Raw genomic sequence first — 57,671 nt, 5'->3', positions numbered from 1 at the left:
GATATGGCTGACCTAGCGGCATACTACGCCTCTCTACCTATCTCTAGTAACTCTACTCCTGAAAATGTAGTAGATGAAGGTAAGGTTCTTTACACAGCGGGTAACGCAGAACGCGGCGTAACGGCGTGTATTGCTTGTCATGGCCCTCGTGGTAATGGTACCGAACTTTCTGGTTTCCCTAAGATTTCAGGTCAGCACGCAGATTACATCAAGGCTCAACTTGAAAAATTCCGCGATGGTGACCGTAATAACGACATGAATGCGATGATGCGTGATGTAGCTAAAAAGTTAACAGACGCTGATATTGATACCTTATCGAAGTACGTTGGTGGTTTACACTAATTTGTCGGTTTCTTGCTCTTAGCCAGAGTAAAGGAATGTACGTTCGAGCGAGATTGAAGAGACGCCCCGATCAGTAATGGTCGGGGCGTTTTCTTTTGTATTGGTTTTATTAATGCGTTTTGTGTTTATGTCTGATTTATCAATGTGTGATCGATTTGTGTACAAAAGTGTGAAGTCGCACTCTTGTAGTCTTTTTGTAACACGGTAAAGTAACCGCCATCAGCTAGGAGCTGACTTAGATATGGATGATCATCTAGTCTAACGGTATAGACAGAAATGGATCAGGCTAGGACAGCCCAGCAACAAGGTGTTAGAAAAGGATAGCCAAAACTCATCAGGACGATGAACAACAAACAAATTTGGCATGGAAAGCACCAATAACAAATGGAGATTTGTGTACCAAGTTGAGTATGCAAATTTTGGCCGATATAGGCAGATTTAGAGAGCGATAGGTTTTCCTATCGCTTTTTTTATTGATTTGATGAAAAAACACCCAATACCTCTCCACTATAAACTCAGTTTCTGGTATGTTTCGCATCCCTGTTTAAGGATGTGCTATGTATACTTGTCCCTTATGCCATCACCAAGGCGTGAATCACTATTTTGAAGACAAACGCAGAGCCTATCTGCAGTGTCAGCAATGTGAACTGGTATTTGTTAAACCTGAACAAAGGTTAGAAGCAAAAGAAGAAAAAGCACACTATGATCTCCATGAGAACGATCCTAGTGATGCAGGCTATCGCCGCTTTTTATCTCGCATCGCGGATCCACTAACAGACAAAATTTCATCTAACTCACACGGGTTGGATTTTGGTTGTGGCCCAGGCCCTACGCTATCTATTATGTTAGAAGAAGCCGGACACACCATGGAGTTGTACGATATCTATTACCACCCAGAACCCTCTGTGTTGGAAAAAACGTATGACTTTATGACTGCCACGGAGGTGATAGAGCATCTTTATCACCCAGACAAAGTGTGGCAGCAATGGTTGAATTTAGTTAAACCCAAGGGCTGGATTGGTCTTATGACTAAACTAGTAATAGACGTAGACGCGTTTGCTGGTTGGCACTACAAGAATGACCCGACACATGTCGTCTTCTTTAGTCGTCAAACATTCCAGTTTTTGGCAGAGCGGGATAAGCTCGAACTAGAATTTTTTGGAAATGATGTAATTTTACTGAGGAAAGTGCAGTAATGGGTCGTAGTAAGAAATCAAGAAAGCCGGGAGCACTTGGCGCTCCGGAGCCTATGGTTACTCGTAACCGTAGTGAATCTGATGTTGAAGGTCGTGAACGTAAGCGTGTTAAAAAGCGTAAAGGCCTTAAGTCTGGCAGCCGTCACTCAGATGGTAGCGAAGCAAAACAGCGTAAAGCTGCACAAGCTCGTGATCCACGTTTAGGCAGCAAGAAAAAAATTCCGCTGATCGTTGAACCAGCGAAGAAGCCGACTAAACAAGAGCGCAAGCTATCTAACGAACAAGAGTTAGAGATGCTTGAGAATGACGCTCAACTGAACACACTCCTAGATCGTATCGAAAATGGTGAAAACCTAGGTGCTGGTCTACAGAAGTTTGTTGATGAGAAACTTGATCGTATCGAACACCTAATGGGCCGCTTAGGTCTACTAGAGCCAGAAGACGATGAAGAAGAGATCTTCGAAGAAGCACCGGTTGCCTCTAAGAAGAAAGCGAGCTCTGACGAAGACTTGCTATCTCAATTCGAAGATTTCGATTTAGACAGCTTTAAAGGTTAATAGCCAATGAACGTAACCTTATTAGCAATTGCTGGTGGAATTATCATTCTCGGCTTGGGCTCTTACGCAGGTTACCTTCTACTTCAAGTGAAGAAGCAGACGGAGTTGCAAAAGCAGCATCAAGCACTAGCCATTGAAAAACGCAACGCGACGATTTACGAAAACGTAAATACTTTGTGCTTAGCGGGCATTCAAGGGCAATGTGACTTACCTGAGATCAGTATCCGAGTGTGTATCATTATGGATAATGTTCAGGGTGATGAGCGTGTCGATTTTGATTCTGAGTATCCTGCTCTTTCTGAGCTGTACCATATCGTAAAAGATATGGCTCGCGGAGAGGCAAGACAGGAACTGACGAAGAAAGAGCGCATGCAGCAGAATCTCACGCGCCATAAGGCAGAGACTCGCTTGAATGATGCGGTCATTGAAGATCTGAAAAGGTTGCAAGAGAAGGTTAAACCTCTCAACAACCAAATCAACATTCAGATGATCTAGTCGCTAAGACTATTTAAAATAGAGGCTTGTTTAATACAGGGTGTTCTTGAGACACCTTATCTTTATAGATAGTGTTAAATGAGCCGTCTTACCTTTTGCGTCTCGTTAATCCCGACGCTTTGTTAGTGATCAAGCTAGCAGTTCTGAGTTTTTGTCTAAAAAATTGATTTTGTCTTGGAACGACCTTACAGGTCGTGTGGCAAAATAACCCGTCTATATTTTAATGTATGTAAAATGATTTGAGAGACCTTAGGTTCTCGCGGATCTAAATTGGAAATACCGCTATGTCGAGCAAGCCAGTAACAACGAATCAGCAAATCGTTTGGGATCAAGAGATCTTAAACAAGTACAACTATTCGGGACCTCGTTACACCTCATACCCAACTGCGTTGGAGTTTCATGAAGCGTTTACCGTCGCTGATTACGACATGGCGTGTACTCAATATCCTGAGCGTCCACTCTCTCTTTACGTGCATATCCCGTTCTGCCATAAGCTTTGTTACTACTGTGGTTGTAATAAAGTCATTACTCGTCACTCGCATAAAGCGGATGAGTACCTTGATGTGATTGAACATGAAATCCGCCAACGCGCCTCTTTATTGAATGGCCGTGAAGTGACGCAATTGCACTTCGGTGGTGGTACGCCAACGTTCTTGACCAAAACACAAATCACTCGTTTGATGAGTATTTTGCGTGAAGAGTTTAACTTCACCGCTGACGCTGAAATCAGTATTGAAGTTGACCCGCGTGAGATTGAGCTAGACGTACTTGACCACCTGCGTAACGAAGGCTTCAACCGCCTGAGCATTGGCGTGCAAGACTTCAATAAAGAAGTGCAGAAACTGGTTAACCGTGAGCAAGATGAAGAGTTCATCATTGCGATGGTTAAACGAGCGAAAGAGCTAGGCTTCCGTTCAACTAACCTGGATTTGATCTACGGCCTACCAAAGCAGACTCAAGCTTTGTTCGCTGAAACATTGAAGCAAGTGTTAGAAATGAAGCCGGGCCGTTTATCGGTATTTAACTACGCACACATGCCTCAGCTGTTTGCGGCGCAGCGTAAGATTAAAGACGAAGATCTACCTGAAGCGAAAGAGAAAATGGCTATCTTGCAAGATACCATCGAGACGCTAACGGGAGCGGGTTACCAGTTCATTGGTATGGATCACTTCGCACTACCTGAAGATGAGCTAGCCGTAGCACAGCGTGAAGGTATTCTGCATCGTAACTTCCAAGGCTACACCACCCAAGGTGAAGCTGACTTAATTGGTTTCGGTGTTTCTGCGATTTCTATGGTTGGTGATGCTTACGCACAAAATCAGAAAGAGCTGAAGAAGTACTACGCTCAGGTGAATGACCTGCGTCATGCACTTTGGAAAGGTGTTGCTCTAGACAGTGACGACCTTCTACGTCGTGAAGTGATCAAGCAGCTGATTTGTAACTTCAAGCTTGATAAAACAATGATCGAATCTGAGTTCTCGGTTAACTTTAATCGCTACTTCAAAGAAGATTTAGAGCTTCTACAAACCTTCATCAACGATGATTTGGTTGAAGTCGATGACAAAGAAATCCGCGTTACTCTACGTGGCCGCTTGCTGATCCGTAACATCTGTATGTGTTTTGATAAATACCTACGTGCCAAGGCTCGCCAACAGCAATTCTCTCGCGTTATCTAATCGCTCGATAGAGAATAGAACAATAAAAAATGCCAGCATCATGCTGGCATTTTTGTATCTGACTCATTCGATTTCTGCCTGGTTTAGGTGAGACTCTCAGTGGTATTTTGTTTGACCTTGGCACTTTGCTTGGAGTTGATGAGGTCGGTAGGCCATTGGTCAAACGGAACTGGGCGACTGTATAAGAAGCCTTGAGCAAGCGGGCACTGCAGCTGCTTGAGAAGTTCAGCCTGTTGCTGTGTTTCAACGCCCTCTGCCACCAAGCTTACTTTGAAGCCCTTAGTGATGTTAACGATGGCCGCGACGATGGAGCTATCTAGGTTCTCTTTATCAAGTTTGCTGACAAAGCTGCGGTCGATCTTAAGGCAGTCGAATGGCAGTTTGTGTAAGTAAGCCAGTGACGAATAGCCGGTACCAAAGTCATCAATCGCAATTGATATCCCTAGTGCTTTTAGAGTCAGCATGTTATCGATGATGGTCGGGTCGTTGTCGACGATGCGTGATTCGGTGATCTCTAGTGTCAGGTTGCTTGCTGGCAGATTTGTGTCTCGCAACGTGCCTTTTACTTGTTCCACAAAGCCACTTTCACTCAGTTGATCGACCGACAGGTTAACGTGAATAGAGAAGTCCTTGCTCCACTTTCCTGATTCAATCGCGATGGCAGTATCTCGACACGACTTATGTAGAATTTGCTTGCCGATATCGTCAATGAGCCCGCTCTCTTCCGCGAGAGGAATGAACTCGAGTGGCGAGATCACCCCTTCATCCGTTATCCAGCGAGCTAAAGCTTCTGCTCCTATGGTCGAGCCAGATTCCAGATCAATAATAGGCTGATAAAACGGTTCGAACTGTTGAAGCTCAATCGCTCGGTTCATCCGCGCTAACATCTTGGTGCGATGTCTCGATGCTTTGCCCATTTCAAGGCTATAAATACAGACACTGGTTTTGTCTTGTTTCGCATTGCTCAATGCAATGCTGCTGCTGCGTAGCAGGAGTGTAATGTCGTGAAGATTCGAGACATTCACTATCCCCATCGATACCTTAATCACCACGCTTTCCGATTCTATTGAAAATGGGGAAGCGAAGGTTTGAAGTAAGCGGTTAGTCAGCAGCTGAACATCATCGCTTTGCGTTACGTTTGGCGCGTAGATGGCAAACTCATCACCACCAGTGCGAGCTAGTAGGTATTCGGATGGCAGTGTGCCTCTTAAACGAGCGGCCGCAATGATAAGTAGCTGGTCGCCATTGTAATGACCTAGGCTGTCATTGATGTCTCGGAAGCGATCAATACCAATCAAATACAGTGTGCCTTTTTCGTTGTCGGGGTGTTTCTTGGCAGCGTCAATAAAGCCTTCACGGCTGTATAGCTTGGTTAATGAGTCATAGGTAAGTTGAGACTGTAATGCATGAAACGAAGCCTTTAAGTTGTTGGTCATTTCATTGAATGACTCGACCAACATGCTGGTTTCATATATATGCCCTGTTTTTGGCATGCTCGCGTCCCAATCGCCCTTAGCAAGGCGTTTTGCCGCATCCGCTGTCGAGGTGATGGGTTGGGTTGCGCGATTAAAGGCAATTAATCCTGCAATGACCCCAATGCAGCTCAGTGCTAGCCCAAGCAACCAACTGTTTCTTTGATTTTCTGGCAATTCACCGAGCAGATTGCTTTCAGGGATCGACACCCCAATAAACCACGTGAGCCCGTGCTCATCTTCGTATGGGGTGATTTGGTTGAAGTAGCGTTCGTTGTCTAGGCTAAAACTAAAGCGCTGCTCGCCCAAATTCTCGATTAGGTGGAATTGCTCTACGTAGCTAGCACTCTCACGTATGACTGGATTAGCACTCTCTGTTGCTAGTTTGCGTTGCCCTTTGTTGGTTTGTCCTGTGCCCCATGAAACGACACTGCCTCCGCCTGAGTGCGCGACCAAGCGTTGCTGCTTATCGATGATGTAAACAGAGGCATCCGTTCTATCTTTGAGCTTTCTGAGAAACGCATTGAAGGTATTGATTTTGATGTCGCTGACTACGACGGCTTTGAATTCATTATCATCATAGATAGGCGCTAGAGCAGATAAGGTGATTTCTTGACGTTCGTCAGCATTGGCATAAATTGGTGACCATAACGGTTTTTTCTGTGTCGCAATGGGTGTGTACCAAGGACGGATTCTAGGATCGTAACCTGAAATCACCGATCGAATGTCTTCACTAATTTTGCTGCCACGGTAAATGACCAGCTGATCATTGGTGCGTTCGTCTTGCACCATCAAGGTGTAGCCTTTGTTGGCTTCTTTGCGGAAACCGACGTAGTTACCATCTTCAGAACCAAAGCCGATCGCATCGAGTTGAGGTACAGCAGTGTAATGGTCTGAAAACGTATAAAAAATATAGCCTTGGACCTTACTAAGATTGCCTGCTTGATAAAGATGGTGGTAGCCGATGTTATGGCTGAGCGAGAGGTTGGCGTGAAATGGCTTTTCTAAAAAATTAGACAGGCTTTGATGAACATTGTCAGTCAGTGATGTCAGCTGGCGTGCACTAACATCACTCACCATCTCTTTGTAGCTTAGCTTTTGAGTGAAAACCATTACACCCATAGTGAACAGAAAAATCATCACGAATGGCAGAACCACTGCGGTTCTCAAAGTAATTTGTGTTTTCAAAGACATCTTTAGCTACAACTTTGGTGAATAGCGCACTGTAATTGTACCGACACTATTCAAACCAAGCGACACTTTTTTGGTTAAAAAGTAGCTGCATCGAGAATCATATAAGGTCTAGTACAGTTCTTTGAGTTTACGAGTTAGGGTGTTTCTTCCCCATCCCAAAACCTTAGCTGCATCCTGTTTATGACCATTAGTGTGGTGGAGTGCAGCTTCTAGCAGTATACGTTCAAATTCTGGCAGAGCATAAGTTAGCAGCTCTTTTTCTCCTGAATCAAGCGCACACTTTGCCCAATTAGCGAGCAGTTGTTGCCAGTTATCTCCAGTTCCTGAGGTGGTCACCACTTTTTCTTCTAGCAGCTCTGGTGGCAGGTCTGAAGGAAGAATTTCGCTGCCGCTGGCCATCACGGTAAGCCAACGACAAATGTTTTCAAGCTGACGCACGTTACCCGGCCAATTGAGCTGGTTGAGCTTCAAAATGGTCTCAGGATGCAGTGTCTTCACTTCAACACCGAGCTCTTCGGCGGCGGATGCTAGGAAGTGATGAGTCAGCTTTTCAATGTCTTGTTTACGTTCGCGAAGTGCCGGGATATGGATTCGGATAACGTTGAGTCGGTGGAAAAGGTCTTCACGGAAGTCGCCTTCATGCACTAAGCGCTCAAGATCTTGGTGGGTTGCGGCAACGATACGAACGTCAACCTTAACCGCAGAGTGTCCACCCACACGATAAAATTGGCCATCAGAAAGTACACGTAGTAAGCGAGTCTGAATATCGAGTGGCATGTCGCCGATTTCATCAAGAAAAAGCGTGCCGCCGTTGGCTTGTTCAAAGCGTCCTTGGCGAACGCTGTTAGCACCGGTAAAGGCACCTTTTTCGTGGCCAAACAGTTCAGACTCGATCAGATCTTTGGGGATTGCTGCCATGTTCAAGGCAATGAAGGGCTTCTTAGCTCTTGGGCTGTGACGATGCAGAGCGTGAGCGACCAATTCTTTACCGGTACCCGATTCACCATTGATCAGCACGGATATGGATGAGCGAGACAAACGGCCAATCGCTCGGAAAACCTCCTGCATTGCCGGTGCTTCACCGATGATTTCTGGCGCGTTGGTGTCTTCAGCGACCTCACTGGCTTGTTCGCGTTTCTGCTCTTGGCTGTGCGCGATCGCTCGTTCGACTAGAGTCAGTGTTTCATCAATATCGAACGGCTTTGGAAGATATTCAAAGGCGCCTTTTTGATAAGCATTCACCGCCGCATCAAGGTCTGAGTGCGCGGTCATAATGATCACGGGCAGGTCGGGAGAGCGTTGATGAACCTGATGCAACAGCTCAATCCCGTCAATGCCGGGCATGCGAATGTCAGACACCAATACGTCCGGTGTCTCGCGCTCAAGCGCAAGCAACACGCTCTCAGCATCAGCAAATGTTTCACACTTAATATCCGCAGATGAAAGTGTTTTCTCTACTACCCAGCGGATAGAGCTGTCGTCATCGACGACCCAAACGTATCCCTTACTCATAATTCAATTCCTTTGCAGCCAAATCTATTGTGATAATCATTGTTGTTTTTATGATGTCTTAATCTTTGTGTTACCGAGCTAAGCTTTTCATCTCGCTGTCCAATAGCGAGGTTCTTATGACCTAAATCGGTAGATAAATCGTGAATGTGGTGTTGCCTGGCCAGCTTTCAACATCAATTTTCCCATTGTGTTGATCGATCAGGTTTTGAGAAATCGATAGCCCCAGCCCTGTTCCACCTTCTCGTCCGCTGACCATTGGGTAAAACAGCGTGTCTTTTAAATCATCGGGGATGCCCGGACCGTTATCGCTGATCTCAATACGAGCTGCGAGTTTGTGTCGCTGCCCGTGAATATTTGCTTGATGCACCGTTCTGGTGCGAATGGTGATTTTGCCAGAATCTTGAGTCTTTAGAATCTGCGCTGCATTGCTCACGATATTGAGCATCGCTTGTTCAACCTGTGCCGAATCCATCAAGATGTCCGGTAGGCTCGGGTCGTAATCCCTTTCGATGGCGAGCGTTGAACCCGATTCGAGCTCTACGAGCTGCCTGACTTTCTCAAGTATCTGGTGAAGGTTCTCTTCTGATTTAGTCCCCGGCTTCTGTGGGCCAAGCAGACGGTCGACTAATGCTCTTAAGCGGTCGGCTTGCTCAATAATGATCTGCGTATATTCATTAAGAGACTGATCAGGAAGCATTTTCCCAAGTAACTGCGCCGCACCTCTTAAGCCACCGAGTGGATTTTTGATCTCATGTGCTAACCCGCGTACCAGCAACTTAGCCGCTTGTTGTTGTGCATGTTGGTTGAGCTCTTGGCTAAGGCGTCTTTGCTGGTCTATCTTGCGCATCTCAACCAATAACAGCGTCTCTCGCTGCCAAGATATTGGGCTAACCGTGACTTCAAGCATCAGTGGGCGGTTATCAACAACGAAGGTAACGTCACTGTCGGTAATGCTCTGGCCACTTTGTAGCGGTTGCGTCAGAAGCGCCAAATCAAGTGAAGCGTGTTGGATAAGTTGGCTCAGTGGATGATCAACGATGCGTCGTGCGCTCTGTGAAAAGAGCTGCTCAGCCGCCGGATTTGCGTATCGGACATACAATTGCTCATCGAGCATCAATGTCGAAGTCACCATATTGTCGAGAATGGCGCTGGAAAGATGGTGTGTATCTATGCTGTCGCTTTTGGCTGATCGATTCACTATTTCGTCCTTGAACTGGTGTTTTTCTCACTGCACCAAATTGGTGCGTAGCTAAGTTCAAGTATGGCGCATATCAACCAGAAGCTAAAGATAATTCATTAGAGTCGCTGAAAGCTGCTTCGATTAGGTGAAAAGTAGAGGTTATTTGGCCTCTTTTAACACATTGGCCTACTTGAGCGTCGCTCGATGTAAATACACGGTGACTGGACTAGTAGATGCAATAAGCTTGCCGCTTCTATGTGATTGAATTGCAATGGTGTGAGTACCTCGATCGATACCTTTTAATTCCCACATAGGTTGGGTCTGTGGGGCGCCATAACGACGGCCATCAAGCATCAATTGTAATTGCTCACCTATACCAAGCTTTCGGTTGAGCTCTATCTGAATCGGGATTAAGCCGCGGTTGTTGCGAATGGTTTGATCATGAACTGGAGTCAGCATGGTGAGGGTTAATTGAGTGGGAACCTCGCGCTCTGTGGTTTCGGTTTCTGCCTGGGTTTTAGCTGGCGTTTTAGTTGTAGAGGAAGCTGCGGCATCAACCGGAGTCGAGGCCTCAAATTTAGGGGCGGGTGCTGAAGCTTGCACATCTGGCAGGCGAAAAGCCTCGGCATCTTGAGCGCTAGGGTTATCACTAAAGTGGAGCACGCCATCTTCATCTACCCAGGTATACACAGTTTGAGCAGAGCACGAGAGCGCGACTGTTAACCCGATTAGGAACAGTATGTTTTTCATATCTTTAGCCTCTTTTCACCGCTAGGTGATTTCACGTTTGGCGTTGGTTTTATTGTATTTAGCGCGACAGCCTCTGAGGGCTTTTGTTAAATGCCAATCACAGTAAGTTAATGCTCAGAAATAGCGCAGGAAAAAGGCTTGAGAACGAGGCAGCCCTGCTCGGCAAAAATAGTTTCGATAAGTAGTTATTCTACAATCAAAAAACCTAACGATGTTATCGAGTGTTTTAACAAGCTAGGCTGAGTAGTTATTTACTACGATTGGTATCTAGTATGGTACGAGGAAGCGGGGGGAGGGAGAATATAAAAAAGGCCCGCCTGCGAGGCGAGCCTAATATTTAGTCAGCGATTCTTACAAGGTTGCAGTAAGAAATGGCTTATCTCTACAGGAGATTAAACTGAGTAGTACAGTTCAAACTCAAGTGGGTGTGTAGCCATGTTCACGCGTTGTACGTCGTCAGATTTCAGAGTGATGTAAGAATCGATGAAATCGTCAGAGAATACGCCGCCAGCTGTTAGGAACTCACGGTCTTCGCTAAGCGCTGCTAGAGCTTCTTGTAGAGATTCTGCAACTGTTGGGATTTCAGCTGCTTCTTCTGCAGGAAGGTCGTATAGATCTTTATCCATAGCTTCGCCTGGGTGAATCTTGTTCTTGATGCCGTCAAGGCCAGCCATAAGCATTGCTGAGTAGCATAGGTATGGGTTAGCTGCTGGGTCACCAAAGCGTAGCTCGATACGACGTGCTTTAGGGCTTGGTACTACTGGGATACGGATAGAAGCAGAACGGTTACGTGCTGAGTAAGCAAGCATTACAGGTGCTTCGAAACCAGGTACAAGACGCTTGTACGAGTTAGTTGATGGGTTAGCAAACGCGTTGATTGCACGAGCGTGCTTGATTACACCACCGATGTAGTAAAGAGCCATTTCAGATAGGCCGCCGTACTTATCACCAGCAAACAGGTTAACGCCGTCTTTTGCTAGAGATTGGTGAACGTGCATACCAGAACCGTTGTCACCAACTAGTGGCTTAGGCATGAATGTCGCTGTTTTACCAAATGCGTGAGCAACGTTGTGTACAACGTACTTGTAGATTTGAGTTTCATCAGCTTTCGCTGTTAGCGTGTTGAAGCGAGTAGCGATTTCGTTTTGACCCGCAGTTGCTACTTCATGGTGGTGAGCTTCAACAACTAGGCCCATCTCTTCCATTACTAGACACATTGCTGAACGGATGTCTTGAGATGAATCTACTGGAGCTACTGGGAAGTAACCGCCTTTAACGCCAGGACGGTGACCTTTGTTACCGCCTTCGAAGTCAGAACCTGTGTTCCAAGCTGCTTCTACGTCATCGATCTTGAAGAAAGAACCAGACATGTCGTTTGAGAACTTAACGTCGTCAAATAGGAAGAATTCTGGCTCTGGACCAACTAGAACTGTGTCTGCGATACCTGTAGAACGTAGGTACTCTTCAGAACGTTTAGCGATAGAGCGTGGGTCACGGTCGTAGCCTTGCATTGTTGCAGGCTCAAGGATGTCACAACGGATGTTTAGTGTTGCGTCTTCTGTGAATGGGTCCAGTACAGCAGATGCTGCGTCTGGCATCATTACCATGTCAGATTCGTTAATGCCTTTCCAACCAGCTACTGAAGAGCCGTCAAACATTTTGCCTTCTTCGAAGAAGTCTGCATCAACTTGGTGAGAAGGAATAGAGATATGCTGCTCTTTACCTTTTGTATCAGTAAAACGTAAGTCGATAAATTTAACTTCGTTCTCTTGGATCAGGGATAGTACATTTTCTACTGACATCTTGGATAACCTCCAGTGTTATTAATTCGGTATTAGCTCGATTCGGTTGAAACTAGCATTGATTAATGTCTATAAGTGCATTAATCGATGCTGATTTATCTACTGCCAAAAACGTGCCAAAAAAATTATTCCATTAATTTCAATGATTTACTTGTTTTGCGATTTTTCTTAATCTGGTTTTTGCACCAAAATGATCTCTAGTTGCACTTTATTGGTGCAACTGTTTGTCTGTGCACCAATATGAGACATAAGCGAGCACCATTCAGCAATGAATTGCCTAAGTTGTCAATCCACTTTTGTTATTTTGCGGGAGATTTGGCTCGCCACTCGTAGGTGATACTTTTTTAGAGTCCTACGAATTGGGCTGTTCAACACTGTACTGAATCAAAGTTAAGCGGATATGAATCGCTAATAAAGAAAAAAGCCCCGGTTCAGATCACATATTTCTGGGTTTTTGTCTAGAATCTGGTATATTATTGACCGTTTTTTAAATCAAGCTAGCGGTTATTATCCAAACTTTTGAGATAAGTGACGGCTACTTTTATGAGTGAATCGAGAATCCATGTCTACTCCACAGATTGATAAGTTAAGAAATATCGCGATCATCGCGCACGTTGACCACGGTAAAACGACTTTGGTTGATAAACTGCTACAACAGTCAGGCACTCTTGAGTCTCGTGGTGAAGCTGAAGAGCGTGTCATGGATTCGAATGACATCGAAAAAGAGCGTGGCATTACCATTCTTGCTAAGAACACAGCAATCAACTGGAATGATTACCGCATCAACATCGTAGATACTCCGGGACACGCGGACTTCGGTGGTGAAGTTGAGCGTATCATGTCTATGGTTGACTCTGTTCTGCTTATCGTTGACGCAGTTGATGGCCCAATGCCTCAAACTCGTTTCGTAACGCAAAAAGCATTCGCACACGGTCTTAAGCCAATCGTTGTAATCAACAAGATTGACCGCCCAGGCGCTCGTCCTGATTGGGTTATGGATCAAGTATTCGACCTTTTCGACAACCTAGGTGCTACTGATGAGCAACTAGACTTCACAGTTGTTTACGCTTCAGCTCTAAACGGCTGGGCAACAATGACTGAAGGCGAAACTGGCGAGAACATGGAACCATTGTTCCAAGCTGTTGTTGATACAGTAGACGCGCCTGCAGTTGACCTTGACGGTCCACTACAAATGCAAATTTCGCAACTTGATTACAGCTCTTACGTAGGTGTTATCGGTGTTGCTCGTGTTACTCGTGGTTCTGTTAAACCAAACCAACAAGTAACTATCGTAAATGCAGAAGGCAAAAAACGTAACGGTAAAGTAGGTACAGTTCTTGGTTACCTAGGTCTTGACCGTCACGAAGTTGAGCAAGCTAACGCTGGCGACATCATTGCAATCACTGGTCTTGGTGAGCTGAAAATTTCAGACACTATCTGTGACGTAAACAATGTTGAAGCAATGACTCCGCTTTCTGTTGATGAACCAACAGTAACAATGACGTTCCAAGTAAACACTTCTCCGTTCGCGGGTAAAGAAGGTAAGTTCGTTACTTCACGTAACATCCTTGAGCGTCTAGAGAAAGAACTAGTACACAACGTTGCACTACGTGTTGAAGAAACTGATAACCCAGATCGTTTCCGTGTTTCAGGTCGTGGTGAACTTCACCTATCTATCCTGATCGAAAACATGCGTCGTGAAGGTTTCGAGCTAGCTGTATCTCGTCCAGAAGTTATCATCAAGAAAGACGAAGATGGCAACCTAACTGAACCGTTTGAAACTGTGACTATCGACGTGCTTGAAGAGCACCAAGGTGGCATCATGGAAAACATCGGTCTACGTAAAGGTGAGCTAACTGATATGTCTCCAGATGGCAAAGGCCGTGTTCGCATGGACTTCATGATGCCTTCTCGTGGTCTTATCGGTTTCCAAACTGAGTTCCTAACTCTAACGTCTGGTTCTGGTCTTCTTTACCACTCATTTGATCACTACGGTCCTCACAAAGGCGGCGTAATCGGTCAACGTAACAACGGTGTTCTAATCTCGAACGCAACTGGTAAAGCTCTGACTTACGCACTATTCAACCTACAAGAACGTGGTCGTCTATTTGCTGAGCACGCGGATGAAGTATACGAAGGTCAAATCATCGGTATTCACAACCGTTCAAACGACCTAACAGTAAACTGTCTGAAAGGTAAGCAGCTAACGAACGTTCGTGCATCTGGTACTGATGAAGCACAGGTTCTTTCGCCACCTATCCGTCACACTCTAGAGCAAGCTCTTGAGTTCATCGACGAAGACGAACTAGTAGAAGTAACGCCAGTAAGCATTCGTATCCGTAAGAAGCTTCTTACTGAAAACGAACGTAAGCGTGCAGCACGTCCAGCTAAGGCTTAATTGCCAGCTGACTAGCTTCTAGCTAAGAAAGCCCCGAGTAGCCTAGCTGCTCGGGGCTTTTGTTTTTTAGTTTGTTTAGATACGGTTAAACGAGATTTAGTCATCCTCAAGAGGGAGGAACGACCGAGTTGGGGATCTAGCTTTTGATACCTAAGTAACGCTCAACGAATTGAAGCCGTTCTTCGACTGGCATAAACGGCACTTCAACCACCTCATAACCAAGTTCTTGGTAGACTCTTTCTAACGCGTGGTGAATCTCTAAGGCTTCTTCAAACGGATAAGGGCGCACTTCATCTTGCACATAGATAGAAGCCTCTGGGCGGCAGAATAGGGCTTGTGAGTGATAGCCTTGGCTCGCTTCTCGGTAGGTCACATCAATATCGAGATTCGCCTGAGCTAAGTAACCGCAGATATCTGGAATCGCACGGTCGAGAAACGCAATCTGGTGTTGATTCGCTTGCTCTTTTTGCTCACTCATCACGGTTAAGCACAAGTGAGCAAAGCCCGGAAGGTCTAACCAAGGTAATATACCGTTCTCAAGTTGACTCTGCTGTTCTATCAACTGGCGAGAGGACTCAGCGAATATCGGGTAACCCATGTCACCCAAGGCATTAATTAGTGTGGTTTTACCAGCCCCTGGGCCGCCAGTAACAATGATTGGGTTCATACGGATTTATCTTAATTCGCTTCTAATGGCACTACTTCTGATTTAGCTGAGCAAGGAATTTATCCGACTCGGCAATCGCTGCATTCATCTGTTTGATCGCGTACGCGATGTCTTTTTCTAAGCTCATAAACTCACCTTGCAGTGAACCGACAGCGCTCGCATTGAGGTTGTGCTTCAAGTAAAGCGTGTTGTCGCGAAGGGTATTGAGCACGGGGTCCATTTTCTTCTCGGCGCGCTTCATTGCTGACAGCATCTTTTGGTAAGACGATTTAGTTTCACGAAGCTTTTGCTCGCTCGAGCGGCGCAGTGAATCACTGGTGTAGAGATCTAACTCACTCTGCCACTCTTCAAACAGCGCATCCGACACATCTTCAATCGCAGCAATGCGGTCACTGACATTTTGCGCGGCTTTCTCGCTGTCTTGGTATTTATCGTTGATTTGGTTGTACATGTCTTCAAGGTCGCCGCCACTGAAATTAGTCAGGCTACTCAAGGCTTCAAGTGCGCTGGTAAACTCTTCCTGAGCATCCTGCTGCGACTCTTTAGCGTCTTCCACTCTATCGACCATAATGTCACGCTTGTGGTAACCCACTTGCTCCATGGCGGAGTAATAAGCTGACTGGCATCCAGTAAGAGTAAAAATAGAGAGGACTATAACTATTAAATAAGGCATCCTAGTTTCCTATAGTTAAATAATATCAATCGTAGTAAATAACTGCTCAACCTAGCTTGTTAAAATGCTCGATAACAGCGTTAGAATTTTTGATTGTAGAATAACTACTTATCAAAAAACTCTGCCTTGTTCTCAAGCCTTTTTCCTACGCTATTTTTGAACCCTTACTTACTGTGATTAATACAACGGAATATTAATTAGGACTATGAACGAGTTACCAGGGAGTTACAAGTTGAAGATAAAAAACGCAGTCACAGGGAGCATTCAGTTTTCCCGCTATCTTTTGGCGCGAATGACGCACGATAGGGTCAATGTGAATGCGGGTTACTTGGCGTACATTACTTTGCTCTCGATCGTACCGATGTTGACGGTTCTGCTCTCTATCTTGTCGTCATTCTCCATCTTTGCTGATGTTGGTATCGTGATTCAAAACTTCGTTATTACCAACTTTGTTCCCGCGTCTGGGGATGCCGTACACGGTGCCTTGTTAGAGTTCGTTGCCAATACCGGAAAAATGACGGCGGTCGGTAGTGTGTTCTTATTCATTGCAGCGCTGATGCTGATCTCGAATATTGATAAGAACCTAAACTACATCTGGCGTGTTAATGAGAAGCGACGTGCGGTATTGTCGTTCTCAATGTACTGGATGGTGCTAACACTTGGGCCGATCTTGGTTGGGGCGAGTATTGCTGCCACTTCGTATGTGACATCGCTCAGTCTGCTACAAAATGAAGTCGTATCTGGCGCCTTTAATACCGTAATTCGCAAACTGCCTTTGATTCTCTCTTTCTTTGCGTTTTTCGGTCTGTACCTGTTGGTTCCCAACAAAAAGATACACTTTTCTCATGCGGCTGCAGGTTCTCTAGTGGCGGCTCTGTTGTTCGAACTCAGTAAGAAAGGCTTCGCGGCCTACATTACTCAATTCCCTTCTTACCAGTTGATTTATGGCGCATTGGCGGCAATACCAATTCTTTTTGTCTGGGTTTATTTGTGCTGGTTGATTGTGCTGGTGGGTGCTGAGGTGACCGCTGCATTGGGTGAGCAGGAACAGTGGAGTGACTCGAAAGAAATGGTACACTCTTCGGATAACGACAAAATCACAGAGCAAGGAAACAACAGTGATAGCACTGATCCAGAGAGTAAGTGAAGCTGCCGTCCGTGTTGATGGCGAAGTAGTTGGTGAGATTGAACAAGGCTTATTAGTTTTGTTAGGCGTAGAAAAAGGTGACGACGAAGCCAAAGCCAAACGTTTGATGGAACGAGTGACCACTTATCGTGTCTTTGGAGACGAAGACGATAAAATGAACCTCAACGTGAAGCAAGTAGAAGGTAAGGTATTAGTGGTGTCTCAATTCACTCTGCCGGCCGATACCAAGAAAGGGACTCGAGCAGGGTTCTCTCGTGGTGCTCACCCAGAAGATGCTGAGCGTCTTTATAACTATTTCTCTGACCAGTGTGAATCAGTGTTACCAACGGAACGTGGCCGATTCGCAGCCGACATGAAAGTGTCTTTGGTTAATGATGGCCCAGTGACATTCTGGCTGCAGGTTTAGGCTTAAAGGAATAAGCATGTTTAAACTCATAACACCAACCACCGAAAATCAGCTAAACAAGTATTACCATTTTCGTTGGCAGATGCTCCGTGAACCTTGGCGAATGCCGGTAGGTTCTGAGCGCGATGAATATGACCCAATGAGTCACCATCGCATGATTGTTGATGGTCGTGGTCGCTCGATGGCGATTGGTCGTCTGTATATCACCCCAGATCTGGAAGGTCAGATCCGCTATATGGCGGTGAAGAAATCTCGCCAAAGTAAAGGCATGGGTTCGTTGATTCTAGTCGCACTTGAGTCATTGGCTCGCCAAGAGGGTGCTAAGCGCTTGGTGTGTAATGCACGTGAAGATGCGATCTCATTCTATGAGAAGAATGAATTTGAACGTCGCGGTGAGATTAACGATCAACGTGGCCCTGTGCGTCACCAACAGATGGTTAAGCATCTTGACCCAATGGCAGACGTTCTGCGTAAGCCTGAGTGGTGTAATGAGCTTCAGCAGCGCTGGGAACATCAGATCCCGATCAGTGACAAGATGGGCATCAAGATCAACCAATACACGGGTTACCAATTTGAGTGTAGTGCTCAGCTGAATCCCAACTTGAACCCGCATAATACCATGTTTGCAGGCTCTGCCTTTACCTTAGCGACCTTAACTGGTTGGGGGATGACTTGGTTATTGATGAAAGAACGCGGGCTGACCGGTGATATCGTGCTGGCAGACAGTAATATTCGTTATCGTCACCCGGTTGAGCAAAACCCTGTTGCCTCTACTTCATTGGATGGGATCAGTGGTGACTTGGACCGCCTTGCGTCAGGAAGAAAGGCACGTATCATCATTCACGTGACCATTCATAGCGGCGATGTGGAAGCGGTAGAGTTTACGGGAACCTATATGCTGATCCCTGACTACAAAAAGCGATTATCAACAGACTCCAACGTAAACGTATAGCTGACACTGGCTAACAGATACAGATTAAAGATACAAGGCGCTACTCCTGAGGAGTGGCGTTTTTTTGTTGGCAGTCGTTAATCTCCGAATACTCAGCTTGGGTGAGCTTTCCTGAGATTTGATGGCATGGGTCCGATAGGGTAATCGAGAGGGTGTGTTGCTCAGCTTTAAGCAAGTCGAGTTCTCCAGAAGCCTCGCCATTGAGCGTTTGAACCCTTTGTTCGCCTTGCTCTGCTGATGATGCACCAATAATATGCATCGGTTCGAGAGTGAAGCGCCCACGGTCAAAATGCGCATTAAGCTCTGGAATTTCAAACACGTTATCAGTCGATGTTTCAGAAAGCTTGTCATTAAAGGTCATCACACCCTGGCGAACGCTGCCAGTGAGTTGCCCTGTGGTTGAGTAACCGAGCATCAGTGAGTCGCCATATAAACCTGCGGCTTGAAGTTCAAACTCGCCATAGCCGGTTGCATCGAGTGGTAATTCAAGTCGCTGCAGCATAGGCGCAATGGGTAACCCATCGGCAGAAATATCTAAGCTCCATGGCTTGCTGATTTGGTTAAAATCGAGCGTTGCATTGGCTTCAATGTAGCCATTCCTGAGTGGTGCAAACAGACGAGTCAGCGTCCATTTTCCTTGTTCGCTATTCATCTCAACCACAGGCTGTGCGCTGAGAATATTTTGGTAGCTGGCATCATTGGCGCTCGCCATCAGCTTCCCTTGCCATAAGCCCAGTTTTCTATCTTGCAGCAGTTGAACTTGATGCCCCTCGACATGTAATCCAGAGACCTGCCAGTAAGGCGTTTGTGCTAGTTGGATAAGTTGGCTGCGTTCTATATTAAGTCGGTTAATCTCGACGTTCTGGAGCTGTGTGAGCCAAGGCAATAGGCGAGCGGCCGGTAGAGGGCTATCTTGGTTTTCGGTAATCCACTTGATGCCTTGCAGGTCGAGTTGCGCCAATTGAATGCTGCTAGGGGCGACTTCGCCATTGAGCTGAACAGTGCCCTGCAGGAATTGAGTATAGAAATCCTCAATCAGAATCCGGTTTGCTTCTAGGTTGAGCTTGAGGCTTGGCTCGATGAACATGTCATCATCAATGGTCACTCCTTCTGCCTGTAGAGAAAAAATGGCTTTCTGTTGTTTCCAGATTTCAAAAGGCAGTTGGATATTTTCTAATGAGGCATCAAAGGCAGCGAGGTGGCCATCTTGCCACTCTACGTCGCTACGCAGAATATCTAAGCTATTGATGTGATTAATCTTAATGCCTGCAACATCCCACTCTTTGCTTAGTAGGTTTTGGGTCTGTTTCTGATTGAGTCGTAAGCCATCGACGGTCACATTCACCAACGACCAATCTTGTTGATATTGTTCAGCTTGCCCAGAAATCTTGGCGCCACGCCAGTCAAACGAAGCACCATAAAGGGTGCTGTCGCTAGGTTTTAAGTCTAGGTCAATCAACAGATTATCGAATGCCTCACCTTGCCAATACAGTTGTGAGGCAGAGAGTTGGGTTTTTCCATAAGGTAGCAGCGAGTTATCGTTGTTCCACGTTGGGGCGGAGATCTGTAGGTCGATGCCTCGCGCATTAAACTCTGGCGTCGAAAAGTCGAGATTGTTGATGGCCAGCTGGTGGAGCTTGATGTTTGGTTGGGTAAATAAAGAAGTCAGTGTTTTTAGATCGTCTGCCTCTAATTGTAGGCCGCTGATCAAAACAGATTCAAAGACCAGTTTGGCCTCTGTCATCGAGCTGGGGCTGAACCAAAGATCGATCTTGTCGATATACAGAGGTGTTTGCTTTTCTGGTTGGCTTTGGGTAATGCCCATTAAGGTGATGTGATAAGGCGCCTGATACTCAACATCTTCAATGAATACAGGTTGTTCAATCGTATGTTTGATAAAAAAGTTGGCAACATCCGCACGGTATTGGGTCTGCAGGCTTAATAGCAGCGCTGCGATAGTTGCAACGGCGATAGCCAACACAATGCCGAACACCATGAATACCTTTTTCATTCCCTGAAAGCCTTAAATTTCAATAGTCTTAAAACAGAGTGGAACAAAAAGGGTCAAGCATCAACAAAAAAGCCCCTCAAAAGAGGGGCTTGCTACAAAAATATCATTTTAAATTGGGCGTTTGCTTTTGGCTAAGCCCGAGCAGATGGTTGGATTAGTCCAGTTGAGGACCAGCTGCAACCAGTGACTTACCTTCAGCGTTGTCTGTGTACTTATCAAAGTTGTTGATGAAGCGCTCGGCTAGATCTTTCGCTTTGCTTTCCCATTGTAGAGGGTCAGTGTACGTATCGCGTGGGTCAAGGATCGCTGGGTCAACATCGTGCAGCGCTAGTGGCACTTCTAGGTTAAACATAGGGATAACCTTAGTTTCAGCGTTGTCGATTGAGCCATCTAGGATAGCGTCGATGATGCCTCGCGTATCTTGGATAGAGATACGTTTACCAGTACCGTTCCAACCTGTGTTCACTAGGTAAGCTTCAGCGCCAGCTGCTTCCATACGCTTCACAAGCACTTCAGCGTACTGAGTTGGGTGGAGAGTTAAGAATGCCGCACCAAATGCAGCAGAGAACGTTGGCGTTGGCTCAGTAATACCACGCTCAGTGCCCGCTAGTTTTGCAGTGAAGCCAGATAGGAAGTGGTACTTCGTTTGCTCTGGAGTCAGTTTAGAAACGGGTGGCAGTACACCGAATGCATCAGCAGTCAGGAAGATAACCTTTTGAGCGTGACCGGCTTTTGATACTGGTTTAACGATGTTATCGATGTGGTGAATTGGGTAAGAAACACGAGTGTTCTCAGTTTTTGAACCGTCATCAAAATCGATAGAACCATCACCACGAACTGTTACGTTTTCTAGTAGTGCATCACGACGGATTGCATTGTAGATTTCAGGTTCTGCTTCTTTAGATAGACGAATCGTCTTCGCGTAACAACCACCTTCGAAGTTGAAGATACCATCGTCATCCCAACCGTGCTCATCATCACCGATTAGCTCACGCTTAGGATCGGTTGAAAGCGTAGTTTTACCTGTACCAGATAGACCGAAGAAGATGGCTACATCGCCTTTCTCGCCGACGTTTGCACTACAGTGCATTGAAGCAATGCCTTGCAGAGGAAGCAGGTAGTTCATCATTGCGAACATGCCTTTCTTCATCTCACCGCCGTACCAAGTACCACCGATGATTTGAACGCGTTCTGTTAGGTTGAAAGCAACGAAGTTTTCAGAGTTTAGACCCTGCTTTTCCCAGTTAGGGTTAGTTGTTTTAGCACCGTTCATTACCACGAAATCAGGTTCGAACGTTGCTAGCTCTTCGTCAGTTGGACGAATGAACATGTTCTTAACGAAGTGCGCTTGCCACGCTACTTCAGTGATAATACGCACGCTTAAGCGCGTATCAGGGTTAGCACCACAATAACCGTCGATGACAAACAGGCGCTTGCCAGATAGCTGAGTTGTCACAAGCTCTTTCAGCTCATTCCATACTTCAGTTGTAATCGGTTTGTTGTCATTTTTGCCTTGATCTGACCACCACATGGTATCGCGGGTCGTGTCATCTTTAACAATGTACTTATCTTTTGGTGAGCGGCCAGTAAAGATACCAGTGTCTACCGCAACAGAGCCTAGTTCCGTTACTACGCCTTTTTCGTAGCCTTCCAAACCTGGCAGTGTTTCTTCAACGAATAACTGCTCGTAGCTAGGATTACGAAGAACTTCGGTAACGCCAGTCAGTCCGTGCTTAGTTAGATCAATTTGTGCAGCCTTAGTATGTTCCATAACGGTCATAGGTGCTCCTTGTAGGATATTTTGTAGGGATTTTGTAATAATTTTTTATTGTTATCTGCTCACCATGCTAGCAACGAGGCTCGGGGGAAACAGGGATACAGCTCAAAAAATATCCATATTAACCTTGGGGTTTTAAGCGCCTCGTCACATATTGGCCCAACTAGTCTATCCTGTACGCAAACCTTTGCGCTAGGGGCGAGAACATTATTAATTGATTAAAATTAAGCGGTGATTTTATTACGAGATGTTACGGAGTTTGCGCTATTTTGATCACAAAAAAGGCCAGCTGAGGGCTGACCTTTTTGGGGTAAATTACGTGTTTTTGGTACGCCGTAAATTAATGAACCGTATTGCTGCCTTTATCTGCTGCTTCTGCGTACAGTGCATCAACATCATTCTTGTCGAACGAGTAGTTTGTGCCACAGTAATCGCAGTGTAGACCAACGCTTCCTTCGGTGCTTAGGATGTCGTAGATCTCTTCTTGAGCAACAGTAATGATTGCTGCTGCACTTCGATCGCGTGAACAGCCACAGAAGAACTCAACCGGTTGTGGTGTGAATAGCTGTACTTTCTCTTGGTTGTACAAACGGTAAAGCAGTTCGTTCGCTTCTAGAGTGAATAGCTCTTCGTTTTTCACGGTGTCTGTTAGTTGCTCTAGGTGCTCGAAGTCGTCTGGAGTACCGGTGCCGTCAGGCATTACTTGTAGCAACATACCTGCAGCGTGTGCTTTGCCTTCATGCTCGCCAGTGCGCAGCCATAGACGAGTCTTAAGCTGTTCAGAGTTAGCGAAGTAGCCTTCAAGCACTTGTGCAAGCGTGTCACCTTCAAGACCAACGATACCTTGGTAACGCTCACCTTTCTTAGGATCGATAGTGATCACTAGATGACCTTTACCCATTAGGGCGTGTAGACCTGCGTCGTCTGCGATATCGCCTTCAAAGCGAGCAACACCACGGATCTTCTGATCGTGATCGCCATTGATAACTGCTAGAGATACTGGGCCGTCACCTTGCAGCTGCATCGTGATAGAACCTTCAAACTTTAGGGTCGCCGTTAGTAGCGTCGTTGAAACCAGTAGCTCACCCAACAGCTTTTGTACTGGAGCTGGGTATTCCTTGCTAGAAATAATCTGTTGGTACGCTTCGTCCATCTGTACCAATTCACCACGTACTGATAGGTCTTCAAATAGGTAGCGATTTAAAACATTACTTGTAGACATTGGGTCTGCCATTTGGCTATTCCTTCTAGCTTATTGAGTCTTGAACTTGATGATGTCACGACGTTGCTTTTTATCTGGGCGACGTTCTGGTGCTGGGCTATGAGCATTTAGCTTGCGCTGTTGTGCAAACTCTTCTCTTTTTGCCAAGCTTTCGGTGGTTTCTTCATAGAGGGTTTGAGCGATCGGGGCTCCACCACGATGGGCTGAGATTTTCTCGATCGTTACCGTCTTTTCTTCATTACCTTGGCGCAGTGTAATCACAGCCCCAAGTTCGACAATTTTACTTGGCTTGCTGCGCTGACCATTATAGTGGACTTTGCCACCATCGACCATGTTGCGAGCAATAGACCGGGTTTTGTAAAAACGAGCTGCCCACAACCATTTATCGAGTCTGACAGCTTCATTAGCAGTTTTCATATAGGGCTGTGCCTTATTAAGTGAGAAATGAATGCGGTTTAACTGTAACGAACAGTGCGCAACATGTTTTTGATGATGCTTATCACATTAAGTAGAAGCTTAAAGTGGAGGCGGTTGGCATTTTTTTCAAGTCATAATACAAAATAGCCATGTTATGCCGATTTATCGATTTGCTATGATATAGTTCAGGATCTTATTGCTTAAATAAGCTTGGTATCGAACGAATGAATAAAAAAGCTGAAAGTTTAATGATTTGCAGCGTTTGTCGTCATGAAAAGGGACTAGGAAAGTGAACTTTTTAGAGCTCAAAAATCGCGTAGGGAATTCTCCTATGTTGAGCCGCTTATTAGAGAATGGATTTGTACTTCAGCAGAAACTAAGCTTAGCGACCTGTTGTGTATTGATTGCAGCTTCCGCATGGATCTTAGGGCAGCTTGCATGGTTTATCGAACCTGCTGAGCAAACTATCGCGCCTTGGACAGCAACGGCTTCATCGTCTTCAGCACCTCAATCGACCCTTGATATCTCTTCTTTGCAGCAGAGCAACATGTTTGGTGCTTACAACCCAAGCACGCCCGCTGTGGTTGAACAGCAAGTTATCCAAGATGCGCCTAAGACGCGATTAAACCTCGTTTTAGTGGGTGCAGTCGCGAGCTCGAATCCAAAACTGAGCTTAGCGGTGATCGCCAATCGCGGCACGCAAGCGACCTACGGAATTAATGAAGAGATTGAAGGCACTCGAGCCAAGTTAAAAGCGGTATTAATCGACCGCGTTATCATTGATAACTCAGGACGAGACGAAACCTTGATGCTTGAAGGTATTGAGTACAAGCGTTTAGCGGTATCAGCACCTGCGCCACCTCGTACCACTTCTTCTGTTCGTGGCAATAACCCCGCTTCCGAAGAAGAGAAGCTAGACGAAATTAAAGCGAAGATAATGCAAGATCCACAACAAATCTTCCAATATGTTCGACTGTCTCAGGTGAAGCGTGACGATAAAGTGATTGGTTATCGTGTGAGCCCTGGCAAAGATTCAGAACTTTTTAACTCTGTTGGGCTCCAAAACGGAGATATTGCCACTCAGTTAAATGGACAAGACCTGACTGACCCCGCCGCTATGGGCAACATATTCCGTTCTATCTCCGAGCTGACAGAGCTAAACCTCGTCGTCGAGAGAGATGGTCAACAACATGAAGTGTTTATTGAATTTTAAAACTTTGCGTCTAACGAAGGACGAAAGTGTAGGAGAAGTACGTGAAGCATTGGTTTAAGAAAAGTGCATGGTTATTGGCAGGAAGCTTAATCTGCACACCCGCAGCCATCGCGAGTGATTTTAGTGCCAGCTTTAAGGGCACTGACATTCAAGAGTTTATTAATATTGTTGGTCGTAACCTAGAGAAGACCATCATCGTTGATCCATCGGTGCGCGGAAAAATCGATGTACGCAGCTACGACGTATTGAATGAAGAGCAATATTACAGCTTCTTCTTAAACGTACTAGAGGTGTATGGCTATGCAGTCGTCGAAATGGACTCGGGTGTTCTTAAGATCATCAAGGCCAAAGATTCGAAAACATCGGCAATTCCAGTCGTTGGAGACAGTGACACGATCAAAGGCGACAATGTGGTGACACGTGTTGTGACGGTTCGTAATGTCTCGGTACGTGAACTTTCTCCTCTGCTTCGTCAACTAAACGACAATGCAGGCGCGGGTAACGTTGTGCACTACGACCCAGCCAACATCATCCTTATTACAGGCCGAGCGGCGGTAGTAAACCGTTTAGCTGAAATCATCAAGCGTGTTGACCAAGCGGGTGATAAAGAGATTGAAGTCGTTGAGCTAAAGAATGCTTCTGCGGCAGAAATGGTACGTATCGTTGATGCACTAAGCAAAACCACTGATGCCCAAAACACACCAGCCTTCCTACAACCTAAATTAGTTGCCGATGAACGTACCAATGCGATCCTTATCTCAGGTGACCCTAAGGTACGTAGCCGTTTAAGAAGGTTGATTGAACAGCTTGATGTGGAAATGGCAACCAAGGGCAACAACCAAGTAATTTACCTTAAATACGCCAAAGCAGAAGATTTAGTCGATGTGCTGAAAGGCGTGTCGGACAACCTGCAATCAGAGAAGCAAACATCAACTAAAGGTAGCTCATCTCAACGTGACAAAGTGGTGATCTCAGCTCACAGTGATACCAACTCTTTGGTGATTACCGCACAACCGGACATCATGAATGCGCTTCAAGATGTGATCGCACAGTTGGATATTCGTCGTGCTCAAGTATTGATTGAAGCCCTAATTGTCGAGATGGCTGAGGGTGATGGCATTAACCTTGGTGTGCAATGGGGTAACCTTGATACTGGTGCTGTGATTCAGTATGGCAACACAGGTGCGTCAATCGGTGGCGTAATGGTTGGTTTAGAAGAAGCGAAAGACACTGAAACGACCACCGCAGTCTATGATGATAATGGCGCCTTTTTGCGTAATGAAACGACCACAGAATCCGGTGACTACTCAACGTTAGCTTCTGCTCTTTCTGGCGTTAATGGCGCGGCAATGAGCGTAGTGATGGGTGACTGGACTGCCTTGATCAGTGCAGTAGCGACCGATTCAAATTCAAATATCCTATCTTCTCCAAGTATCACCGTGATGGATAACGGCGAAGCGTCGTTCATTGTGGGCGAAGAGGTGCCTGTTTTAACTGGCTCGACCGCAGGCTCAAGTAACGATAACCCATTCCAAACGGTTGAACGTAAAGAAGTGGGTATCAAGCTAAAAGTCGTGCCACAAATCAATGAAGGTGACTCAGTTCAGCTGCAAATAGAACAAGAAGTATCGAACGTATTAGGCGCAAACGGGGCAGTAGATGTTCGTTTTGCTAAGCGTCAGCTAAATACGTCAGTGATTGTTCAAGACGGTCAAATGCTGGTGCTGGGTGGCTTGATTGACGAGCGAGCGCTGGAAAGTGAATCTAAGGTGCCGTTCTTGGGCGATATCCCTGTTCTAGGACACCTGTTCAAATCAACCAGTACTCAGGTTGAGAAAAAGAACCTAATGGTCTTCATCAAACCAACCATTATTCGTGATGGTATGACAGCCGATGGTATCACGCAGCGTAAATACAACTTCATCCGTGCTGAGCAGTTGTACAAGGCTGAGCAAGGACTGAAATTAATGGCAGACGATAACATCCCGGTATTGCCTAAATTTGGCGAAAGCATGAATTACCCGGCTGAACTTCAAGCCTTCATTGATCAGATGGAAACAGAATAATGGCTGAATTGGTAGGGGCGGCACGTACTTATCAGCGCTTGCCGTTTAGCTTTGCGAATCGCTATAAGATGGTGTTGGAGTATCAACATCCAGAGCGCGCACCGATACTTTATTATGTTGAGCCACTGAAATCGGCGGCGATCATTGAAGTGAGTCGTGTTGTGAAAAATGGTTTCACGCCACAAGCGATTACTCTCGATGAGTTTGATAAAAAACTGACCGATGCTTATCAGCGTGACTCGTCGGAAGCTCGTCAGCTCATGGAAGACATTGGTGCTGATAGTGATGATTTCTTCTCACTAGCGGAAGAACTGCCTCAAGACGAAGACTTACTTGAATCAGAAGATGATGCACCAATCATCAAGTTAATCAATGCGATGCTGGGTGAGGCGATCAAAGAGGGTGCTTCGGATATACACATCGAAACCTTTGAAAAGTCACTTTGTATCCGTTTCCGAGTTGATGGTGTGCTGCGTGATGTTCTAGCGCCAAGCCGTAAACTGGCTCCGCTGCTCGTGTCACGTGTAAAGGTTATGGCTAAATTGGATATTGCGGAAAAACGCGTGCCACAAGATGGTCGTATTTCTTTGCGTATTGGTGGCCGAGCGGTTGATGTTCGTGTTTCAACCATGCCTTCTTCGCACGGTGAGCGTGTGGTAATGCGTCTGTTGGACAAAAACGCCACTCGTCTAGACTTGCACAGTTTAGGTATGACAGCAGAAAACCATGAAAACTTCCGTAAGCTGATTCAGCGCCCACATGGCATTATCTTGGTGACTGGCCCGACAGGCTCAGGTAAATCAACGACCTTGTACGCTGGCCTGCAAGAGCTTAACAGCAACGAACGCAACATCCTTACCGTTGAAGACCCAATTGAATTTGATATTGATGGCATTGGTCAAACACAAGTGAACCCTAAGGTTGATATGACCTTTGCGCGTGGTTTACGTGCGATTCTTCGTCAAGATCCCGATGTGGTAATGATTGGTGAGATACGTGACTTAGAGACCGCAGAGATCGCTGTTCAAGCCTCTTTGACCGGTCACTTAGTGATGTCGACCCTTCACACCAATACTGCCGTTGGTGCGATTACACGTCTGCGTGATATGGGCATTGAACCTTTCTTGATCTCTTCTTCACTGCTGGGTGTTTTGGCTCAGCGCCTGGTTCGTACTTTATGTAACGAATGTAAAGAACCTTATGAAGCCGATAAAGAGCAGAAGAAACTGTTTGGGTTGAAGAAGAAAGACAGCCTAACGCTTTACCATGCCAAAGGGTGTGAAAGCTGCGGTCACAAAGGCTATCGAGGCCGTACTGGTATTCATGAGCTATTGATGATTGACGATTCGGTACAAGAGCTGATTCACAGTGAGGCTGGCGAACAGGCGATTGAGAAAGCAATTCGTGGCACAACACCAAGTATTCGAGATGATGGCTTGAGCAAAGTTCTGAAAGGGGTAACTTCCCTAGAAGAAGTGATGCGAGTGACCAAGGAAGTCTAGTATGGCGGCATTTGAATACAAAGCACTGGATGCCAAAGGCAAAAGTAAAAAAGGCTCGATTGAAGCGGATAACGCTCGTCAGGCTCGCCAAAGAATCAAAGAACAAGGCTTGATGCCGGTTGAGATGACCGAAGCTAAAGCTAAAACGACGAAAGGTGCACAGCCTTCGACCAGCTTTAAGCGTGGTATCAGCACGCCAGACCTTGCTTTGATTACTCGCCAAATTTCCACCTTGGTGCAATCAGGCATGCCGCTAGAAGAGTGCTTGAAAGCCGTGGCGGAGCAATCTGAAAAGCCACGTATTCGAACCATGTTACTGGCGGTTCGTTCGAAGGTAACGGAAGGTTATTCGCTAGCCGATAGCTTGGCTGATTACCCACATATCTTTGATGAACTGTTTAGAGCCATGGTCGCGGCTGGTGAGAAATCGGGTCACTTAGATGCGGTATTGGAGCGACTGGCTGATTACGCAGAAAACCGTCAGAAGATGCGCTCTAAGTTGCTGCAAGCGATGATCTACCCTGTGGTGCTGGTGGTGTTTGCGGTGACGATTGTTTCGTTCCTGCTGGCAACCGTGGTACCTAAGATCGTTGAACCGATTATCCAAATGGGCCAAGAACTTCCTCAATCGACACAATTTTTATTGGCATCGAGTGAATTTATCCAGAATTGGGGCATCCAATTACTGTTGTTGATCATCGGTGTGATTGTGTTGATTAAGACCGCTCTGAAAAAGCCGGGTGTTCGCATGAGTTGGGATCGCAAGCTATTAAGCATTCCACTGATCGGCAAGGTCGCGAAAGGAATTAATACCTCTCGTTTTGCACGAACACTCTCTATCTGTACCTCGAGTGCGATTCCTATCCTTGAGGGGATGAAGGTTGCGGTTGATGTAATGTCGAATCACCATGTGAAGCAACAAGTACTGCAGGCGTCAGACAGTGTTAGAGAAGGGGCAAGCCTGCGTAAAGCGCTCGATCAAACCAAACTCTTCCCTCCAATGATGCTGCATATGATCGCCAGTGGTGAGCAGAGTGGTCAGTTAGAGCAAATGCTAACAAGAGCGGCAGATAACCAGGATCAAAGCTTTGAATCGACCGTGAATATCGCGTTAGGTATCTTTACGCCAGCACTTATCGCTTTGATGGCAGGCTTAGTGCTGTTCATTGTGATGGCGACTCTGATGCCGATGCTTGAAATGAATAATTTGATGAGTGGTTAATCAACTGCTCATAAGACGTTAGTTTTTGGATTAACGAGAAGAAGGACATTATTACCTTCAACTCGCTGTCTGTAATTTGGAGAAAATAATGAAAAACAGAATGAAGAAACAATCAGGCTTTACCCTATTAGAAGTGATGGTTGTTGTGGTTATCCTTGGCGTATTGGCGAGCTTTGTTGTACCTAACCTATTGGGTAACAAAGAGAAGGCTGACCAACAAAAAGCCATCACTGATATTGTGGCGCTAGAGAACGCGCTAGATATGTACAAACTGGATAACAGCGTTTACCCAACAACGGATCAAGGTCTTGATGCATTGGTTTCTAAGCCAAGCAGCCCAGAGCCTCGTAACTACCGCGACGGTGGCTACATCAAGCGTCTGCCAAACGACCCATGGGGTAACGAGTACCAATACCTAAGCCCTGGTGATAACGGCACTATTGATATTTTCACTCTTGGTGCTGATGGCCAAGAAGGTGGTGAAGGTATTGCGGCGGATATCGGCAACTGGAACATGCAGGATTTCCAATAAGCTTCAGCTTATTGTTTGATTCGTTATTGATGCTTGATACGTTATTGATGGTAGGACGTAAACAGATGGAGTCTAAAGGTGAAAACTAAGCAAACACAGCCAGGTTTCACCTTGATTGAGATTCTCTTGGTGTTGGTACTACTGTCAGTAACGGCGGTTGCGGTGATCGCGACCATTCCTACCAATAGCAAAGATGTTGCTAAAAAATACGCTCAAAGCTTTTATCAGCGAGTTCAATTACTCGATGAAGAGGCTATTTTGAGCGGCTTAGATTTTGGCGTTCGAGTTGATGAAAAGAAATCGACCTATGTACTGATGGCGCTTAAGTCTGAAGGCTGGCAAGAAGTCGATTTTGAAATAATCCCCTCTTTAACTGAACTACCGGAAGAACTCGCATTGTCACTGACCTTAGGTGGTGGCGCATGGGAAGACGATGATCGGTTGTTCAACCCAGGAAGCTTGTTTGATGAAGATATGTTTGCTGATCTTGAAGAGGAAAAGAAGCCGAAACCACCACAGATCTACATCTTGTCGAGTGCTGAAATGACGCCATTTGTATTGTCGTTTTATCCAAATACCGGAGACACCATACAAGATGGTTGGCGTATTCGAGTATTGGACAATGGTGTGATTCGACTGCTAGAACCGGGAGAAGAAGATGAAGAGGAATAACCGTTCTCCTTATCGTTTTCGTGGTATGCCCCTTGGTTCTCGAGGAATGACGCTGCTTGAGGTATTGGTTGCGCTCGCTATCTTTGCGACTGCGGCGATCAGTGTGATTCGTGCTGTTACTCAGCACATCAATACCCTCAGTTATCTCGAAGAAAAAACCTTCGCGGCTATGGTCGTTGATAATCAAATGGCTTTGGTGATGCTGCATCCTGAGAAGCTAAAAAAAGCGCAGGGCACACAAGAGTTGGCCGAGAGAGAGTGGTTTTGGAAGGTCACGCCAATCGATACTAGCGATGATTTATTAAAGGCGTTTGATGTGAGTGTGGCAACCAGTAAACAAGCTTCTCCAGTGGTCACGGTGCGCAGCTATGTGGTCAAGTAAAAGCGTGTCGTTAGCTCAGAGCAAGTCGCTAAGTAAGAGCATGTCCGCCAATAAGCGTGTGCCTCGTAAACAAGGACTATCTTCGAAAGGGAGAGGCTTTACCTTAATTGAGGTTTTGGTCTCGATCGCTATCTTTGCCACGTTAAGCATGGCGGCTTATCAGGTAGTAAATCAGGTTCAGCGCAGCAACGAGCTTTCAATCGAGCGCAGTGCTCGTTTAAATCAACTGCAACGTAGCTTAGTCATTTTAGATAATGATTTTCGCCAGATGGCGGTGCGACAATTTCGTACCAACGGTGAAGAAGCATCATCTAAGCTGATCTTAATTAAAGAGTATTTACTGGATTCCGACAGCGTTGGCATCATGTTTACTCGCCTTGGCTGGCATAACCCACAGCAGCAGTTTCCTCGCGGAGAAGTCACCAAAGTGGGTTACCGCATTAAAGAAGAAACGCTTGAGCGTGTGTGGTGGCGCTACCCCGATACTCCTGCAGGACAAGAAGGTGTGATTACGCCTTTGCTTGATGATGTTGAAAGCTTGGAATTCGAGTTTTATGACGGAAGCCGCTGGGGGAAAGAGTGGCAAGCCGACAAATCGCTACCGAAAGCGGTAAGGTTAAAGCTAACCTTGAAAGATTATGGTGAGATAGAGCGTATTTATCTCACCCCTGGTGGCACGCTAGATCAGGCCGATGATTCTTCAAACAGTGACTCTTCAAGTAGTAATGAGGGGAATAATGACTCATCGAACTAATAAGTTTGCACTGACAAGGTCTGCCATGGGGCGCAAGCAGCGAGGTGTTGCGCTGATCATTATCCTGATGCTACTGGCGATAATGGCAACCATCGCAGGCAGTATGTCGGAACGCCTGTTTACTCAATTTAAGCGCGTGGGCAATCAACTGAATTACCAACAGGCTTACTGGTACAGCATTGGTGTCGAAGCGCTGGTGCAAGACGGCATTAGGCAAAGCTACAAAGACAGTGATACCGTCAACTTGAGTCAACCATGGGCGTTAGAAGAACAGGTATACCCGTTGGATTATGGTCAAGTTAAAGGCCGTATTGTTGATGCTCAGGCATGTTTTAATCTCAATGCGTTGGCTGGTGTGGCGACGACTTCAAGTAACCAAACACCTTATTTAATTACGGTTTGGCAAACCTTGTTGGAAAACCAAGATGTTGAGCCTTATCAGGCCGAGGTTATTGCACATTCAAGCTGGGAATTTGTTGATAGTGATACCCGAACCACCTCTTCAGCTGGTGTAGAAGACAGTACTTATGAGGCGATGAAGCCATCTTATTTGGCAGCGAATGGCTTAATGGCCGATGAGTCCGAGCTACGCTCGGTTTATCAAGTCACTGGTGAGGTGATGAATAAGGTTCGCCCCTTTGTTTGTGCTCTGCCGAGCGACGATTTCCGTTTGAATGTGAATACTCTTACGGAAAAGCAGGCGCCGTTATTGGAAGCGATGTTTGCCCCCGGCTTAAGTGAATCGGATGCCAAACAGCTGATAGACAAACGCCCATTCGATGGTTGGGATACGGTGGATGCGTTTATGGCTGAGCCTGCTATTGTGGGTGTGAGTGCCGAAGTCAGCAAAAAAGCGAAAGCATATTTAACTGTAGATAGCGCCTATTTTGAGCTAGATGCAGAGGTATTAGTTGAGCAGTCACGTGTACGTATACGGACGCTTTTCTATAGTAGTAATCGAGAAACAGTGACGGTAGTACGCCGTCGTTTTGGAGGAATCAGTGAGCGAGTTTCTGACCGTTCGACTGAGTAGCGAACCACAAAGCCCTGTGCAGTGGTTAGTTTGGTCGACAAGCCAACAAGAAGTGATAGCAAGTGGCGAACTGTCTAGCTGGGAGCAGCTGGATGAGTTAACGCCTTACGCTGAAAAGCGTAGCTGTATCGCTTTATTGCCGGGAAATGAATGCTTAATTAAGCGTGTTGAGATCCCGAAAGGTGCTGCTCGCCAGTTCGATTCTATGCTGCCGTTTTTATTAGAAGACGAAGTCGCACAAGATATCGAAGACTTACACCTGACTATTTTAGAGAAAGACGCAACGCACGCGACAGTGTGTGGTGTGGAACGTGATTGGCTTAAGCAGGCGCTGGATACTTTCCGCGAAGCGAACATTATCTTTCGTAAAGTATTGCCTGATACCTTAGCGTTGCCTTTAGAAGATCAGGGCATCAGTGCGCTGCAGATCGACCAACATTGGTTATTGCGTCAAAGCAACTATCAAGCAGTGTCGATCAATGAGGCGTGGCTAGCGATGTTCTTACAAAGCGATTGGGTTGCCTTAGATGACGAAGAGCAATCACCAACGATTTTTAGCTACACCGCACTGCCAAGTGATGACGTTCAACTGCAAAGTGGCATTGAGTGGCAAGCTAAACCTGCGGAACTGGTGATGTCTTTACTGAGCCAACAAGCCATTACAAGTGGCGTAAACTTACTGACTGGCACCTTTAAAACCAAATCTTCATTCAGTAAGTACTGGCGTGTATGGCAAAAAGTAGCGATCGCAGCTTGTTTGCTGGTGGCGGTGATCGTCACTCAGCAAGTCTTAAAGGTTCAGCAGTACGAAGCACAAGCCGAAGCGTACCGAACGGAGAGTGAACGTATTTTTAGAAGCGTACTTCCGGGCAAGCAACGTATTCCGACGGTCAGCTACCTTAAGCGCCAGATGAACGACGAAGCTAAGAAGTATGGTGGCTCGGGTGATGGTGATTCCTTACTTGGATGGCTAGCGTTACTGCCAGAAACTTTAGGACAAGTGAAAGCCATCGAAGTGAATAGTATTCGCTACGACGGCAACCGCTCAGAGGTGAGATTGGAAGCGAAAAGTACTGACTTCCAATATTTCGAGACTGCGCGAGTGAAACTTGAAGAGAAGTTTACCGTTGAGCAAGGGCCATTGAATCGTAATGGTGATGCCGTATTTGGCAGCTTTACTCTTAAACCCCATCAATAACCTGCGTAAGGAGATCAGTGATGAGAAATATGATTGAGCCACTCCAAGCGTGGTGGACTTCAATAAGTCAAAGAGAGCAACGACTAGTGATTGGTTGCTCAATTCTATTGGTGGTCGGTGTCGTTTATTGGGGGCTAATCCAGCCACTCAGTCAGCGAGCTGAACTTGCGCAGACCCGTATTCAAAGTGAGAAGCAACTGCTGACTTGGGTAACCAATAAAGCCAACGAAGTGGTGGAGCTGCGAGGAAGTGGTGGGATTGTTGCTAGCCAGCCTCTGAATCAATCTGTACCAGCTTCTATGCGTCGTTTCAAGATTGAATTAATTCGAGTTCAGCCGCGTGGCGAGATGCTGCAAGTCTGGGTGAAACCTGTGCCTTTTAATCAGTTCTTAGATTGGCTGACATACTTGAAAGAGAAGCAGGGTGTCGAAGTTGAGTTTATGGACATTGATCGCTCCGATAACCCAGGGGTTATTGAGGTCAACCGACTACAGTTTAAACGAGGTTAATGTGAAACGCGGTTTATCTTTGAAGTTAGGTTTACTTTTTGGCGGCATCTTTATTGTCTTTTTCTCGGTTAGTCTGTTGCTGCATCTACCGGCCTCTTTTGTACTCAAACATGCACCGGCTGTGCGTGGCTTGAATATTGAAGGTGTTGAAGGAACGGTTTGGCAGGGCAGCGCCAATAATATCGCCTGGCAGCGTGTTAATTACGGTTCAGTGCAGTGGGACTTCCAGTTTTCTAAGCTATTTCAAGCCAAAGCAGAACTGGCGGTTCGTTTTGGTCGTAACAGCGACATGAACTTGTCAGGTAAAGGGCGTGTCGGGTACAGCATGAGTGGCGCGTATGCAGAGAACTTAGTGGCCTCAATGCCTGCTATGAACGTGATGAAATACGCCCCAGCCATTCCAGTCCCGGTTTCAATTGGTGGAAAGGTTGAGCTGACGATCAAGCATGCGGTTCATGCTCAACCTTGGTGTCAGTCTGGTGAAGGTACTGTGGCTTGGTCTGGTGCTGCAGTCGATTCACCTGTTGGTTCGTTAGACCTTGGTCCTGTGATTGCGGACATAACCTGTGAAGACAGTACAATTGCAGCCAAAGGCGTTCAGAAGAGCACTCAAGTAGACAGTGAGTTCTCAGCGAGTCTAACATCTAACCAGCGCTACACATCTGCAGCGTGGTTTAAACCGGGTGTTGAATTCCCGCCAACGATGCAAAATCAGCTTAAATGGTTGGGTAATCCTGACAGCCAAGGTAAGTACCAGTTTACTTATCAAGGTCGTTTTTAGCTAAACGGCTAAGGGTCACTAAATTACGAGATATAAAAAACGGGCACCTCACTGAGGTGCCCGTTTTGTTTGTTCTGAGAATCTAGAGGATATCTGACAGTTAAAGGGAGCAAACTCGCCTAGTCTTTGCCTTGCAAAATTTCTACCCACGGTAAATCTGCATCACCGAGTACAATGAAGTTCGGGTTTTCTAGCGTTTCTCTTTCATTGTACGAAAGCGGTTCTAGTTGAGTACTTAAGATACGTCCGCCAGCTTCTTCAACAATGCACTGCGTTGCGGCGGTATCCCACTCTCCGGTTGGTCCAAGGCGCAGATAACAATCCACAGCGCCTTCTGCGACTAAACAGGCCTTAAGCGCTGCTGAGCCTAGAGGAACCAAATCATAATTCCATGCTGAGCTCATACGGCTAGTGATGCGATTGATGTCCTGGCGACGGCTGATCGCCATGGCGATTGACTGGTTTGGCAGCTCGTGACGATGCGTTTTGATTTTCACGCTGTCATTAAGGTCTGGGATCTTCCAAGCGCCTTTGCCACTGTAAGCGTAATAGCTCACACCTGAAACGGGTGCGTATACCACGCCCATCACTGGCTTGTTATGCTCGATTAGGGCGATAATTGTCGCGAAATCACCACTTCGTGCGATGAACTCCTGGGTGCCGTCCAGTGGGTCAACTAACCAGTAGCGATCCCATTGAGAGCGTTGCTCTAGGCTGATGTCGGCGTCTTCTTCGGATAATACGGGAATATCAGGCGTCAATTCACTGAGTTTTTTTAATATCAGCTTATGTGCTGCAAGATCGGCACTGGTTACTGGAGTGTCATCACTCTTAATGAACTCTTCGTAATCCTTTTTCTCGTAGATCTCTAAGATGAGTTGACCAGCAGAGCGAGCAATCTCAATGACAGAGGGTAGGAGGTGAGACAAATCTTTTGTTATTGGCATAAATGTTCTCTTACTCTTAGAGCGAGCCTGAATGTTCTAGTTATTGTTTAATACACGAAGGCTTAAAAGCAGGGCTGTAATACTCCGAGCCTCACAGAAATCGAGATGTGTTAACAGTTCTTCGGCTTGAGCAAGTGGCCAGCGCACAATATCGAGAGGCTCTGGCTCATCACCTTCTAGCTTTTCTGGGTAGAGGTCTTCTGCAATAAACAGCGTCATTTTGCTAGAGAAGTAAGAGGGTGCAAGGATCACTTCCTTCAGCGGAGTAAGCTTGTTGGCACCGAAGCCTATCTCTTCTTTGAGTTCGCGAACGGCGGCTTCGTTTGGCTGCTCACCTGGATCAATCAGCCCTTTTGGAAAGCCAAGTTCGTAGCGTTCAGTTCCCGCTGCATATTCACGTACTAATAGAATATCGCCTTGCTCAGTAATAGGAACCATCATCACTGCGTTGCGCCCGCTGGGCTTCATGCGTTCGTAAGTGCGCTCTTCGCCGTTTGAAAAGCGTAAGTCGAGAGACTCGATAGAGAATAGTCTTGATTGAGCGACAGTTTGTTTAGCCAAAATCTCTGGCTTGGTCCTTTTCGTCATTGCGCTCGCTCCTTAGCTCATTGGAATTCTTTCTTATAAAGTCATTCTAATATAGGGGAAATGACCTTGAGTTCCTAGATCCGAGTTTTCATATCCGAAAATTATTGAAGCAGGAATCGATTACGATCACTTGAATACCTTACTCAAGATGGTAACGAGGTGAAAATATGGTTGTATAGCAAAAGAGTATAGAGAGAACGCGATAGTCCTAACTTGCTTATCCACATAACAAAAAAGGTTGATGCTTGCGCATCAACCTTTCAAATAACAACTAACACTAAATCAGTGATTAGTAGTAAGAGTGCTCACCACGATCGTGCTCAGTTGCATCACGAACAGCAGTCAGTTCACCTTCAAACTGTTGAAGAAGTTCTTTCTCGATGCCTTCTTTTAGCGTTACATCAACCATAGAACAACCGTTACAACCACCACCGAATGCTACAATAGCTGCGCCGTCTTCAGTGATTTCTACCAAGCTAACGTGACCGCCGTGACCAGCAAGTTGTGGGTTAACTTGTGTTTGAATTGCGTATTCAACACGTTCTAGAAGTGGTGCATCGTCTGCGACTTTACGCATCTTAGCGTTTGGTGCTTTAAGCGTTAGCTGAGAGCCCATTTTGTCAGTAACGAAGTCAATTTCAGCTTCATCTAGGAACGGTAGGCTTAGCTCATCTACGTATGCAGAGAAAGCTTCGAATTTAAGCTCTGTGTCAGACGCTTCGATAGCATCTGTTGGGCAGTAAGAAACACCACACTCTGCGTTTTGTGTACCCGGGTTTACCACGAACACACGAATGTTTGTACCTTCAGGCTGCTGTGACAGCAGATTGGCAAAATGAGTTTGAGCTGTTTCTGTAATAGTAATATTTGACACGACGAATACCTGAGTAGATTTGTAGGTTATTAGCGCCATTCTACTCCTGTCAGATTTGTAATTCAGCCCTTTTTTGTTGGATTGCTGTACAAGTAGTGATTCACAGCTTTTATCCAGAGGGCTCAGGAGTGCGGCAGATGCAGTAAATATCAATCCTTTTAACGTCCACTTCAAGTAGTAATTGGCATAATTGATACACAGTACTGCCGGTGGTTACAACATCATCAATTATCGCGACGTGAGAGGGGATAGTTCCTTGAACGTCTTGTTTTCGCAGCGCAAAAGCGCTCTTTAGATTGTGTAATCGTGCGGATTTAGTCAGCCCCTGCTGGGAAGCCGTTGAGCGAATTCGACGAAAGAGCACATCACTTTCAACGCCAAGCTCTTGAGCCGTGTAGTCGGCTAGCAGCTTACTTTGATTAAAGCCGCGATGAGTATATCGACGCCAATGCAGCGGCACGCTGGTGATCAGCGGAGCAGGATATTCGATACGTGATGCCAATAGCTTAGATAGATCACGTGCAAACCAAAACTTATCAGCGTACTTCATTTGCTGAATGTAACCTGCTGTAGGGAAGGTGTAATCGCCGACACAGTAGAGGCGATGCCAAGGTGGAGGTTGAGATAAGCACTGTCCGCACTGCTCTACTGTGAGCAGTGTTTTTAAACCACATCGTTGGCAGCGTGGTACTGGCTGAAAGAGTTTGAGACAAGAATTGCACCATCGAGGATGTGTATCACTGGGCAGTTTATCAAGTTTGCACAGGTGGCATTGAGGTGTGACCAGACGTGGTGTGTGTTTTTGTAGCCAATCGGATAACATAGCTCGTGATGCTTTTGGGTTATGGTGTTCCTTTTGCTCACCATACTGAAAAGCGCGGATTATCGCTGATGGAAAAAGTAGGGAATATTGAGAATGAGTGACGCGTTATATTGGCATGTTTCTGGGCAAGGGCCTGATTTAGTACTGGTTCACGGCTGGGGAATGAACGGTGCGGTATGGCAACAAACCGTTAATGCATTACAAGCTGATTTTCGAGTGCATGTTGTCGATTTACCAGGGTATGGACACAGCGCGCACTGCCACGCTCAAGATCTTGAAGAGATTGCTCAGCAGCTTTTGGCCGAAGCACCAAAGCAAGCGATTTGGGTGGGTTGGTCACTTGGAGGCTTGGTCGCAACGCACATGGCTCTCCATCACTCAGATTACGTGAGCAAGCTGGTGACTGTCGCCAGTTCTCCCAAATTCGCCGCTGCAAAAGAGCCCGTGTTATGGCGAGGCATTCAGCCCAACGTATTAAGCGCATTCACCGAGCAACTGGTTGAAGATTTCCAAACCACCATCGAACGCTTTATGGCATTGCAAGCCATGGGCAGCCCTTCAGCAAGGCAAGATGTAAAACAACTCAAGCAAGCGGTGCTGTCTCGCCCGTTGCCGAACCCTGACTCATTATTGGCAGGATTAAAGATGCTGTCGGATGTCGATCTGCGTGAACAACTGCCTGAGATTTCAGTACCAATGCTACGCTTGTATGGTCGATTAGATGGATTGGTGCCAATCAAGGTTGCGAAAGACTTAGGCACAGCCTTGCCTCATACCGAGCAATACATATTTACCCAGTCTTCGCATGCACCGTTTATGACCGAAGCGGATGCCTTTTGCAGTGAGCTTGTCAGCTTCGCACAAAAATAATTGCTAAATATATATCCGGCTTGGTCGATATATAAGCTAATACCAATCACAGTAAGTAAGTGTTCAAAAATAGCGTAGGTAAAAGGCTTGAGAACAAGGCAGCTTTTTTTTGACAAGTAGTTTCGATAAGTAGTTATTCTACAATCAAAAAATCTAACGCCGTTATCGAGCATTTTAACAAGCTAGGATGATCAGTTATTTACTACGATTGGTATAACACCAACGTGTTGCTTGATACTCAGACCTAACTCTCTCCTGAGCTGATTGCGCTAAGTTGGGCTATGCCTGTTGTGCTGACTCACAGTACAACAGCGTTATAGCAAAAACGATGGGCGATTCTTGAGGAGAGTTCGCGATGATTGTGTCACCTGCAACTGCAGTGAGTGTGCCACTAATCGCCCCGTCCGTTAATGTGCAAACAGAGCAAGTTGCGCGTGATAATAGAGTCCGAGAGCCTGTTGCTCCCGCAGTAGCATTGGCGAGAACCAATGCAGAGCGTAAGGTAAAATCAGACGATAAACGAAGGCAGCAGTCGGCTTGGGATCCTTCAGACCATCCAGGTTATGAAATGGAGAACGAGTCAGAGGCCAATTCGGTTAGCCAAGAAGAGCCACAAGACCCTTTTGATCGGCTGTTCAGCTTATTGGCACTGAAAACATACAGTGCTGATCAAGGCAAAGGTTATACCATGCGTTTCCGCCTGCCAAAGCATGTTTTAGATGCGGCGATTCAGGAAGGACAGATGGAGAAACGACGTAAGGTCATAAAGTATCATTATGGTCATGCTGTTGCGCCTCATGCTCCGTCAGAGATGTTGGTCGTATTATAATTATACTCTTCATACTTGAAGCTGCAGCGTTGTTAACTGCGTAAGTTCACCCTAATCACATAGAACCCCTATGCTCATAGGGCTGAACTTACTTGTTGCCTAGCTGCAACTCCAATTATTTTGAGTATAAACACGAAGAATACAACCAAGCTTCGATGTCTTTTTTGAACACATAATAAAAAAACCTGCATACCCTAAGGGATGCAGGTTTTCTGTTTTAAGCACATCAGCTTTTTAGATGAGCTAATGGATTACTTTTTCGCTTTAGCAAAAGCGGCGGCGAATGCTCCACCCATTGCAGCGTTTTGTTGCGGCTCTTCACGACGGCGTTGGCCACCTTGCGAGTTTTGATTCGAGCGGTTTTGTGTACGAGGTGCACTTGAACGTTGAGCACGGTTGTCTTGTCCAGGCTCGTCCTTCATACGCATGCTCAGTGCAATACGTTTACGCTGAACATCCACTTCCATCACCTTCACTTTCACGATGTCGCCCGCTTTAACCACTTCACGTGGGTCAGAGACAAAGCGATCGGTGAGTGCTGAAATATGAACTAAGCCATCTTGGTGAACACCAATATCAACGAAGGCACCAAAGTTAGCCACGTTCGATACCACACCTTCTAGAATCATGCCTGGTTCTAGGTCTGAAACGCTGTTTACGCCATCTGCGAAGGTTGCAGTCTTGAACTCAGGGCGAGGGTCGCGTCCCGGCTTATCCAGCTCCTTGATGATGTCGGTGACCGTTGGAACACCAAAGTTTTCATTGGTGTAATCAACCGCGTGCAAACCACGTAAGAAGTCGGTGTTACCCACCAGAGATTTGATGTCTTTGTGGTTTTTCTCAGCGATGCTTTTCACTACTGGGTAAGCTTCTGGGTGAACCGATGATGCATCCAGTGGGTTTTTGCCATCCATAATACGTAGGAAGCCGGCACACTGTTCAAAGGCTTTTGGCCCCAAGCGTGCGACTTTTTTCAGTGTAGTACGTGCTTCAAAACGACCATTTTCATCACGGAAGTCCACGATGTTCTGAGCGATGGTGCTAGACAGGCCAGCAACACGAGTCAGTAGCGCAGCCGAAGCGGTATTCACATCAACACCAACCGCGTTTACACAGTCTTCGACAATCGCATCTAGGCGCTTAGCGAGCATAGTTTGGCTCACATCGTGTTGGTATTGGCCCACACCGATCGATTTAGGGTCAATCTTCACTAGCTCTGCCAGTGGATCTTGCAGACGACGAGCAATAGACACCGCACCACGAATTGATACATCCATGTTCGGGAACTCTTTTGCAGCTAGTTCAGACGCGGAATACACCGATGCGCCCGCTTCGCTAACAATGATCTTTTGCGCTTTTAGGTTGCCGCGTTTAATTACGTCAGCCACAAAGCTGTCGGTTTCGCGTGAAGCCGTACCGTTACCAATCGCAATCAAATCAACATTGAATTGACGAACCATCTGCTCAACCACGTGTGCCGATTTGTCGTATTGCTTTTGAGGTGGGTGAGGGTAAATAGTTTCTGTTGCCAAAACCTTACCGGTTGAATCCACGACAGCGATTTTCGAACCGGTACGTAAACCTGGGTCCAAGCCTAAGGTTGCTCGAGGACCAGCTGGCGCTGCCATGAGTAGGTCTTTTAGGTTGGTTGCGAATACTTCAATCGCTTCGATCTCTGCACGCTCTTTCATTGCGCCCATCAATTCAGTTTCCATGTGCATAGAAACCTTGATGCGCCATGCCCAGCTAATCACTTGCTTACGCCAAGCATCCGCAGGTGCGCTGCTTAGGGTAATGCCGTAGTGATCAGAGATGATGTTTTCGCAGTATGAACCACGTACACCTTCTTCTTGCTCTGGGTCTGCGTTCATTGCCAGTGTTAAGAAGCCTTCATTACGGCCTCGTAGCATTGCAAGAGCACGATGTGACGGTACTTTGCTGAGTGTTTCGTTGTGCTCGAAGTAGTCTTTGAACTTCTCGCCTTCTTGCTCTTTATCTGTCACTACACGAGCGACTAGCTCTGCGTTGCGTGTTAGGTGTTGGCGAATCTTTTCTAGTAGGTTTGCGTCTTCCGCAATGCGTTCCATGATGATCGCACGAGCACCATCGAGAGCAGCTTTGGTATCGGCAATGCCTTTATCGTTGCTGATGAAGTTCGCCGCTTCCGTTTCTGGATCGTGCTGCGGTTCATTCCACAGTGTGTCGGCAAGTGGTTCTAAGCCCGCTTCAATCGCGATCTGGCCTTTAGTGCGACGCTTTGGTTTGTAAGGTAGGTATAAATCTTCTAGACGAGTCTTGCTGTCGGCTTGAGTGATATCACGCTCGAGTTCTGGCGTGAGTTTACCTTGGTCTTGAATCGACTTAAGAATCGTTTGGCGACGATCATCAAGCTCACGAAGGTAAGAAAGGCGACTATCAAGGTTACGTAATTGGGTATCGTCTAAGCCACCCGTGACTTCTTTACGGTAGCGGGCAATAAAGGGAACAGTGTTACCGTCGTCAATTAGGTTGACTGCGGCGATGACTTGCTCTGAACGAACATTCAGTTCTTCAGCAATCAGTCGACAGATAGCTTGGCTCATCCGATGAATCTCTTATTTAATATCGTGACAAATACATGGGGGTGAGCGTACGCTTTTTCTAGCTATGACTGTGTAATTATCCTGTCAGAAGTCGAATTTCCGTTTGTGATACCCGCTTTGTGCGAGATCTCTTACAAGTGATGTGAGACTAAGTCGCTTTAGACCGATGAAATCGTCTTGATGTTACACTAAGTTGCTGATTTTATTTGATTGTGTGTTTGTGGGCGTATTTCTCACCTGAAATGTTTTTTAAGACTATCTAGGAAACACGGCCATTTGCCGTAATATTTAACTTGTCGACAGGGAGTTGGCAGGAACAGGAAAAAGCCTAATGGACTAGGTATCTTCAGGATGAAGATTTGATTACTTAGGATGAGTGGTCAGCAAGGAAGTGATAATCTCTGGATGAGATTCGCCAGTCAGGATGACAGGCTAGAATGGACACCGCTAGGATGGCGATGAACAAAAAGGAAATTGGTTAAAGGATTTAGCCACTATCAAGGAAAGATGCAGGGAGCACCTTATCTCGAAGAGATAAACAGTAGCCGGATTGCTGCGATAGAGACTTAACCCCGCTAGGCGAAAGCCTTGCGGGGTTTTCTTTTATCTGGAGTTTGGGTTTGCTGAACACTCAGTTTATCGCTAAGTGTTTATTAAGTTTGGTTATTCGTTGTCTGCGTAGCGAATCGAGTTAATGAACCACTCTTTGTCGCCTTCCGGTGTTTTTACCGTAAACTCGTCATCTACTTCTTTCTTGAGCAGAGCTCTAGCCATTGGTGAGTCGATAGAGATATAGCCTTTAGCATCGCCGTAGATCTCTTCTGGGCCGACAATTCGAAACTTCTTAATTTCCCCATCATCATTCTCAATTTCGACCCAAGCACCGAAAAATACCTTACCTTCTTGTTGTGGCGAGTAATCAACGATCGTGACATCAGGTAGGAACTTTCTTAAAAAACGCACTCGGCGATCGATCTGACGAAGTAGACGCTTATTGAAGGTGTAATCTGCGTTTTCTGAGCGATCTCCAAGGCTTGCCGCCCAAGTGACTATCTTAGTAATTTCAGGGCGTTTCTCGTGCCATAAGTGGTCATGTTCTGCTTTGAGCTTGTTATAACCTTCTCGAGTAATAAGTTTGGTTTTCATAAATCTGACTTAATGAAATGATGATCTAAGATAGAATATATAGAAAGGCAACATACGTTAACAATTATTTAGGCGACTTTTTCTCCAATAATGTTACATTTTTAATGTCTTATACCAATATACAATTTACCAAGAATGCTTAACCTTAGGTTTAAGCTTTAATAGGTGGAACCATTACATGCAAGAAAACTACAAAATTTTAGTGGTCGATGACGATGCTCGTTTACGTGCACTGTTAGAGCGCTATCTGTCAGAGCAGGGCTTTCAAGTGCGTAGCGTGGCAAACAGTGAGCAGATGGACCGCCTGTTAACCCGTGAAAATTTTCACTTGATGGTATTGGATTTAATGTTGCCGGGCGAAGATGGTCTATCGATCTGTCGTCGTCTACGAAACGCAAACAACTCGCTACCAATCCTGATGCTTACTGCAAAGGGTGATGAAGTGGATCGCATTGTGGGCTTGGAAGTGGGTGCTGATGATTACCTGCCAAAACCATTTAATCCACGTGAACTGCTTGCTCGTATTAAAGCTGTACTGCGTCGCCAAGTCATTGAAGCACCGGGTGCACCAAGCACAGAAGAGTCTGTGGTTGAGTTTGGTGAGTTCCGCTTGAACTTAGGTACTCGCGAAATGTTCCGCGGTGAAGAGCCAATGCCGCTTACTTCGGGTGAATTTGCGGTTCTTAAGTCCTTGGTAACGAATGCTCGTGAGCCAATGTCTCGCGATAAACTGATGAACATGGCTCGTGGCCGTGAGTATTCAGCAATGGAACGTTCTATCGATGTTCAGATTTCACGTCTGCGTCGTCTAGTGGAAGAAGATCCAAGTAAACCTCGTTATATCCAAACGGTGTGGGGCTTGGGTTACGTATTCGTTCCAGATGGCAAAGCTGTGTAATTCAGCTTAATAAGCTCTACAGTAGCTTTATCGATTCTGTGAATCTTACGGGTCATCTCATTAATATGCGATGGCCCGTTTTCTATTCAGCACAATGGTTTAGAGTTATAGTCATATAACACTTTCTTTATCTTTCTACATCTCGGGTACCCCATGCGTATACGTAGCTCCTTTACTCAGTCGATAGTGCTTTTCTTAACGCTATTGGTCGCTAGCCAAATTTTTTCTTATTACGCGGTGTTTAACTATGCGTTGATGCCAAGTTTGCAGCAGTTTAATAAGATTTTGGCTCACGAGCTAAACCTGGTATTGGACCAAGGCAGTGATATCGAGATCGATGCGCCATTGCGTCAGCGTGTGCTTGAACAGCTCGGGGTAACCGTTCACGCCAAGGGCAGCGAAGCGGCGGGTGAGTATTACCATGCGGTCGCAATCGACCTGATGAGTGAGGAGATGACCAAGGAGCTGGGTTCTGAAACTGAAGTGCGGCTGATCTTGGGTAAAGAGAGCTATGTGCTTTGGATGGACATTGCGCAGTTACCCAACTCTTTAATTCGTATTCCGTTATCAGAGCTGCAAGAAGAGGATTTTGCACCACTGTTTCGTAACAGTCTGATCATGGCGCTGTTGATTGTCGCAGGTGGTTGGCTGTTTATCCGATTGCAAAACCGTCCGTTGATCGCGCTAGAGAAAGCGGCGCAAGGTGTCGGGCGAGGTGATATTCCACCGCCATTGCCAGTTCAAGGCGCACAAGAGATTCGCTCGGTAACTCGAGCCTTTAACCAGATGTCGAAAGGCATCCAAGAGCTAGAAGAAGACCGCGCCTTGTTGATGGCGGGTATCAGCCATGATTTACGTACTCCGTTAACGCGTATTCGCTTAGCAACCGAGATGATGTCGCCAGAAGACAGCTATTTGGCGGAAGGCATCATCAGTGATACCGAAGAGTGTAACGAGATCATCAGTCAGTTCATGGATTACCTAAAGCCTGTTGACAGAGACTCATTCCAAGCGGTGTTTGTCGATGATATTGCGCGAGAAGTCTCTAGCTCTGAAGGTGGCTATGAGGTCCAGATTGAAACCGATATTCCAGAAACCATGAAACCTGCGTTGGGCAACCCGATCGCAATGAAGCGTGCTGTGAGCAACTTGGTGGTGAATGCGCTGCGTTACGGTAATGGTTGGGTCAAGGTATCAACTGGTATGACGGCGGATAACAAGCTTGCTTGGGTGACGGTAGAAGATAACGGGCCGGGTATTCCACAAGACCAGATCGGAAAGCTGTTTGAACCTTTCACGCGTGGTGACACGGCTCGTGGTAGCGAAGGAACGGGCTTGGGCTTAGCAATTGTGAAACGTATCGTTAGCCAGCATCAAGGTGCTGTTGTGGTCAATAACCGCAGTGAAGGTGGCTTAAAAGCGCAGATCAGTTTCCCGGTTAAGCCCTAGTTATCATCGGTCCGTTTGATGACGATAAGTTCGGTTCGGGGAACGGTTAAGAGATCCCCGACTCGGTCATTCTTCCCTCTCCGAGGATGACGAATTGCTAACCATGGACTTTGATGATGAAAGTTTACTTTGATCGTCATTCCCTATCGTGAGGAACGAGCGAATAGGGAATCTCGCTCTTGCTTGATGAAAGTAACGCACACTAAAAAGGCTTCCTTGAGGAAGCCTTTTTTACGTTTGAATACGGTCTCAGTGTTAACTATGCCTTAGTGTTAACTACGCCTTAGAGTAAACATCGCGTTCACCCAACCAACGGTTGATGATCGCCTTAGCATTGTCTGGGTAGCTATCGTGAATATGACGCGCAATACGCTGCACTTCAGGTATCAAACGTTGGTCACGAATTAGATCGGCGATCTTGAAATCAGCCAAGCCAGTTTGTTTGGTACCGAGCAATTCACCGGGGCCACGGATTTCTAAGTCGCGCTGTGCAATCACAAAGCCATCGTTACTTTCACGTAGCACACCTAGGCGTTTCTGAGCGGTTTTAGACAGCGGAGAGTGATACAACAATACACAATGACTTGCGACCGAACCTCGGCCGACACGGCCACGCAGTTGGTGCAGTTGCGCTAGGCCAAGACGTTCTGGGTTCTCGATGATCATTAAGCTCGAATTCGGAACATCCACACCAACTTCAATCACGGTTGTCGCAACCAATAGATGCAGCTTGTTCTCTTTGAACTCTCGCATCACCGCTTGTTTCTCGGCGGGTTTCATACGGCCATGGACTAAACCAATTTTTACGTCAGGCAGTTTGCGTTGTAGCTCTTCTGCTGTATCAGCTGCAGCTTGAGCTTCCAGTACTTCCGATTCATCAATCAGCGTACATACCCAGTAGGCTTGTTTGCCTTCATTGAGACACGCATTTTTCACACGTTCAACAATGTCATCGCGCTTGGTATCAGGAATTGCCACGGTTTGAATTGGGGTTCGTCCCGGTGGCAGTTCATCAATAATCGAAGTTTCGAGGTCGGCATAGGCCGTCATTGCTAACGTTCGTGGGATTGGGGTAGCGGTCATGACCAACTGATGTGGGTAGTAGCCTTGCTTTGCGCCTTTCTCACGTAGCTCTAATCGCTGGTGGACACCAAATCGGTGCTGTTCATCAATGATCACTAAACCAAGATTTTTGAACACGACATGCTCTTGGAACAGGGCATGAGTACCGACCACCATTTGCGCTTCGCCACTGGCAATACGTGTTAGTTCAGTTTCACGAGCTTTGCCTTTGAGCTTACCTGCTAGCCATCCAACTTGAATACCCATTGCCTCAAACCAGTTGGCAAAGTTAATCGCGTGTTGTTCTGCGAGTAGTTCAGTGGGTGCCATAAGTGCTACTTGTTGACCGTGTTCCAATGCGCGAACCGCCGCCAGTGCAGCGACTAAGGTTTTACCAGAGCCCACATCACCTTGCACTAAACGCATCATAGGATGCGGCTTTTCCAAGTCAGCTTCGATCTCTTTGGTCACTCGTGCTTGGGCATTGGTTGGTGAAAACGGCAGCTGAGCCAGTAGCTTATCTTTAAGGGTGTTTACTGGAGGAAAAGGCATTGCCTTGTCTTGCTGCCCTTTGCTACGAACAGACAACATAGACAGGTTTTGAGCCAGTAACTCTTCCATAATTAGGCGCAGTTGCGCAGGGTGCTTGCCTTCATCAAACAGCTCTAGGTCAATGCCCGGGGGCGGCCTGTGAATGGTATGCAGTGCTTGTGCGAGGGTAATTTGGTGGTCGTATAAACCTGATGGGAGAAGCTCGTTAACTGCGGCCTTGTCGATTAGCTCTAAGGCTTGATCGGTAAGATTACGCAGCGTGACTTGTCTTAGCCCTTCGGTGGTTGGGTACACCGGAGTCAGATTGGCTTCAACGTCTGGCTGTTGCCTCGGCGCAAAGAATTTGTAGTCAGGGTGGACGATCTCAAGCCCCATATTACCGCGCTTGATCTCACCATAAGCATGCACTTGTTTGCCTTCGGCAAAGTTATTCTTCATGCCTGCAGTGAAGTTGAAAAAACGCAGTGTAATAGTGCCATTACCATCACTGATCTTTACTGCGAGCATCTTACGTTTACCGAAAATGGTATCGACGTGCATTACCTTGCCTTGCACTGCTGCCCATAAACCAGCATGCAGTTTTACGATTGGATAGATACGCGTTCGATCTTCGTAGCGCAAAGGCAGGTGAAACAGTAAATCTTGTACGTTGTTAAGCCCAACCTTCTCCAGTTTCTCTGCGACTTTTGCGCCGACTCCAGATAAAGAGTTGAGAGGGATAGCAGATAAAAGCTGTGACATAACAAGGCTCATAAACGTAAGAGAGATGATCTATTCAAGCATTTTACTGGATTTTTGTACAGGCAGGAATGGGAGGGAGCGCGGTAAATACTAGGATTACGGTTATAAAAATCCCCTTAAGCGATAAAGCATTAAGGGGATTTAAATTCTTGGCAAAACTATTATCAAGTTTAAACGTTAGTTCTTACGACGTCTTACTTTCAGCGCGTGTGGCATCACACGTAGCTTTTTCATAATACTTGCAAGATGAACACGATCTTTGGTGGTCAGCAAGATAGTCACTGTGTACAGGCGTCCATCACGTTCTTCAGTTGAAATACCGTGAATGTTCGAGCCTGTTTTCGAGATAACGTTAGTTAACTCAGCCAGTGCACCTTGGTGATTCTGCAGATCAACCTGAAGTTCAGCAGTGAACTCTTGGTCGTAATCGTCAGACCATTCAACCGCCATGTATTTGTCTGGTTCTTTCTGGTAACCACGAACGTTTGGACACGTTTCACGGTGAACCACAAGGCCACGACCTGGCGATACATGGGCAATGATGTGATCATCTGGAATTGGGTGACAACAGTTAGCGAACGTCAGTAGTAGACCTTCAGCACCACGGATAGCCAATTTCTTCCTTGGTGTGTCGCTGTTGTTTTCCACTTCAGTCAGTTCGTCAGCATCACCCAGTAGACGACGAGCAATAACGATACTCATCAGCTCACCAAGACCAATCGATGCCAGTAAGTCTTCAACATTGTCTAGGCGAAGATCAGACAATACGTGGTCGATATTCTCTTGGCCGATATCGCCAATAGAGTGTTCGCCAAGTGCATGATTCAGTAGACGACGGCCTAGCGTGATCGACTCTTCACGACGCATCGTTTTCAGAACCTGACGGATCTTAGTACGTGCACGTGATGTCACCACGTAGTTGAGCCATGCTGCATTCGGACGTGCGCCCGGAGCACTGATGATCTCAATGGTTTGACCGTTCTTCAGTGATTTGCTGAGTGGGTAAGGGTTCATGTCTACACGAGCACCTACACACATGTTGCCGACATCGGTATGTACCGCGTAAGCAAAATCGACCGCTGTTGCGCCTGCAGGAAGTTCGACAATGCGACCCTTCGGCGTGAACACGAAGATCTCATCTGGGAACAGATCAGACTTAACGTTTTCAATGAATTCGAATGAGTTACCCGCGCTTTGTTGCAGCTCAAGTAAGCTCTGCATCCAACGTTGTGCTTTAACCTGTGCGGTTGTGCCATTACTGCTGCGTGAGCCGTTGCCTTTGTAAGACCAGTGCGCTGCGACACCTTTGTCTGCCATTTGATCCATATCTTCAGTACGGATCTGAACCTCAACTGGCACCCCGTGAGGGCCGATCATTGACGTGTGCAGAGATTGGTAGCCGTTGGCTTTTGGTACCGCAATGTAATCTTTCATGCGGCCAGGGCGAGGCTTGTACAGGCTGTGAGCCTGACCAAGTACGCGATAACAAGTATCTGGGGTATCAACCACGACGCGGAAAGCGTAGATGTCCATAATGGTGTGGAAGCGCTGCTCTTTAGTTTTCATCTTGTTGTAGATGGAGAACAGGTTTTTTTCACGACCAAGTACGCGAGCAGGCAACCCGACCTCTTCAAGGCGGCCTTCAATTTCGCTATGGATACGTTGGATCATTTCCTTACGGTTACCACGCGCAGCTTTCACTACGTTTTTAAGTACGCGATAACGGTTAGGATAGAGGGCTTCAAAGCCCAGCTCTTCTAGTTCGGTCTTGATGTTATGAATACCAAGACGGTGAGCTAGTGGAGAATAAATCTCTAGGGTTTCACGAGCAATACGACGCTTTTTGTCAGGACGAAGTGCCCCAAGCGTGCGCATGTTGTGAGTACGGTCAGCTAATTTGATCAAGATAACGCGGATGTCTTGCACCATGGCGAGAACCATCTTGCGGAAGTTCTCTGCTTGCGCTTCTTTGCGATCACGAAATTTAAGCTTATCCAGCTTAGATACACCATCAACCAATTCAGCAACGGTATTGCCAAATTTTTCCTCTAGATCTTCTTTAGTGACATCACAGTCTTCGATGACATCATGAAGCAGAGCAGCTTGCAGGGTTTCGATATCCAGACGCATTTCTGCCAGGATTCTTGAAACAGCTACAGGGTGGATAATGTATGGTTCACCGCTTGAGCGGGTTTGCCCTTCATGGGCGTCTCTCGCTACCACATAAGATTGACGCAGAGCCTCAATTTGAGGCTCTGTTAGGTATTCTTGGGCAACGTCTTTGAGGCTATCGAATAGATACAAATTAAAGGCCCGGAAGGTTAATTAGTTCGAATGACGCTTTTTGCGAATATGAGCTAACGAGTGTGAGCGATGCTGCTTACTGCTGCAAGTTCAGCCGCTTCTTGCTCTTGTTGCTCTTGACGTTCACGAGCATCTAGTACGTCTTTAGTGATAAGACCTTCTTCGATTTCGCGAAGAGCGATAACCGTTGGCTTATCGTTTTCTTCAGGCACTAGTGAATCTTTACCGCCAGTTTGCATTTGACGTGCGCGGCGAGCCGCAATAAGAACTAGGTCGAAACGGTTGCCAACTTTTTCAACAGCGTCTTGAACAGTTACGCGTGCCATGAGGACTCCAAATAGTAATTAACTAATAAATTTTTGATGACGAGAAAGTATACAAGTTTAACTAGATACTTTCTAGATCACCGTATACTTATCTCAATAGAAAATCTAGGGGATCTAGATTATTCCGCTAATAAAGCAGTAAGCATGCCGCTGTATTTCGCTGCTTGCTTATCTTCTTTTAAGCGTTCCGCACGAATGATAGCTCTGAAGTCCATTAGGGCTGCATCAAAGTCGTCATTCACGATCACATAATCATATTCTGCATAGTGAGAAATCTCTGATTTTGCTTCGCTCATGCGTTTCGCAATAACTTCGTCGCTGTCTTGACCGCGAACATTCAAACGACGCTCTAGTTCACCATTTGATGGTGGAAGAATGAATACACTCTTCGCTTGAGGCATTTGTTTACGGATCTGACGAGCACCTTGCCAGTCGATATCTAGGAATACATCGATACCGCGGTTTAGGTTTTCTTCAATCCAAACGCGTGAAGTACCGTAGTAGTTGCCGAACACTTCAGCGTACTCTAGGAATTCACCTTTAGTAATAAGGTCTTCAAAATGATGCTTCTCTACGAAGTGGTAGTGAACACCATTTTCTTCACCAGGGCGCATACCGCGAGTGGTGTGTGAAACAGATACCTTCATTGCGTAGGTTGGATTGGTTTCTAGCATTGCTGAGATCAAGCTCGACTTACCTGCGCCACTAGGTGCAGATACGATGTAAAGAGTACCTTTGCCCATCTGTATATTTCCACTGTTGGTTGGATTGAGTGAAGGCAATAAACCCACACTTTAAAAGATAGCACTGACTCTAATTTTTGTTCCGATGGCGCATCTACTAATTGTGCCGTTGGTTACGTCTATAAAGAGATAACGAGTAAAACTAATAGAAGCAACTGGTGAAAATTAGGTCAGAAAAATGGAGGCGAAGAGTAGCATATTTAGATGATTGAGAACAACTGGCTTGATCGTTATTTATTAGCGAATGATCTTCTCAAGGATCTTTGTATAAATGTAATGACTCGTCATCGGTACTTTTTTATGTGATCTGGACAAAATTTGTTGAAGTTTTAATCTCAATCCTTACAATCCGCGCAAACGATTAAATGCTGTATATATCTAGTGATATGGACTAGATGTTTCTACTACCGAGCCTACCTTGGTGACTACAGTTTTTAGTGTAGAGACCTCTCTATTCTCACAGCATTTGAATCACCAAATTCTTAATTTATTGCAAAGGTTTTGTTGTGAGTACCGATTCCACCCTGAAAGCCCAGAACACCTCTGGCTCGCTTGATTCGATGTTTAAAATCACTGAAAGAAAAACCACGATTGGCACTGAGCTGTATGCGGGTTTCATTACTTTCTTGGCGATGAGTTACATTCTGGCGGTTAACCCAGCAATTTTGGGTGATATTCCAGGCATGGACAAAGGTGCCGTGTTTACTGCAACGGCTCTGTCTGCGGCAATCGCAACCCTAATTATGGGCATTTGGGGCAACTACCCTGTAATGCTAGCGCCGGGCATGAGTATGAACGGCTTTTTCAAAGGTCTGCTGTTAAGTGGATCTGTTGCCGTGCTTTGGAATGAAGCGCTGTTCGGTATCTTCCTATCTGGTATTTTGTACCTTGCGTTCTCATTGACCAATATTCGTAAATCGATGATTGAATCGATTCCTGAAGATTTGAAGTTGGCGATTACCGTGTCTCTCGGACTGTTCATTGCTTTCTTAGGTCTTAAGAATGCGGGCATCATCGTTTCTAACCCATTCGTATTGGTAGGCTTAGGCGACATTTCTGATCCAAAAGTGATCATCGCTTACGTGAGCATCTTCATCGCACTGGGTTGTATGGTTCGTGACATCAAGCTAGCAACGTTCATCTCATTCGTTTCTGCTATCGTGTTGACGATTCTTGCTGACGTCTTCATGGGCACTTCAAACGCACCAATCCCAGAGCAGTTCATTGCTATGCCACCAAGCATGGCAGGCAGCTTCGGCGCTATCTTTGATTTCTCTGCTTTCACGCCAGAGAAAATGTTCGACCTACTGTTCATCGTACTTATATTCTTGATTGTCGATTTCTTTGATGGCTTGAGCACCATTGTCGGCGTTGGTCGTGATGCGGGCATCATCGATAAAGACGGCAAGGTGCCAAACGCGAAATCGGCTCTAGTAGCAGATGCGGGCGGTACTGTGATTGGTTCAATTCTTGGTACCACATCGATCACTGCTTTCTCTGAGTCTGGCATCGCTTCTTCTCAAGGTGCAAAAACGGGTTTGGCAGCAGTCATGGTGGCTGGTCTGTTCCTAATCTCGCTATTCCTATACCCAATCTTCTCTATCTTCTCGGCTGCAATGGTTGCACCGGCGATGGTAGTAGTCGGCATCTACATGGTAGGTCGTCTTGGTCAGATCAACTGGGAAAAGAAAGAGTCACGCATTGCAGCCTTCTTTACCATCATGTTCACAGTGCTAAGCTTCTCTCCAGCGAACGGTATGGCGATGGGCTTCATCAGCTACGCATTCACAATGGTTGTCGCAGGTAAGCGCAAAGAAGTACACCCGCTTATCTACGGACTGTGTGTGGTGTTCTTAACTTACCTGATTCTGCTTTAAGGCTAATTAGTCACTAAGAAGTCGCTAAGTAAAAGACAAACAGATGGCTCTGCAGTGAATGCGGGGCCATTTTTGTATTTGTTGCTTTTTACCGTTGCTTCTTAATGTTGGTTACCGATGAGTTGATGGCGTTAGCCTAAAGTCGGTGCTTTGACAGTACGCGACTTATATTGATGCATGCTATTGTAGAGACTGGATTAATTATTTTTTGAAGAGTGACTATGCCTTCTCACTTACCTAAATCTTTTAGTAAGCCGTTTTTAAAAGTATTCCACATTATGGAAGCGGTATTGCTGGTGGCGATCACGCTCGCGACCTTGTTTGCGATGGTCGAAGAGTTCATGCATGTCTTCGCTGAACGCCGAGTGCAATTGACCGACATTCTGCTGATGTTTATCTATTTAGAAGTGTTGGCGATGGTTCAGCAGTTTGTGATGAACGGTAAGATCCCAGTGCGATACCCAATCTATATCGCGATGATGGCGATTGCTCGTTACATCACTTTGGGCATGAAAGAACTCGATGCGGTATTGATCGTTTGGTTATCTTTAGCGGCATTTATCTTAGCAGCAGCAACTCTGTTGATTCGAGTCGGTCACCATTACTGGCCATATGTCGATCTCAGAACTAAGCAGCCGGACGAGTAAATTTTTTGAGATCAAAGTCTTACAAATCAAGCCCGGCGACCTAGCTGGGCTTGAATTCAAGCCAACCGAACAAAAAAACATCAAATTGTCCAAATAACGCTTTACAAGCAGGCTCAGATCACCAAGAATGGCGTCGCTCTGTTCTCAGGGTTATTAAATGAAACATCCAGTTGTAAAGTAGAACCCTTAGTATTGCTTCATTGTTATTCTCAGTGTTTCCCTTAGCTTCATAGATACATTAAATAATTCAAGCTTTCAGCGCATCGCACTTTTGGCGATTAATTTTTTATTTTTATATAAGGGACACATCATGTCTAACAAAGTAAACGGCGTAGTAAAATGGTTTAACGAAGAGAAAGGCTTCGGTTTCCTAACTCAAGACAACGGCGGCGCTGACGTATTCGTACACTTCCGTGCAATCGCTTCTGAAGGTTTCAAGACTCTTAAAGAAGGCCAACAAGTGTCTTTCGAAGTAGAGCAAGGCCAAAAAGGTCTTCAAGCTGCAAACGTTGTAGCTCTATAAGATTTTAAGTCGGCGCAGGTTGCAACAGCAACTTGCGTCACTTTCCCAGCTTAATCTTCACTTTCTATACCTCTTCTGCTTTAACTTCTTATCTCCTGTTTAGAAATTTTTATTTCCCTCTGAAATACCCTTAATACCTTTTTACTCTCGTTATCCCATTATTTCGTTATACCCACTACTTCGTTACCCCCTTATCGCAATCCACAATCTATACTTCGTTCTAAGTTACTTTTCCGGTTCAACTCTCTGATCTCCGATTTTTGCTCATTTACTTACGGTGATTGGCATTATTGTATCCACAAAAAAAGCCCCTAAAACTAGGAGCTTATCTTGATCTAATCAACACTGTTAGTTAATCAACACTGATTCAGTTAATGGCTATTCAGCGTGTTACTGACAAACTGTTATTCAATATTCTGGATCTGAATACCGATTAATTAAAATAAACACATTAAATCAATGGCTTAATTTTAATTTCTTGTCTATTTATATTTATAACCACCATTTTAACCGCCGCTAGAGTGAGATGATTCTTTGTAGGCGTTTAGAATTAACTTTTCAATGTATTCATTCTTGTTCTTACCATCCTTCAGTGCTAGTTCATCAAGCTGGCTTTTGACATTGTCCTGAAGAACAAAACTACACGCTTTCCGACCTTTCATATTGTCTCTGTGTTTCTTTTGGTGCCATGCTTTGTTGATGTTAATCAGGAACAGTTTTTTACTTTCAGCACTGGCGTACCAAGCATCAAATGAAGCACATAAAGCTAGGTATCGTTCTTTTGCGTTCTGTGGAAAGACCCCAAGTATCGGAGGGCTAGATGTTGTATTGCTGTTCTGAAAGTACGAAGTAAAGTAGCCCCATGCCCAAACACATTGTTCTTCATCCTTTGGATTTAACCAGCGTAAAGGTTTGGGTGCTATAAAGATGGATTGCCATATCTGTTTCATTGTAGCTAGTTGTTGGCGCTGTGCTTCAATTGTCCAATTCCCCATATCAAAAAATCGAACTATTTCAGTGTGGCGTTCTTTTGAGCTACTTGGCATAGGGTTTAAGCCGCATGCGTTATAAAACTTTCCAAACTGTGGAGCCGGGTACGAGCCGGGGACTTGCAAGCTGAGTGACTGATCAATTGCTATATATACCCATGCCCAGTAGTTACAACGTTCATCAACTTTTAACCAGTCAAATTCATCCAATGGGAGCAGGTATTGCAATGCTTTGTCTTTTAACTCTTGTGCACAATCTTCCTTCTTAACACCGTATTCATACATACCATCGATGGTTTGATTAACTATAAGTATTGCTTCTGATACGGTTGCAGGTTTGGGCCTTTGAAGAGGGTTGTTTTTAAATAATTCATAGATGAAGTATTCAGCTTGACGAAGGTTTATACCTGTACTTGATACCCATGATGGAACACTAATTTCCGGAGTCATAATATGATTACTAAGTAGTATTTTTGGTTGCATTTAATGTAGTTATAAAGTGGTTATATCGTCAATGTTGAGTGGTGTTTTATGCGTTTGATATATCAATATTTTAATTATTATCAGCTAGTTAGTTTTATTTTTCGTTGGTTTGAGTGTGTTTTTAGAAGTTAGAGCTCTTGTGTTGTAGCGGTGGCAAGAAGAATTTAGGGCAGCTGTTGCACTAGACCGCGTTGGCTATTGAGCTTTGAATGAGAAAAATTGGAAGAGTCATTGTATGTAAAAGTGGCAGTCATGGAATGGTATAACTTCAGAGTGACTTCGGTTCCAATCACCCTAGCTAGATCCAATCTTTGGCTCTCCATCGACATGACTCCGGTACTACAGCCTTGAAAGAAACAGTGCTCTTAGTGGATTAGTTATATAGCTACTTAACAAACACTCTTTATAAGAGCATTACTAGCAGTACAACACTCAGTAGCCACACTACTGATGAATGCAGTACATGTTGTTGTGTCGGTTAAGATCTCTAGCCATAGGCAATAGAGATTCACTCACTGCTACGGCAGAACGGTTTTATGTAAATTGTTATGCATCATTCTCTTTCTATGTGAAATCAAATAACACATAGGAGAGATTTTCATGAACATGTTTCAATTTGCTCAAATCCCAGCTCAGTATGGTTCTTTAAACCAACGTCACCTTGCCCGTATCAATGACACTGTTATGGGAGCCCTAGCGATCCATCCT

51 protein-coding genes and 1 riboswitch (2 of these 52 cut by a window edge) are annotated in these 57,671 nt (G+C 45.8%); of the genes, 29 read left to right on the top strand and 22 right to left on the bottom strand.

Annotated features, from left to right (window positions below; translation table 11 throughout):
• The 5 genes from AB4351_RS05455 to hemN all read left to right on the top strand — a co-directional run.
• On the top strand, positions 1-342 hold the 3' portion of the coding sequence (locus AB4351_RS05455; RefSeq protein ID WP_012602993.1) for a cytochrome c. 276 nt of this gene lie to the left of the window's left edge; 342 of the gene's 618 nt are visible here — the last part of the coding sequence; its start codon lies off the left edge, out of view; the stop codon is at positions 340-342.
• A 557-nt stretch (positions 343-899) separates the two neighbouring features.
• Positions 900-1,538, top strand: coding sequence for a class I SAM-dependent methyltransferase (locus AB4351_RS05450; protein ID WP_010433503.1), 639 nt, complete (start codon positions 900-902; stop codon positions 1,536-1,538).
• The gene (gene yihI / locus AB4351_RS05445; RefSeq protein WP_017060163.1) at positions 1,538-2,095 is read left to right on the top strand and encodes a Der GTPase-activating protein YihI; all 558 of its coding nucleotides are present in this window, start codon (positions 1,538-1,540) and stop codon (positions 2,093-2,095) included. Before AB4351_RS05450 ends, yihI begins: the two co-directional genes overlap by 1 nt.
• A gap of 6 nt (positions 2,096-2,101) precedes the next feature.
• Positions 2,102-2,590 carry a DUF2489 domain-containing protein gene (locus AB4351_RS05440; RefSeq protein WP_017060164.1) on the top strand — a complete coding sequence of 163 codons (489 nt, stop codon included), beginning with the start codon at positions 2,102-2,104 and terminating at the stop codon, positions 2,588-2,590.
• A gap of 284 nt (positions 2,591-2,874) precedes the next feature.
• Entirely contained in the window at positions 2,875-4,266 is a 1,392-nt protein-coding gene (gene hemN / locus AB4351_RS05435; protein ID WP_017070103.1) for an oxygen-independent coproporphyrinogen III oxidase, read from the top strand.
• 83 nt (positions 4,267-4,349) lie between these two features.
• On the opposite strand, the gene AB4351_RS05430 is transcribed toward hemN, so the two are convergent.
• The 5 genes from AB4351_RS05430 to glnA all read right to left on the bottom strand — a co-directional run bounded on the left by AB4351_RS05430 (position 4,350) and on the right by glnA (position 12,176).
• A complete protein-coding gene (locus AB4351_RS05430; RefSeq protein WP_372125319.1) occupies positions 4,350-6,932 on the bottom strand; it encodes an EAL domain-containing protein in 2,583 nt (860 codons plus the stop codon).
• A gap of 108 nt (positions 6,933-7,040) precedes the next feature.
• Positions 7,041-8,444: a nitrogen regulation protein NR(I) gene (gene glnG, locus AB4351_RS05425; RefSeq protein ID WP_017059224.1), complete on the bottom strand. Its 1,404-nt coding sequence runs from the start codon at positions 8,442-8,444 to the stop codon at positions 7,041-7,043.
• Positions 8,445-8,565: 121 nt separating this feature from the next.
• Positions 8,566-9,642: a nitrogen regulation protein NR(II) gene (gene glnL / locus AB4351_RS05420; RefSeq protein WP_019826501.1), complete on the bottom strand. Its 1,077-nt coding sequence runs from the start codon at positions 9,640-9,642 to the stop codon at positions 8,566-8,568.
• 168 nt (positions 9,643-9,810) lie between these two features.
• Complete coding sequence (locus AB4351_RS05415; protein ID WP_372125317.1) at positions 9,811-10,374, bottom strand: DUF4124 domain-containing protein; 564 nt, start codon at positions 10,372-10,374, stop codon at positions 9,811-9,813.
• A 392-nt stretch (positions 10,375-10,766) separates the two neighbouring features.
• Entirely contained in the window at positions 10,767-12,176 is a 1,410-nt protein-coding gene (glnA, locus tag AB4351_RS05410) for a glutamate--ammonia ligase (protein WP_017059221.1), read from the bottom strand.
• A 562-nt stretch (positions 12,177-12,738) separates the two neighbouring features.
• Here glnA and typA point away from each other — a divergent pair.
• On the top strand, positions 12,739-14,574 hold the full coding sequence (gene typA / locus AB4351_RS05405) for a translational GTPase TypA (protein ID WP_017059220.1): 1,836 nt from the start codon (positions 12,739-12,741) through the stop codon (positions 14,572-14,574).
• 136 nt (positions 14,575-14,710) lie between these two features.
• Here the strand turns inward: typA and AB4351_RS05400 are convergent, their stop codons facing one another.
• Positions 14,711-15,241 carry an AAA family ATPase gene (locus AB4351_RS05400; protein ID WP_372125315.1) on the bottom strand — a complete coding sequence of 177 codons (531 nt, stop codon included), beginning with the start codon at positions 15,239-15,241 and terminating at the stop codon, positions 14,711-14,713.
• A 31-nt stretch (positions 15,242-15,272) separates the two neighbouring features.
• On the bottom strand, positions 15,273-15,914 hold the full coding sequence (locus AB4351_RS05395; RefSeq protein ID WP_136977388.1) for a DUF2959 domain-containing protein: 642 nt from the start codon (positions 15,912-15,914) through the stop codon (positions 15,273-15,275).
• A gap of 205 nt (positions 15,915-16,119) precedes the next feature.
• Here AB4351_RS05395 and AB4351_RS05390 point away from each other — a divergent pair, with 205 nt between their 5' ends.
• From AB4351_RS05390 to AB4351_RS05380, 3 genes are read left to right on the top strand one after another with little or no spacing between them, the layout of a single operon-like run.
• Positions 16,120-17,061 carry a virulence factor BrkB family protein gene (locus tag AB4351_RS05390; protein ID WP_372125313.1) on the top strand — a complete coding sequence of 314 codons (942 nt, stop codon included), beginning with the start codon at positions 16,120-16,122 and terminating at the stop codon, positions 17,059-17,061.
• Positions 17,033-17,467: a D-aminoacyl-tRNA deacylase gene (gene dtd, locus AB4351_RS05385; RefSeq protein ID WP_004735590.1), complete on the top strand. Its 435-nt coding sequence runs from the start codon at positions 17,033-17,035 to the stop codon at positions 17,465-17,467. The genes AB4351_RS05390 and dtd overlap by 29 nt, the downstream gene beginning before the upstream one ends.
• Before the next feature lie 16 nt (positions 17,468-17,483).
• Positions 17,484-18,419, top strand: a complete 936-nt coding sequence (locus tag AB4351_RS05380) for a YiiD C-terminal domain-containing protein (RefSeq protein ID WP_372125311.1) — start codon at positions 17,484-17,486, stop codon at positions 18,417-18,419.
• A gap of 40 nt (positions 18,420-18,459) precedes the next feature.
• On the opposite strand, the gene AB4351_RS05375 is transcribed toward AB4351_RS05380, so the two are convergent.
• The 4 genes from AB4351_RS05375 to hslR form a co-directional block, all read right to left on the bottom strand.
• Positions 18,460-20,430 (bottom strand): AsmA family protein, encoded by a 1,971-nt coding sequence (locus AB4351_RS05375; protein ID WP_017062493.1) that lies wholly within the window; start codon positions 20,428-20,430, stop codon positions 18,460-18,462.
• A 154-nt stretch (positions 20,431-20,584) separates the two neighbouring features.
• Positions 20,585-22,210, bottom strand: coding sequence for a phosphoenolpyruvate carboxykinase (ATP) (gene pckA, locus AB4351_RS05370; protein ID WP_017062492.1), 1,626 nt, complete (start codon positions 22,208-22,210; stop codon positions 20,585-20,587).
• A gap of 337 nt (positions 22,211-22,547) precedes the next feature.
• Entirely contained in the window at positions 22,548-23,441 is an 894-nt protein-coding gene (gene hslO, locus AB4351_RS05365; protein WP_017063067.1) for an Hsp33 family molecular chaperone HslO, read from the bottom strand.
• A gap of 18 nt (positions 23,442-23,459) precedes the next feature.
• The gene (gene hslR, locus AB4351_RS05360) at positions 23,460-23,846 is read right to left on the bottom strand and encodes a ribosome-associated heat shock protein Hsp15 (RefSeq protein WP_017062490.1); all 387 of its coding nucleotides are present in this window, start codon (positions 23,844-23,846) and stop codon (positions 23,460-23,462) included.
• A gap of 331 nt (positions 23,847-24,177) precedes the next feature.
• On the opposite strand from hslR, the gene gspC reads away from it, so the two are divergent.
• The 12 genes from gspC (at position 24,178) to AB4351_RS05300 (ending at position 35,710) form a co-directional block, all read left to right on the top strand.
• Positions 24,178-25,059 (top strand): type II secretion system protein GspC, encoded by an 882-nt coding sequence (gspC, locus tag AB4351_RS05355; protein WP_136979216.1) that lies wholly within the window; start codon positions 24,178-24,180, stop codon positions 25,057-25,059.
• 41 nt (positions 25,060-25,100) lie between these two features.
• Entirely contained in the window at positions 25,101-27,125 is a 2,025-nt protein-coding gene (gspD, locus tag AB4351_RS05350) for a type II secretion system secretin GspD (RefSeq protein WP_372125309.1), read from the top strand.
• The gene (gspE, locus tag AB4351_RS05345; RefSeq protein WP_372125307.1) at positions 27,125-28,627 is read left to right on the top strand and encodes a type II secretion system ATPase GspE; all 1,503 of its coding nucleotides are present in this window, start codon (positions 27,125-27,127) and stop codon (positions 28,625-28,627) included. Before gspD ends, gspE begins: the two co-directional genes overlap by 1 nt.
• Position 28,628: 1 nt before the next feature.
• Positions 28,629-29,849: a type II secretion system inner membrane protein GspF gene (gene gspF / locus AB4351_RS05340; protein WP_372125305.1), complete on the top strand. Its 1,221-nt coding sequence runs from the start codon at positions 28,629-28,631 to the stop codon at positions 29,847-29,849.
• Positions 29,850-29,937: 88 nt separating this feature from the next.
• Positions 29,938-30,381 (top strand): type II secretion system major pseudopilin GspG, encoded by a 444-nt coding sequence (gene gspG, locus AB4351_RS05335; protein WP_017062485.1) that lies wholly within the window; start codon positions 29,938-29,940, stop codon positions 30,379-30,381.
• Between the two features lie 78 nt (positions 30,382-30,459).
• On the top strand, positions 30,460-31,053 hold the full coding sequence (gene gspH / locus AB4351_RS05330) for a type II secretion system minor pseudopilin GspH (RefSeq protein WP_372125303.1): 594 nt from the start codon (positions 30,460-30,462) through the stop codon (positions 31,051-31,053).
• A complete protein-coding gene (gene gspI / locus AB4351_RS05325; RefSeq protein WP_017062483.1) occupies positions 31,040-31,435 on the top strand; it encodes a type II secretion system minor pseudopilin GspI in 396 nt (131 codons plus the stop codon). Before gspH ends, gspI begins: the two co-directional genes overlap by 14 nt.
• Positions 31,422-32,189: a type II secretion system minor pseudopilin GspJ gene (gene gspJ, locus AB4351_RS05320; RefSeq protein ID WP_017063073.1), complete on the top strand. Its 768-nt coding sequence runs from the start codon at positions 31,422-31,424 to the stop codon at positions 32,187-32,189. The genes gspI and gspJ overlap by 14 nt, the downstream gene beginning before the upstream one ends.
• Positions 32,173-33,222, top strand: coding sequence for a type II secretion system minor pseudopilin GspK (gspK, locus tag AB4351_RS05315; protein ID WP_017062481.1), 1,050 nt, complete (start codon positions 32,173-32,175; stop codon positions 33,220-33,222). Before gspJ ends, gspK begins: the two co-directional genes overlap by 17 nt.
• Positions 33,191-34,420, top strand: coding sequence for a type II secretion system protein GspL (gene gspL, locus AB4351_RS05310; protein WP_017062480.1), 1,230 nt, complete (start codon positions 33,191-33,193; stop codon positions 34,418-34,420). Before gspK ends, gspL begins: the two co-directional genes overlap by 32 nt.
• A 20-nt stretch (positions 34,421-34,440) precedes the next feature.
• On the top strand, positions 34,441-34,929 hold the full coding sequence (locus AB4351_RS05305) for a type II secretion system protein M (RefSeq protein ID WP_171732293.1): 489 nt from the start codon (positions 34,441-34,443) through the stop codon (positions 34,927-34,929).
• A gap of 1 nt (position 34,930) precedes the next feature.
• The gene (locus tag AB4351_RS05300) at positions 34,931-35,710 is read left to right on the top strand and encodes a type II secretion system protein N (protein ID WP_017063075.1); all 780 of its coding nucleotides are present in this window, start codon (positions 34,931-34,933) and stop codon (positions 35,708-35,710) included.
• A 119-nt stretch (positions 35,711-35,829) separates the two neighbouring features.
• Here the strand turns inward: AB4351_RS05300 and cysQ are convergent, their stop codons facing one another.
• The 4 genes from cysQ to AB4351_RS05280 form a co-directional block, all read right to left on the bottom strand.
• Positions 35,830-36,657: a 3'(2'),5'-bisphosphate nucleotidase CysQ gene (gene cysQ, locus AB4351_RS05295; RefSeq protein WP_017062477.1), complete on the bottom strand. Its 828-nt coding sequence runs from the start codon at positions 36,655-36,657 to the stop codon at positions 35,830-35,832.
• 36 nt (positions 36,658-36,693) lie between these two features.
• A complete protein-coding gene (gene nudE, locus AB4351_RS05290) occupies positions 36,694-37,245 on the bottom strand; it encodes an ADP compounds hydrolase NudE (RefSeq protein WP_017062476.1) in 552 nt (183 codons plus the stop codon).
• Between the two features lie 289 nt (positions 37,246-37,534).
• Positions 37,535-38,119 (bottom strand): Fe-S biogenesis protein NfuA, encoded by a 585-nt coding sequence (gene nfuA, locus AB4351_RS05285; protein ID WP_004741449.1) that lies wholly within the window; start codon positions 38,117-38,119, stop codon positions 37,535-37,537.
• Between the two features lie 109 nt (positions 38,120-38,228).
• Complete coding sequence (locus AB4351_RS05280) at positions 38,229-38,942, bottom strand: ComF family protein (RefSeq protein ID WP_170962812.1); 714 nt, start codon at positions 38,940-38,942, stop codon at positions 38,229-38,231.
• Positions 38,943-39,035: 93 nt separating this feature from the next.
• On the opposite strand from AB4351_RS05280, the gene bioH reads away from it, so the two are divergent.
• On the top strand, positions 39,036-39,812 hold the full coding sequence (gene bioH / locus AB4351_RS05275) for a pimeloyl-ACP methyl ester esterase BioH (RefSeq protein WP_017063077.1): 777 nt from the start codon (positions 39,036-39,038) through the stop codon (positions 39,810-39,812).
• Positions 39,813-40,167: 355 nt separating this feature from the next.
• Positions 40,168-40,641, top strand: a complete 474-nt coding sequence (locus AB4351_RS05270) for a hypothetical protein (RefSeq protein ID WP_017063078.1) — start codon at positions 40,168-40,170, stop codon at positions 40,639-40,641.
• A gap of 251 nt (positions 40,642-40,892) precedes the next feature.
• Here the strand turns inward: AB4351_RS05270 and AB4351_RS05265 are convergent, their stop codons facing one another.
• Both AB4351_RS05265 and greB read right to left on the bottom strand, forming a co-directional pair.
• Complete coding sequence (locus AB4351_RS05265) at positions 40,893-43,223, bottom strand: Tex family protein (protein WP_372100127.1); 2,331 nt, start codon at positions 43,221-43,223, stop codon at positions 40,893-40,895.
• A gap of 663 nt (positions 43,224-43,886) precedes the next feature.
• Positions 43,887-44,369 carry a transcription elongation factor GreB gene (greB, locus tag AB4351_RS05260; protein WP_017062470.1) on the bottom strand — a complete coding sequence of 161 codons (483 nt, stop codon included), beginning with the start codon at positions 44,367-44,369 and terminating at the stop codon, positions 43,887-43,889.
• Between the two features lie 178 nt (positions 44,370-44,547).
• Between greB and ompR the strand changes: the two genes are divergently transcribed.
• The gene (gene ompR / locus AB4351_RS05255; protein ID WP_008218409.1) at positions 44,548-45,267 is read left to right on the top strand and encodes a two-component system response regulator OmpR; all 720 of its coding nucleotides are present in this window, start codon (positions 44,548-44,550) and stop codon (positions 45,265-45,267) included.
• 153 nt (positions 45,268-45,420) lie between these two features.
• Positions 45,421-46,716 carry a two-component system sensor histidine kinase EnvZ gene (envZ, locus tag AB4351_RS05250; RefSeq protein WP_102320999.1) on the top strand — a complete coding sequence of 432 codons (1,296 nt, stop codon included), beginning with the start codon at positions 45,421-45,423 and terminating at the stop codon, positions 46,714-46,716.
• Between the two features lie 276 nt (positions 46,717-46,992).
• Here the strand turns inward: envZ and recG are convergent, their stop codons facing one another.
• From recG to gmk, 4 genes are all read right to left on the bottom strand, one after another.
• The gene (gene recG, locus AB4351_RS05245) at positions 46,993-49,071 is read right to left on the bottom strand and encodes an ATP-dependent DNA helicase RecG (RefSeq protein ID WP_372125301.1); all 2,079 of its coding nucleotides are present in this window, start codon (positions 49,069-49,071) and stop codon (positions 46,993-46,995) included.
• Between the two features lie 177 nt (positions 49,072-49,248).
• Entirely contained in the window at positions 49,249-51,375 is a 2,127-nt protein-coding gene (gene spoT, locus AB4351_RS05240) for a bifunctional GTP diphosphokinase/guanosine-3',5'-bis pyrophosphate 3'-pyrophosphohydrolase (RefSeq protein ID WP_017062467.1), read from the bottom strand.
• Between the two features lie 53 nt (positions 51,376-51,428).
• Positions 51,429-51,701 (bottom strand): DNA-directed RNA polymerase subunit omega, encoded by a 273-nt coding sequence (gene rpoZ / locus AB4351_RS05235; protein WP_009848003.1) that lies wholly within the window; start codon positions 51,699-51,701, stop codon positions 51,429-51,431.
• 119 nt (positions 51,702-51,820) lie between these two features.
• Positions 51,821-52,444: a guanylate kinase gene (gmk, locus tag AB4351_RS05230; RefSeq protein WP_372125299.1), complete on the bottom strand. Its 624-nt coding sequence runs from the start codon at positions 52,442-52,444 to the stop codon at positions 51,821-51,823.
• 348 nt (positions 52,445-52,792) lie between these two features.
• Positions 52,793-52,892: riboswitch (purine riboswitch) on the top strand.
• A gap of 58 nt (positions 52,893-52,950) precedes the next feature.
• Between gmk and AB4351_RS05225 the strand changes: the two genes are divergently transcribed.
• The 3 genes from AB4351_RS05225 (at position 52,951) to AB4351_RS05215 (ending at position 55,491) form a co-directional block, all read left to right on the top strand.
• Positions 52,951-54,321 carry an NCS2 family permease gene (locus AB4351_RS05225; protein WP_017062465.1) on the top strand — a complete coding sequence of 457 codons (1,371 nt, stop codon included), beginning with the start codon at positions 52,951-52,953 and terminating at the stop codon, positions 54,319-54,321.
• 221 nt (positions 54,322-54,542) lie between these two features.
• Positions 54,543-54,968 carry a phosphate-starvation-inducible protein PsiE gene (locus AB4351_RS05220; protein ID WP_017062464.1) on the top strand — a complete coding sequence of 142 codons (426 nt, stop codon included), beginning with the start codon at positions 54,543-54,545 and terminating at the stop codon, positions 54,966-54,968.
• A 310-nt stretch (positions 54,969-55,278) separates the two neighbouring features.
• Complete coding sequence (locus AB4351_RS05215; protein WP_017071067.1) at positions 55,279-55,491, top strand: cold-shock protein; 213 nt, start codon at positions 55,279-55,281, stop codon at positions 55,489-55,491.
• 506 nt (positions 55,492-55,997) lie between these two features.
• Here AB4351_RS05215 and AB4351_RS05210 read toward each other — a convergent pair.
• Complete coding sequence (locus AB4351_RS05210) at positions 55,998-56,930, bottom strand: hypothetical protein (protein ID WP_372125296.1); 933 nt, start codon at positions 56,928-56,930, stop codon at positions 55,998-56,000.
• A gap of 633 nt (positions 56,931-57,563) precedes the next feature.
• Between AB4351_RS05210 and AB4351_RS05205 the strand changes: the two genes are divergently transcribed.
• Positions 57,564-57,671 carry the beginning of an inovirus Gp2 family protein gene (locus tag AB4351_RS05205; protein WP_372125295.1) on the top strand. The gene runs 567 nt beyond the window's last position, so only the first 108 of its 675 coding nucleotides appear in the window; its start codon is at positions 57,564-57,566; the stop codon falls past the right edge of the window.

Origin of the sequence: Vibrio sp. 10N.261.51.F11 (genome assembly GCF_041471665.1) — a bacterium.
Lineage (GTDB): Bacteria > Pseudomonadota > Gammaproteobacteria > Enterobacterales > Vibrionaceae > Vibrio > Vibrio crassostreae_C.
The sequence above is the reverse complement of the archived record's forward strand: the minus strand, read 5'-3'. Positions and strand labels throughout refer to the sequence as shown.

Coding starts and splice junctions, on each gene's coding strand:
- AB4351_RS05450 (WP_010433503.1), top strand. CDS start 900: ATGTATACTTGTCCCTTATGCCATCACCAAGGCGTGAATCACTATTTT.
- yihI (WP_017060163.1), top strand. CDS start 1,538: ATGGGTCGTAGTAAGAAATCAAGAAAGCCGGGAGCACTTGGCGCTCCG.
- AB4351_RS05440 (WP_017060164.1), top strand. CDS start 2,102: ATGAACGTAACCTTATTAGCAATTGCTGGTGGAATTATCATTCTCGGC.
- hemN (WP_017070103.1), top strand. CDS start 2,875: ATGTCGAGCAAGCCAGTAACAACGAATCAGCAAATCGTTTGGGATCAA.
- AB4351_RS05430 (WP_372125319.1), bottom strand. CDS start 6,932: ATGTCTTTGAAAACACAAATTACTTTGAGAACCGCAGTGGTTCTGCCA.
- glnG (WP_017059224.1), bottom strand. CDS start 8,444: ATGAGTAAGGGATACGTTTGGGTCGTCGATGACGACAGCTCTATCCGC.
- AB4351_RS05415 (WP_372125317.1), bottom strand. CDS start 10,374: ATGAAAAACATACTGTTCCTAATCGGGTTAACAGTCGCGCTCTCGTGC.
- glnA (WP_017059221.1), bottom strand. CDS start 12,176: ATGTCAGTAGAAAATGTACTATCCCTGATCCAAGAGAACGAAGTTAAA.
- typA (WP_017059220.1), top strand. CDS start 12,739: ATGTCTACTCCACAGATTGATAAGTTAAGAAATATCGCGATCATCGCG.
- AB4351_RS05400 (WP_372125315.1), bottom strand. CDS start 15,241: ATGAACCCAATCATTGTTACTGGCGGCCCAGGGGCTGGTAAAACCACA.
- AB4351_RS05395 (WP_136977388.1), bottom strand. CDS start 15,914: ATGCCTTATTTAATAGTTATAGTCCTCTCTATTTTTACTCTTACTGGA.
- AB4351_RS05390 (WP_372125313.1), top strand. CDS start 16,120: ATGAACGAGTTACCAGGGAGTTACAAGTTGAAGATAAAAAACGCAGTC.
- AB4351_RS05380 (WP_372125311.1), top strand. CDS start 17,484: ATGTTTAAACTCATAACACCAACCACCGAAAATCAGCTAAACAAGTAT.
- AB4351_RS05375 (WP_017062493.1), bottom strand. CDS start 20,430: ATGAAAAAGGTATTCATGGTGTTCGGCATTGTGTTGGCTATCGCCGTT.
- pckA (WP_017062492.1), bottom strand. CDS start 22,210: ATGACCGTTATGGAACATACTAAGGCTGCACAAATTGATCTAACTAAG.
- hslO (WP_017063067.1), bottom strand. CDS start 23,441: ATGGCAGACCCAATGTCTACAAGTAATGTTTTAAATCGCTACCTATTT.
- hslR (WP_017062490.1), bottom strand. CDS start 23,846: ATGAAAACTGCTAATGAAGCTGTCAGACTCGATAAATGGTTGTGGGCA.
- gspC (WP_136979216.1), top strand. CDS start 24,178: ATGTTGAGCCGCTTATTAGAGAATGGATTTGTACTTCAGCAGAAACTA.
- gspE (WP_372125307.1), top strand. CDS start 27,125: ATGGCTGAATTGGTAGGGGCGGCACGTACTTATCAGCGCTTGCCGTTT.
- gspF (WP_372125305.1), top strand. CDS start 28,629: ATGGCGGCATTTGAATACAAAGCACTGGATGCCAAAGGCAAAAGTAAA.
- gspG (WP_017062485.1), top strand. CDS start 29,938: ATGAAAAACAGAATGAAGAAACAATCAGGCTTTACCCTATTAGAAGTG.
- gspI (WP_017062483.1), top strand. CDS start 31,040: ATGAAGAGGAATAACCGTTCTCCTTATCGTTTTCGTGGTATGCCCCTT.
- gspJ (WP_017063073.1), top strand. CDS start 31,422: ATGTGGTCAAGTAAAAGCGTGTCGTTAGCTCAGAGCAAGTCGCTAAGT.
- gspK (WP_017062481.1), top strand. CDS start 32,173: ATGACTCATCGAACTAATAAGTTTGCACTGACAAGGTCTGCCATGGGG.
- AB4351_RS05305 (WP_171732293.1), top strand. CDS start 34,441: ATGAGAAATATGATTGAGCCACTCCAAGCGTGGTGGACTTCAATAAGT.
- cysQ (WP_017062477.1), bottom strand. CDS start 36,657: ATGCCAATAACAAAAGATTTGTCTCACCTCCTACCCTCTGTCATTGAG.
- nudE (WP_017062476.1), bottom strand. CDS start 37,245: ATGACGAAAAGGACCAAGCCAGAGATTTTGGCTAAACAAACTGTCGCT.
- AB4351_RS05280 (WP_170962812.1), bottom strand. CDS start 38,942: ATGTTATCCGATTGGCTACAAAAACACACACCACGTCTGGTCACACCT.
- bioH (WP_017063077.1), top strand. CDS start 39,036: ATGAGTGACGCGTTATATTGGCATGTTTCTGGGCAAGGGCCTGATTTA.
- AB4351_RS05270 (WP_017063078.1), top strand. CDS start 40,168: ATGATTGTGTCACCTGCAACTGCAGTGAGTGTGCCACTAATCGCCCCG.
- AB4351_RS05265 (WP_372100127.1), bottom strand. CDS start 43,223: ATGAGCCAAGCTATCTGTCGACTGATTGCTGAAGAACTGAATGTTCGT.
- greB (WP_017062470.1), bottom strand. CDS start 44,369: ATGAAAACCAAACTTATTACTCGAGAAGGTTATAACAAGCTCAAAGCA.
- ompR (WP_008218409.1), top strand. CDS start 44,548: ATGCAAGAAAACTACAAAATTTTAGTGGTCGATGACGATGCTCGTTTA.
- envZ (WP_102320999.1), top strand. CDS start 45,421: ATGCGTATACGTAGCTCCTTTACTCAGTCGATAGTGCTTTTCTTAACG.
- recG (WP_372125301.1), bottom strand. CDS start 49,071: ATGTCACAGCTTTTATCTGCTATCCCTCTCAACTCTTTATCTGGAGTC.
- rpoZ (WP_009848003.1), bottom strand. CDS start 51,701: ATGGCACGCGTAACTGTTCAAGACGCTGTTGAAAAAGTTGGCAACCGT.
- gmk (WP_372125299.1), bottom strand. CDS start 52,444: ATGGGCAAAGGTACTCTTTACATCGTATCTGCACCTAGTGGCGCAGGT.
- AB4351_RS05220 (WP_017062464.1), top strand. CDS start 54,543: ATGCCTTCTCACTTACCTAAATCTTTTAGTAAGCCGTTTTTAAAAGTA.
- AB4351_RS05215 (WP_017071067.1), top strand. CDS start 55,279: ATGTCTAACAAAGTAAACGGCGTAGTAAAATGGTTTAACGAAGAGAAA.
- AB4351_RS05210 (WP_372125296.1), bottom strand. CDS start 56,930: ATGACTCCGGAAATTAGTGTTCCATCATGGGTATCAAGTACAGGTATA.